Raw genomic sequence first — 57671 nt, forward strand, 5'->3', positions numbered from 1 at the left:
CTTGAAAAACAAGTTGATAAAAATATGTTTTTACTTGGTTGTACGCCAATTATTAATCTATTTGAGCAAGAGCTAGAGCCAATACGACCAGAAATAAGTGAATACGAGTATAAATTAACACCCCGCTATATGGACTCAGAAATATCTGAGGTGATTGGCCTTTGTGAAGTAATTGCTTTTGATCATAAAGGGAATAAGCAGATTGTATCCCCTTTTTACGGACAAACGCACCCTAAATACCAGGGGCATGAAGACTTGTTCTGGCACATACGAAGAGAAACTGCATCTTGGGCCGGTGGTTATGTTGAATCAGGAACTGAGACATTTTTATCACTTGTAGATGCGACGTTTGAAAACAGTGCAATGGAATACGGTGAGGGAAATACTGTATTAACTGTTCGTGCAAATTGCAGTAACCGAAATTTACCTGCAAGTATGCCTTTTGGCGATGATGAGCTTGGGCTACTTATGCCTGAACGTGGTGATGTAATTAAAAAAATCCGCTGTTTAATCCCTTTTACGCATGCAGTTAGGCCAATTTTAGCTGACGCAACAAGGTGGCAATTAGTTAATCATTTAACACTAGATGCTTTTAGTGGTGATGATGCATGTGTCAAATTAAAAGAAGTCCTTCGTCTTTATGATTTTAGAGCTTCACCGCAGACAAAAGGCATGATTGACAATATCTACAGAGTATTAGTTACCTCTTCAACTGCACGAGTAGTACAAAGTGGTAGGGTGAGTTTTGCAACGGGTAGTGATATTGAAATTACCTTTGCTAATGATGACTTTTCTGGCAGCGGCATGTTTTTCTTTGCCTCTATTTTAGACCATTTTTTTGCACAATTTGCTGCAATTAACAGCTTTACGCGTGTTAGCCTCAGATTAAAAGAGCAAGAACAAATATATTATCAGTGGCCAGCTAGAGTGGGTGATAGTCCTCTTTTATGATTAAGCATATTATTTCTCAAGCATCGCAAATAGACTTTTATAAAGCCGTTTTCATAATAGAAAACCAGCTTAAAAAGGATGGCTTAGAGCACCGTCACGTAGGCTACGATAGTAACCCAAAGCACGAGCTTATTAAATTTACGGCAACTCAAAAGTTTGGTTACCCAGGTAACGCGATTACAAAATTAGAGGAAACAAGTTTTGAAGATGGCCTCCATAAAGTAAATATGCAGGTATCTTTTATGGGCTTAACAGGTTGCTCAGGTGCGCTACCACAATTTTACAGTGAATTGGTTATGCAACGCCTGAGATATAAAGACACCACTATGCGTGATTTTTACGACATGTTTAATCATCGCCTAATTTCTTTGTATTACAGAGCTTGGAAAAAATATAAACCATCACTGAATCATATAAATAAAGATAAGAATAAAGACCCATACACACAAATTTTAGGTTTGTTAAGTGGAGGTTACAACGAACATCAACTTCATTTTTCTGGTTTATATAGCCGAAAGATAAGAAATGCATCGGATCTAAAAAGCATTCTTACTTCTTATTTAGGGTGTGATGTTGCGATTAAACAAATGATTGGCCAGTGGCATGATCTTAAGCCTCAAGAGCAAACACGCCTAGCTAGTCAGGCACTCTTTGAAGGGCAACATGCACGCTTAGGTGTTGACACTGTGATTGGTAAGCAAATATGGGATGTTTCATCAAGCATTGAAATTCATATTTCTTCAGATGACCCCTCGAAAGCTAAATCGTTATTACCTAAAGGGTCTTTGTTTGAGCTTAGCAATAAAATTATAAAAGATTATGTCGGAAATTCAGTTCAATTTCGGTTAATTATTGAATCTGATTTTCATGAGTTAGAGGCGGTATCGCTTTCTAAAAATAATTGTCAACTAGGCGCTAATAGTTTTTTAGGCGCCGGTAAAAACACATTTAAAAATAAACCTACTAAGTTATCGTTTAAAGGATAATTAAAATTAAAAGGAATAGTGTATGTCTTCGATGACACTGAATAAGCTCGTTGAAAAATTGAGTCCCGACTGTAGAAAGAGCCTAGAAGCTGCTGTTGCAATTTGTAATAGCCGTAGTCATTTTACTGTTGAATTAGAGCATTGGTTACTTGCTATGATTGAACAAAAATTAGATGACGTTAGGCTTATATTTGGCTCATTCGATATTGATATTGATAGAGTTCAACAAGACTTAAATCAGTCGCTTGAATCATTAAAAACAGGTAGTGAGTCTTCACCTAGTTTATCCGTTCATGTGACTAGCTTATTAAAGCAATCGTGGTTAAGCACAAGTATAGAATTTACAGATAACCAAATTCGCAGTGCTTATGTTCTTTATACACTCACTAAAGACGATACACTTTCGAGCTTAGTGACTCGTTGCAGTAAGTTATTTAATAAAATTGAACCTGGGCAACTCTTGCATGCCTGGCCAGAAATAGTTGCCCAATCAGAAGAGCGAAACCATTCGGTACAAAGTGCAACTGCACAAACAAACTTAAGTTCTAAAACCCCTAGCCTTGACCAGTTTACTGTTGATTTAACGGCGCAAGCACTGGAAGGAAAAATTGATCCTATTTTAGGAAGAGATTTTGAAATTCGTCAAATGGTCGATATTTTAACAAGGCGTAGACAGAATAACCCTATTCTTACCGGTGAGGCCGGTGTTGGTAAAACGGCTGTTGTAGAGGGACTTGCACTTAGAATCGCACAAAAAGATGTACCCGCAGTGTTACAGAATGTGAAAATTCATAGCTTAGACTTAGCTTTGCTTCAAGCTGGGGCTGGTATGAAAGGTGAATTTGAAAATCGCTTAAAATCTTTAATTAATGAAGTGAAAAATGCGATTAATCCAGTAATTCTTTTTATTGATGAAGCGCACACTATGATAGGGAGTGGTGGTACCGCTGGTCAAAATGATGCTGCAAATTTATTAAAACCAGCACTCGCTCGAGGTGAATTACGTACAATCGCTGCGACAACATGGGCTGAGTATAAAAAGTTTTTGAAAAAGATGCCGCATTAACTCGTCGTTTTCAGGTTGTTAAAGTTGAAGAGCCAACACCAGAAAAAGCAGTGGCTATGTTACGCGGATTAGTGCCTGTAATGGAACGCCATCACAAAGTATTTATTTCTGAGCAAGCATTAGAGAGCGCTGTTCACTTATCTCATCGCTATATAACAGCAAGACAATTGCCAGATAAAGCGGTTGCATTGCTCGACACTGCTTGTGCGCGTGTTGCCATGAGCCAAGCATCGACCCCCAGTAATATAGAGCAACTTGTCAATAGATTAAGTGAGATTGAAACGCAAGTACAGATGCTAAACCGCGAACAAAAAACGGGGTTAGATCACTCAGAACAATTAGATACGCTAAAAGCTGAGTTAGTTGATATTGAAAAGCAACTTGAGCCATTAAATGAGCAATTTAAATTAGAAAAAGAGATTGTTACAGATCTCAACAAAGCACTCGAATCAATAAACTCCGAAGAGGATGAATCTTCAGCACAGATGCTTGAAAGGTTAAAAGAAAGTAAACATAAACTTGCCTCATACGAGCATAACATGGTGCATTGGCAAGTGGATGAAGAGTTGATTGCACAGGTTATCTCTGATTGGACGGGAATACCTGTAGGGAAAATGCATGAAGATGAAATTCATGGCATTTTAAACCTAGCAAGTCAAATGAAAGAGCGTGTAGTAGGACAAGATCATGCACTTGATTTAATCGCTAAGGTTGTACAAACGTCTCGTGCTCAACTAGCCGATGAAAGTCGACCAAATGGTATTTTCATGCTCGCTGGCCCAAGTGGTGTTGGTAAAACAGAAACAGCCTTATCACTTGCCCAAGAAGTGTATGGCAGCGAAGAAAATGTCACCATTATTAATATGTCTGAATTTAAAGAAGAGCATAAGGTGTCTTTATTGCTCGGCTCACCTCCTGGTTATGTCGGATATGGCGAAGGCGGTATTTTAACCGAAGCAGTAAGAAGGAAGCCCTACAGTGTTGTGCTGTTAGATGAAATGGAAAAAGCGCACCCAGGTGTTCAAGATATTTTTTATCAAGTGTTTGATAAAGGTACAATTAAAGATGGTGAAGGGCGTGACATCGATTTTAAAAATACAATTATTATTATGACTTCAAATGTGGGCACAGATACCACAATGAGCTTATTTGAAGATGAAGAGAGTAAACCAAGTATAAAAGGTTTATTAAAAGCATTACAAGACGATTTATTAGGCTCATTTAAACCTGCATTTTTAGGACGGATTAACGTAATTCCTTATATTCCATTGAGTGATAATATACTGACTGAAATCGCAGGGATTCAAATAGATAAAATAATTAAAAGAGTTAAAAAGAATTATGACGCAAAACTCACTTATAAAAGTGATGTTGTTGAGTATATTATTTCTAATTGTCAAAATGCAGGGTCGGGTGCAAGGAATATACATACGATTTTGCAAAATAAAGTATTACCTTTATTATCTGAAGTTTTATTATCTAGCATGGTAGATGGCAACAAAGTTAGTAGTATATTGTTGTTAATTAAAGATAATGAATTTGAAATTGAATTAAATTAAATTTATTTTTAATATAACTGATTAATAAGGTTGTTTCTTTAGTTTTAGGGCATTATAATTTTGGTGTCTTAGGTAACTACATGGAATTTTTGAGACATTGTCTTCATCTAGGGAAAGGAATTCTGAAGACCTTTTCATTGCTGTTATAAAGATAATGATTTCAAAGGAATTTTGGGAAACCAAAGTAAATAATCCAGTATTAATGGATAACATTGTTTAATTAAAAGGAGCATTATCAAATGCAAGCAAATACATATTTAAAATACGGTTCAATCAAAGGCGAAACTACTGCTGAGTCTTTCAAAGATTTAATTACAGTTTTATCACTTGATTGGAACGTAAGCCGTGAAATTAGCTCAGCCACTGGTACAGCGATGGATCGTGAATCTAGCTCTACTCGTTTAGGCGATGTAACAATTACTAAACTTCAAGATAAAGCGTCTCCTGACCTTTTCAAAGAAGCAACTATTGGTAAAGGTTTACCAGCTATTTTCCATATCACTAAACAAGGTGATAAAGTTGAAGAAATCATGAAAATCGAACTAACAGATGCAATGATTTCTAGCTATTCAGTATCAGTACAGAACGATCGTCCAATTGAAACAATCACTATCAGCTACACTGAAATGATGATGACTGTTACACCTACAGACGACAAAAATAACATTACTGCGCCACTTGTATATGGTTACAGCGGTGTTAAAGGTCAACAAATGTAATATTTGTTGTCTAATAATGGCTCTGGGCTTTGCTCAGAGCTTTTTTTGATCTCTAGGATGGGAAAAGCAAGGAATGCAAAAAGCAACACAAGATAAAAACGTAATTCAAATTAGCACCCCTGCTGGTAAAGACGCCCTCTATTTAACTCGTTTTGTCGCCCAAGAGGCAATGTCTGACTTATTTGTTATGTCAGCTAATATGTATACGATTGGCAAGCAAATAGCACATGAAGACTTAGTTGGTAAGCCTGTTTCTATAAAAGTAAAAAATGCTGAGGGTGGCGGCGAACGTTATTACCATGGCATAGTCAGTCATCTTGTTTCAAATGGCAGTCGTACAGCGGATGTCGATGAACAAAAAAATTATATTGACTATCAAGCGACAATAGTTCCTTTTGCGGCGTCAATGCGCAACCGTAAAAATAGTCGTATTTTTCAAAAGAAAACAATTAAAGATATTTTTGCAGATTTGTTTGGCCAACACGGTGTTGCCTTTTCAGACAAAACAAGCAAAACCTACCCTAAATACGAATATTGTGTTCAATATCAAGAATCAGATTTTGATTTTATACAACGCTTACTTCAACACGAGGGCATTTTTTACTTCTTTGAACACTCTAACAGCAATCATACACTTGTATTAGCTGACGATGTTACAGCCTACGAAGTGTGTGGAGAGGCAAAGGTAGTTTATTCAACCGGACACCTTAGCGAGTCGCATGTATCACGCTGGCAAGGTGGTTTAAGCATTGCCCCTGGTAGCTTTAAACGTGTTGGGTACGATTTTAAGCAACCCTCAAGATACCCTGATGGAGAGCAAGCAAATCCTGAGTTGCCAACACAGTCGGTATCAGAAATATTCGAATATACAGGTGAGTCTGAATGTCACCCTCGTGCAGCAAGTATGGCATCGGTACAGTTAGAGTCATTGCAAAGAGACATGAAATTATCAAGCGGTAAAAGTGATTGTCGTTCTTTTACCGTGGGTAAATTATTTGGTTTTAAAAAACATGAAGATCCTAGATTAGAAGGTAAAACCTTTGTTATAACGTCAATGATGACGTCAATAACGGTGCCTAATCAATCAGGTGGTCAGCAAAGCGCGGCAGACGAGGTTTACTCAAATCACTTTGAATGTGTACCAAAAGAAATACCATACAGAGCACAAATTAATAAAAAGAAGCCTGTAATCAATGGTGTGCAAACGGCAATAGTGACTGGCGACAGTGCTGACGAAATAATGATTGATCAATTTGGTCGCGTTAAAGTGCAGTTTGACTGGGACCGAGAAGGCAAAAAAGATTCGAAAAGTTCATGTTGGATACGTGTTGCTCAAAATTGGGCTGGTAAAAAGTGGGGCGCCTTTTTCTTTCCTCGTGTAGGGCAAGAAGTACTTGTTGATTTTATAAATGGTGACCCAGATCAACCTATTATTAGCGGCGCAATTTATAACGCTGATTTAATGCCTCCGTATGCATTACCCGCTGAAAAAACACAAAGTGGGATTAAAACACGATCAACAAAAGAAGGTGGCGCTGATAACTTCAATGAGCTGCGTTTTGAAGATAAAAAAGGCAGTGAGCTTTTATACATACAAGCTGAAAAAGATAAACAACTATATGTTAAAAACGATCAAAATGATAAAACCGATAACGACCATAATGTTGAAATTGGTAACGATCGAAAAGTAGATATAGCTAACAATGACAGCTTAAAAGTAGCTAAAAACCATATTGCTGATATAGGTGAGAATGATACTTTAAAAGTAGGAAAAAAATTAAATATCGAAGCCGGTGATGAAATTATTATTAAAACAGGATCTGCTCAGATTAAAATGAGTAGCAGTGGTAATATAACTATTGAAGGCACTAATATAAATATTAAAGGTAGTAATATAAAAGTGGATGGCAGTGCCATTACTTTATCTGCCGGTTTAATTAAATTAAATTAATGCAATTATGGAAATAATAAATAGTTTTCAAACAGGTTTGAGAAATGGCATTAATAACAATGGGCATGTTGTATATTGTCGTTATGGGTTGCCTCATTTGATTTGTTTACCAGTTAATAGGCCTGATGATCCATTGCTAAATCCTGCATTAAGTCATTTAAAGGCAATGGATGGCTACTATGCACAACAGTTTTTTGTATACTTACATACCTCGTTAAATAGTGAGGATGTTGTATCAGGGTTATATCAGTATGTAATGCAAAGCCCTGTGGCGCTTTCGGATTATACTAAAAGTGAACTAATTGATGAATTATCTCGCTTAGTTGCACATAATAAATTATTAATTATTCCTTTATACGAATAATAGAATTACTTAAAAATCAGTAATAAGACAAGGAGTCTAAATGGGTAAGCCAGCAGCTACAATTGGTCATATGCATGTGTGTCCTAAAACTACCGGCACAGTTCCGCATGTTGGTGGTCCTGTTGTTCTAGGCTCTAGCAATGTATTAATTGGAAGTATGCCCGCAGCTCGCAAAGGCGACATGATGGTATGTATTGGTCCACCCGATAGCATTAAGTCAGGATCTGGCTCAGTTAAAATTAATGGAAAACCAGCCGCAAGAATGGGTGATGATAGCTCCCATGGTGGAAAAATTGTTGTTGGTAATCCGACTGTATTAATAGGTGGCTAACGTTGCTATCTAATTACTTAAGTAACTATGAAGCTCAATTGCTGGTAATTAGTAATGCGCAGCTTTGCCCGTTTACTTCTGTAGGGCATGTTAAAACACTCAAAAAAAGGCTACTAGAGTTATGTTGGTTAAATGCTAAACGTAATAACTTAAGCCAAGTATTTGTTAAGCCAAATTTAGAGCAGCTAATTGCATTTCAGGAAAGTGGACAGACCCATAATTCTATTTCTCAAGCTTGTATAGAAATAATGGCAAACCTTCCTCAAACCGTAAATATTAAGTTTATCAACTGTGTGCTTAACGAGCCTGAGTTACACGCGGTTGCAAAGTTAATTATACGTAAAGTTTTATTACAGCAACACAGCCTCAACCTTGTGCCTTTAATTGATATAAGCACTTTGTTTTTAGCTTATAGCACTGAGGATAAAATTTCAGACCAAGCTTTGAGCGCAATTGAAGAGATTTTATTCGTCACAAGTAAATCGAATACCAAAGAACTAATAAATATTTTTGATAATTTAACCAAAAATGGACTTGTTAACTCACCGTTAATGTCTCTTTTTTACTATCGCTAAGTCTTGAACAAGTTAATACTGTTAGTAACTATGCAAGCAACATTGTATCTGTTGATCATACTTTGCAAGTATTACTACAAAGTGGGTTTGTAAAGCTTATCCCGCTTGCTAATACGGTACTGCATCAAGTAAAAAAGCCAGAGCAAATAGTTGCCTTGATTAAACGTATCCTTGGTGAAAAATTAGATGTACTCGTAAACTTTGAAACACAAATGCAAGCGAGAAATGGTAATGAACAAGCCTGTTTAGATTTTCAGCGGCAGTTACAGGCTAACTGGCCAAGCTATGAAAGCCAGATGTCTTCGCTGAGGTTACTTGCAGGCAGAACATTAAATGAGCCATTAAATGCGATAGAGATGTCAGCAATGGATTGTCAAAGCCAAGCGGTATTTAATCTATATACTTATTATCAGTCTGTTGCCGCTAGAAAAGAAAACTCAGGAACATTGTTATGAGTGCTTTTAGTATATCAATAGATTATTTATCAATGCCTGCGACGACAAGTGTAGATGAATTACTATATGGTGATGTGACTGCCGCCCTAGAAGGGAAAAAATGGCAGTCGTGGGATGTATGTATTTACGATTGCATCGTAAAATCGAAAGAGCTAATTAATAAAGTAGAAGACTTTAATACGCCGCTTGTTTGGCTTTTGCCTGCATTATCTTATCAAAGTGAGCTTAAGCAATTACTTGAAAGCAGTTTAAAGCAGTTATACCCAGATCATGTTGAACACTTATTATTTTATGGTGTAACGAGTGCACATGTCGCAGTTGCTTTAACTAAAAAAATCATTGGAAAAAAGTAAATATAATTGCGCTTGATGCAACTTTTAAAGCTGATGCATCAGGGCAATACAGCTACCAAGGTGTTGGCGGAGTATTTGCAACACTTGAGGCAAAAAAACTGGGTGGTCGCAAGTAAACTACGAAATAACACCCTCAATTGATTTTGTTAAACATAATCAATTAAACGGTATGTTTACTCGAGTGGCTGAGCAAGCTCAGCAGTCTATTGATATTATTTTTGCGCCAGGAAATGGCATTAACCACGACAGTGAAGTGTGGTTAAACGATTTACAGCTGCTCAGTGCGTTAATTAATGAGCAGACACATTATGAGCTGCCTAATTATAAGTTAGGCCAAATTGGTGCGCTGGAAGGCGTTGTTAATTTATATCAATTAGCAACGAGTCCCGTTATTGAAAATCATTGCAAACACGCTCTTATGATTTCGCAAGAACAAGCAAAGCACCAAGCAGTAGCATCATACTTATGGATAAGTGAGGAAGCACACAACTAATGCAAAGTAATACAGTTGTTTTACAAGGAAAAAGTTACCCTATTTGCCTCGTTGCTGGTAAAGGTCAAACGCCATCTGGTTATGCTCCTGTAGTAGCTAACACGCCTGAAAGTGCTAAAAAGCAAATTGCTCAAGTTGGCAGTACATTAACAAGCGATGCAACTAAACGTCTCGACGTAATTAACTTGCTCAACACTGCCGGTGTGAAATGTCCTCGTAGTGCCACAGCACGTGAAACTGCCAGTGTACTTTCGCAAGCGTTAGTTGCAGGTACTGTGAGTTGCTATCACCAAAAAGCAAAGTCGGCTATTCAAGTCAGCGATAATACAAATGCTGGCTCAGCAGGTAAAAAATCAGCTAAAAAGGGCGAGTCACCCGCGTCAGGAAAAAGTGCCGCGCAAGCACCGGTAACAAATACGGGGGGCAAGCGATTCGACGCCAAGTGAAACACCCATTACTGAGCAAGAATGCCGTTCAGATCCGGTTTCAATGTTATCGGGTGAAGAAATACTGCCGCTAATTGATTTTACTTTAGCAGGCAGTCGCCAATTAATATGGCGACGTTTGTACCGCTCATCCCATGCCGATGTGTGCAGTGTTATGGGAAATGGTTGGCGCCACGATTTTATGGCAAGCCTTACTGAGCATTACCTGCCGCCACCAAAAGTAGGCCCTAAGCAAAAAGGGACTTACTGGTTAGAGTACCAAGATGAGCACGGCGCTAAACACCGCTTTGAAAAAGTAAAGCCTGGGCAATCGAGCTATCAGTTAAGCAGTAACCTTGCACTGCATTATCAAACTAATGGTAAGCAAGTCCTCGTTACGCCAGACGATCAACACTTGACCTTTAAAGCCGGTGAAAATTCATGGCTGCTTGAAAAAATAATCAATGAAAAAGGTCAAAGTATTGGTTTTTATTACGATGCTAAAGAGCGCATAAATCGTATAGAAGTAAATAAAGCACGTGGCTGTATTATTAGTTACAACCAACAGGGTTTACTAAGTAAAATTGCGGCTTACCACACAGATAAAAATAATAAACAGCAGCTTATATACCCTGTACTTGCAAGCTATGAATATGACGAAAACAACAACCTTATTCAAGCAACTAATCAGCAAAACGAAACTGAGCGCTACGCCTACAACGCCGCTAATTTATTAACAAAGCGCACCCGAGCCAGTGGCTTTAGCCACCATTTTGAGTGGGATAGCTACTCACCCAGCGCTAAATGTATAAAACAGTGGGGCGATAATAATACCTATACTTACCAGTTTGAATATAACTTAGAGGCTGGTGAAACAACCTGTATAGATTCTCGCGGCCACAAAGAGTACTTTGTACATAACGCACAAGGTAAACTGGTAAAACACACCGATCCTAACGGCAATGTTTGGCAATATACATACAATGCACAAGGCCAAAAGCTCAGTGAAATAAAGCCCGATAGCAGCACAACGCGCTATAGCTACACACCTTTCGGCCAATTAGAAACACTAACGCAGCCAGATGGTAGCCAAACGCACTTTGCCTACAACCAACTTGGGCAACGTGTATTAACTACCCTACCTGATGGGCAAACCATTACGCGTAAATACAGTGTGGCAGGCTTATTACAAAGCGAAACCTTTGGCGATGGCCGCACCACGTTATACAGCTACGATAAGCTCGGCCAGTTAACCCAGCATATAAATAAAAATGGCCAAATCACCAAGTTTATTTGGAACGAACAAGGCGAGCTATTAGCAAAACACCTTAACGATGAGCTAATACGTTACAGTTACGACAATTTAGGTCGCGTAAATGCCACACTTAATAACGCAGGTTTACTCACTCAATATAAGTACAATGAGCACGGCCAGCTTACACAAACCATTGCCTTTGATGAAAAAGAGCCTGAAAATAAACAGCATCAATATTTTAGTTACGACGAAGCAGGGCGGTTAATTAGCTCGCAAAACAGCAAAGGCGACACCACAGAGCAACACTTTGAAGGGCTAAGCCAACCGCATTGTGTTATTCAGCCCGATGGCAGCGCACTGCATTTAACGTACGACAAAGAGCGAAACTTAACAGCCATCGAGCGAAGCGACGGCCACGTATACCGCATAAGTTACGACGCGAACGAAAACCCAACACAAATAACCGGGTTTGATGGCACGCTACAGCAATATAAATACGATGCCTGTAACCGCTTAACCTCAGTAACGCAAAGCAACAAACGCCACGTAAAAATAGATCGCGATAAATTAGGCCGCGTGAGTGCGCAGCATGCAAGTTTGGCAACCGATACTCACATCGTTAATAACGCCAATTACTACAGCTATAACCTGCAAGGTAAAATTACCCGTGCGCATAATGCGCAATCAACACTTAAGCAACGCTTTGATAGAGGCGGGCGATTACTGCGCGCTGAGCAAGTTAATAACCAGCAACAAGCACATACCCTAAAGTACAGCTACGACGAATACGGCAGAAGGCAAACCCTGACACTGCCAGATTCAACCACGCTTAAATACAGCTACAACCAGTTTGGCCAGCTAAGTGGTATTAACTTACTGCAAACCAATAGCAAAGAGGTTGAGCTCGCACAGCCGCTTGTAACCTTAAGTTACGACAGCCAAGGTAATATTAAAACCCAGCAGTTTGGTAACAGCATAACCCTTACTCAACAGTTTGATGTATTTAACCGCTTAAAGCAGCAACAGCTTACACACCCAGCGCAAGCATTATTTGATACCTGTACGTACAATTACGACAGCGTAAACCAGCTGATTGCCCGTAAAAATGAAGGTGTAAGCAACCAAAACATTAATTTTGAATACAACAGCTTGGGGCAGTTAATACAACAAACACTGGCAAGCTCACGTGCTGATACAACCACACACTACCAGTGGGATAGCTTTGGTAACCCGCAAAGCCAAACTGTTCAATCAAACACAAACGATGCAGACACTAGCGGTACAGAAGCTAGTGATACAGCTAACGGCGAGCAAAGTACAAAACTTGATGCAGCCAGTAATGAGCATACAGCCAGCTCTTCTATTGATTTAACGCGCTCCACCCATAACGAATACAGCGATTTAGCGCCAAATAGTAATGAAAATAGTAGTAATGCTGACTCTGTAGTAAACAATGAAAGCACTAACAACACGATAATAAACAGTGCTACCGACGCCGACCGCCTAACACACTTTGGCGACAGCGACTTTTACTACGACGAATTTGGTAACCAAATACGCGAAACCGGCAAAGGCATAAAAACCCGCCGCGAATACAACGCGTTTAACCAGTTAAGCTGTTTTAACAACAACGGCACGCTTACGCAATACGACTACGACCCTCTCGGGCGCCGTATCGCCAAGCACACCGAACACGGTAAAATTGACTACATTTGGGATAACGATCAGTTAATCGGCGAATGCCAAAATGGTGAATATACCTGGTATATCAACCTGCCAAATCAATTTCACCCAGTAGCACTGATTAAAAAAGGCGAGGTTTACTATTACCACCTAGACCAACTGAATACCCCGCGTTTTGTAACAAACAACAAAACAGAAGTCGTGTGGGAAAACCAAGCCGATGTGTATGGTTATGAGGAGCCAGAAGCCGAGCCTGACTTTAATAAAGAAAGCAGCTTCACTCAGCCAATCCGTTTTCAGGGGCAGTATTTAGACGAGGAAAGTGGCCTACACTATAACCGCTACCGCTATTATAGTCCTAAACAGCAACGTTTTATAAACCAAGACCCGATAGGGTTGGTGGGTGGCATAAACCACTATCAATATGCGCCGAACCCGGTTAATTGGGTGGATCCGTTTGGGTTGTTGTGTAAAGAAGGGCAAGCAAAAGTAAAAGCAGCCCTTGATGCTAATTCAGCTATTCCATTAGAATTAAAAGAAAAAATAATAGCACTTACTAAATTAAAAAATTCAGGTTATACCGCAGATGAAATGATTGGACATATTAATAACAATACTGTTGATGAAATGCTTAAATCGGTCGTGATATCACCTTCAGTGCTAAATAAGGAGAATTTATTAGGTAAAGGAGCATTTAAAGAAGCTTATATTATTGATAATGATACCGTCTTCTTAACACCAATAAAACAAGTTCATCATAATAAACCTCACTCAATGGATGATTTAAGGCAGGAAGCTTTTTTATTAGATTATCTTGAGAAACAGCATAATATACCGGTGTTAAAAATATATGGTGAGAAATCCCTAAAGCATGCCGATGGAAGTGATGTAAAGGGGTTGGTTGCAGAAAGAAAACTATTTAATGGTAAAGATGTTCAAAGTATTAGGAAAGGGAATAACCCTCAAGGTTTAACAATGGATGATGTCAGAAATTCAATTACACCTGATACTTTAAAAGAATTAGAAAGGATTCAGGATATTATTAATAAAGATGATCTCGTGATTCAAGATTTACAAATAATGTATGGTCGAGATGGTCGACCAGTTATTGCGGATCCATTGGATGCCTATGCTGGTAAATATGCAACAGAGAAAGGACTTAAAAGTACAAAAACAGCTATCAGACAAAATATAGATATGGTTAAAAACCTACTAGGTAAAAGTTAAGGATTATACCGATGAGAGATGAAGAATATCGTGATGGACTTACAGAAAATAAAAGAGTGGTTGATGCTTTAAAAAAACATAATATAGTAAAAATCGTTCAAGCGTATAGTCCAGGGGTTCTAGATCTATGGTTGGAAGAACATAAGGTTCCAGTAGATGAGATATTTAATTACTTATCTGGAGCTTTACTATTCCATTTAGATAATGGTGATGTTGTTGGTTTTGCTGGTGATACACTCAAGTGCTCAGTTGTCTCTTGGTTTGATACTTATAATGGTCAAGAGGATGATACTAACTATTATGATAGGGATTGGTATTCTTATATGGATAGTGCTGATTCTGAGTATTCTTCTATCAATAATTGGTCTCATATGATAAATGAGAAAATTATTTCGGTAACAGTATTAGTTATCGACCAAGGTGAAAAGAAATACTTTAATGACTCACTACAAAGGCTTGTTATTTTAGAGACTAAAAAAGGAGATATGGTTTTATCCTATATGCTCTTTGATCTGTTAGGAGGGCCTTCATTCCCTTTCACTAGAAAAGCTGATATACCATGTGATATTTGGAATAAGGCTAAAATTGTACAACTATAAAATAACATAGGCACTCATTGTAAATCTATATTACATAAATAAACTAGACAGCCACTCTATTTTTTTTCAGTTTGGCGAACTAAGTACTAAGCTTTTATTAGTATAAAAAGTGAGCAGGTGCCTTATGGCAATCGCAAGAAAGCGTCAAGTAAGTTTGGTTGATACAAAGTACTACCACTGTATTTCACGCTGTGTACGCCGTGAGAAGTAAATAGGGTCAAAAGTAAATAGGGTCAAATCTTGACTTCATACATTTACTTTCATTATGTTGAATTTAGAAAAACAAAGAAAATAACAAATACACCCACTTTATATAGTGGGTGTTAATTTACTACTAACACGTTGTACTTAAAAAACATAACACAAAAGAAAAGGACACTTCGATGCCAGCAATGAAATTAATCCAATCTGTAGGGATGGGCGGCGCAAATAAGCCAGACGATATCAAGGCAGTGCAAAACGCTTTAAATTCACTTCTTTCCCTCATAGCGCCTACTAGAAAACTTACTGTAGACGGTCGTTTAGGCTCACGCCCTGAAAACTCTAAAACAGTAGCGGCTATAAAGCTCTTTCAAAGTAAAGTGGTAAATATGGTACGCCCTGATGGAAAAATAGATCCAAATGGCCGCACCCATAGAAAAATCAATGAAAAGCTGGCGAGTGCTGTAACAGCTGCGATTGTTCCAATATCTGGCAATTTAAAAGTAACATTAAAACAAAATATGAAGAAATATGAAGGTAATATTCCTCATATGTATTTAGACACAAAGGGCAAAGTAACAGTTGGCGTTGGTCATTTATTAAAAGATGTTGAAGCGGCAAAAAAAGTACCTTTTACCTTTCGTGATACGGGTGCCATTGCCTCGGTAAAACAAATTGAAGATGAATTTAAACTAATTAAATCAAAGCCTTTTGGGAGTCAAGCGGCTCCTTTTTATAAGCCTTTCACTAAATTGGTCATTACAGAGGCCGTAAGGGAAGCTCAAGTTGAACAGCATATAAAAACATTTGAAAGTGAGCTTAAAATTATTTACGGTGCGTCAGAATTTTCAAGTTACCCTAACGATGTAAAATTAGCGCTATTTGATATGATTTTTAATTTAGGTATGCCTGAGCTTAAAGACGAGTTTCCAAATTTTAATAAACATATGAAAGTATGTGATTTCAAACAAGCAGCCATTGAATCAAATAGAAAAGATGTATCAGCTGAGCGTAATACTTATGTCCGCAACCTATTCAAGAGTGCCAAATGATAAAAAAACGACTTTACTTATATGTATTAGTATCTCTAGTACAGCATGTGCAAATATAAAAGAAAATAAAATAGCTCCAACATATAGTTTAGAGAATAAAACTAATGGGTATTTTATGGAACCGGAAGTGTTGGAAACGCCGGAGCAGGTTAATGCTTTATTTAGTAAAAACTGGTTTTATTCCTATGAGGTTGTTTTAGGTAGTAAGCCAGCTATTAAAGTTGATAGTTGCAAAGTTTTATCTAAAGCATTGCAAGAGGGCTATAAATCAGCAGATTATAAAGAGCATGTCGCGTTAATTGCTACTAATAAAATTTGTTCCACATGGGTTGATATGGGGAAATTGAAGCCTTCAAAAGAAAGCTTTTTAAGTTCATTTAAGCACAGTTTAGCATTGCCTAAACAGATGCCGCCTGAGTTGTCTTTAATTATCTCGAACGATGACGAGCGCCGTTTAGCAAAAGCGAGTAGCTGGGACGAAATGAGCCACATTAAAAAAGTGGAACCTGTAAATGATGACCAAGCTATTTATTACGACAACAGTGGTGGTATTCAAAGGTTAACGATAATGGCCAAGGGTGACTATAACCATGATGGTATTGAGGACATAGTTCTGCATATGGCAAATGCAGTCGAACGTGGTAGTTATTCTTCTTCTTATAGTTATATTGTGACACGACTAGCCGCCGATGCACCATATACGTTAATCAAGCAGTTTTAATCACTTAAAAATATAACAATGACATATATGGACGCTCCCTTGAAGTCAAGACGAGCCGATGTATAAACATCTAAGTTGGTGCTTTTATTCATTATCATGTATTCCATTTCGCAGTAATGATGCGTCACAAGCTTGCTAAAAAGCAAAGGTACTGACATATATTCGAGCTATGGTGTCATGATTATCATGCGCCATGCTCCTAATGAGCTTCGTACCAAGGGACCTAAAAAATATTCACCCAAACGAGATTGAATCTCGTGTCTTTATCTGGTTAACCTTGGTTAGCGTGCGCTTTTTATTTCATTATAAGTGAAGTACATACAGGATAAGCGTATGTTACGACTTAAGTGCCCAAACACCCACTCAGGTTTTAAAACCTATGTCATAATCAGGCTGTCTTAAGTCGTAAACTCGGGTGTGATTGGCGTGTAAAATACGCATAATTAAGCATCCTTGCGTGTATTTTGCACATACTGAGGTGAATAGAGGGTTTGCTTGGTCAGCAATACCCACATCAGTCGCGCCAATCTGTGCGCGGTGGCAACCACCACACAATTAAAGTGTTTTTTCTCGCGTAATTGATTTACCCATTGGCTTAGCGCATCTGTCTTATGGTGACTTCTGGCGATAATGGCGCGAGCACCGTGAATAAGTTGTTTTCGTAAGTAACTGTTACCGCGCTTAGTAATGCCTGACATTTTACTTTTATCGCCTGACGCGTATTGTTTAGGTGTTAATCCTAGCCACACCCCGAGTTCTTTTGCATTCTTAAATGCCTGACCGTTCCCGATTGATGCCGCATAGGCTGAGGCATTGAGTACACCCACGCCAGGAATGGAGTGAAGTATTTTAGCGTTTGTATCCCGTTCAACGTGTGCAGTAAGCATCGCTTCAATGGCTTTAATGCGTTTAACAAGGGTTTTGTACTCAGTGTAAATATCACTCACCATTGTGCGCAGTATTGGGCGAAGCTCAGAATCACTTTCTAACGCAATGAGGCCTTGCTCAAATACCTTCATACCGACAGGAAATACATACCCAAAATCGACCAATAAACCGCGTAACTGGTTGGTTGCAGCAATCCTGTTTTGCAGAAGTAGCTCACGTATCTTATGGAACATGAGTATTTCTTGCTGAGCTTCGGTTTTAATAGGAACGAATTTAATATGAGGGCGTAAGCTTGCTTCATAGATAGCAAATGCATCGTTACTGTCGTTTTTATTACCGCGAACAAAGGGGGTAACGTGTTGTGCAGGAATAAGGTCAACGGTATGACCGTAAGACGTAAATACTCTCCCCAATAGTGGGAAGAATAGCAGGCTTCCATCACTACGCGGCACGGAGGGGTATTCGCCATGAAGGCGTTGAGTTTAGCTCTGTTTAAACGTTTATTGCATTCTCTTTTATGGTTAGAATTGAAGCCAGCGACTTGGAATACATTTTTTGCCAAATCAATTGATAATGTGCTAATTTTCATGACGGACGTTCCCTTTTAACTGAGTGAGTTCAATTACCAGTTTGGCGCATTGACGCCGTTTTGGGGAGCGTCCATCTCATCACCCATCTTAATTTTTGTTTGGTTAAGTTGGGTATGTGGTTTAGTTTTTACAAGGTATGTTACTTTATAAAGCGGTTATTGAGTTGACCTAAAAGAGATATACTACTTAATGTAATGCTTATTTCTAAGTACAAAATGACGAAGAAATTAATTTTACTTGCATGTATTAAAAATAAAATAATAAAGACATCCACCTTAAATGATGGGTGTTCACTTATCGCTGACAAATTGCATCTAAAAGAGATAACGTTAAAAAATGGACTTTTTGATGTCAACAATAAGAATAGTACAACCGGTTAGGTTGGACGGCTTTAATAGTTTAACTGATGTAGAAGCGGTACAAACCGTGCTAAATAAATCACTAAGGCTTACCTCGCTTACACAAGCTTTAATTTGTGTTTTATTACTTGCGATAAGTCATACCGCTTTAGTGTCAGAATGCTTTAATATAAAAGTAACTAAGCCTATAAAAATTGATGACAAAACAGGGCTATTGCAGTCATTGAAGTTTGAGCAAGTTAAATTACTCCACAAAGATAAGTCAGGTATTTGCTTGCCTACAAGGGATACCTACATTTTGTCTTTTAGTGAAGGGATCCCTTTTATTGCCACTCGATTAAAAGGTCACACGCCAGAAATAACATTGCTCGAAAAAGGCGAAAATTATTATGCATTAATAAAGTATTATGCAGGTAATAACTTGCAAGTATTAAAAGGATTTCAGCTTATTGACTCAGAGCTATACGCACTCCCTAATTTTACTTTAAGTAGTAATGTAAGCAATATTAGTATTGATGAAGGGGTTATTAGCGTAAAGAATACTAAGCTAGTTGAAGAGCACTCCATTGATTCAGTTACACTTTACAACTTTGATTTATCAGGTGTATCAGTTAAGCATTAAGTAATGTATTTACTAAATAACTAGAATATTGAACTACCAAGGGTATTTAAAAAGCATGATAAAAAGTAACCTTGGTAAGCTTGTTCTGACTACTCCTTTGTTTTTCATTGCGTCATGTAATGCAGCTCAAGGTACCTCGCAAGTTATATTTAAATGTAATGCGGATGTGCCAACACCTATTGAGCTGATTATTAGCAAAGTAGGTAATAAATTTCACTTAGCTAAATTCACTATAAATGCAGCCACAGTTATTGATTCAGCAGACTTTAAAGCTGTAGAAAAATCAAGCTATCATCGCTTTTTAGTTACTGAACACAGTTTGACTTTTAATGAGGGGAAAAGTGAAGTTATAGTAAGTGATTACCATAGCGAAGAGCTTGATACAGTAACAAAGGAAAAAACAGTCACACTACAAAAAAATGAAATAAAGAAATATTGGGTTTGTGACAGTACTGCTATTAGTAAATTAGCTTCTATTGAAGATTTTTAGCCAATTAAAAGCGCTCATCGCGCACACTATTTTATTAAGTCTTAATTTTTGTGCTAATGCTCAACATACTGATTTATTAGAGCTTGATGGCTTTAGAAAAGCGGTTAGTCGTGCTGACTATTTAGCTAAAGTAAAAATTATTAAAGTAGACTCTTTTCAAGAGGCCGATGGTTTCCAAAGGCATATTTTTATTGCAGGTGTAATTACAACCTATAAAGGGATAACTCATAAACAAATTTCTTATGAGATGTTTGTTGAGAAAGGTGAAGATGTAATGTTTAACTCGGCGCCTATTTACTTAGCACTTTGTAAGAGTTTAAGCGGGTCTTACTATTGGCCTGGTATGGGTTCAGAGTTTAAACCTACACCTGTTATTGATGCTTGGGTAAATGAAAATAGAGATTCGCTTAAGCTTACACGCACGCCTGCAGCTTGGTGTGACTAACTTGGTTTTTTGAATAACATTAAGAATATTAAACATAAGGAAATACAGTGAATAAAATAAACACGGATGTAAATTATAAAACAATGGCAGGTAATGCACGCTTAGTGATGCTTGGTGAATCGAGTCATAGCACTGCTGGTTATAAGTATGAAGCAATAAAGGCAATCAAACAGCTAAAAGCTGCTGGTTTCACGCATTTTGCAATCGAAATGCTACCAAGAGCTATGCAGGAAAAAATAGACTTTTATCAGCGCACAGGTAAAGGCTTTAATGTTATACAGCAGTATTTTAATAAGTATTGGACCCATGGCTATTTAACACCTCATGCTTATGGTGAACTTGTTAAGGCTGCGCGCGATATTGGAATGAAAATAGTCGCGCTGGACGTGTTAGTTGAAACAATGGATATAATGGATAGTGTATGCTCTTCAGAGAAGGGTATAGGAGGCGATTGCTTTGATACTCATACTTATAGAAACGCACTTTGGGCAGTTAATTTAGCTACTATATTAAACCGTTCAAGTCAGAATAGGGTTGTTGCTTTTATGCATCGCTTTCATGCTGTACTAAATGCAGCAGACCAGCCTGGTGTTGATGTATTTCTTAAAGATCACAATATTTACAATGTACGCTTTATCGACTTTATCGGAGGGTTAAGTTGCATAAGTGATAGACGCTGCTCAGGTGACTCTAATCAGGATGAATTCTTAAAAGAACGCTATTTTTATCGAGAAGGCTACCCGTACGAATCATCTGTTAAATCTTTTCAAGTGCATATACCTGAAAAGCGTGTGAATAGTGATGGTTCACTACAATGGTAAAAATAATATCAATAATTATCTTTACTTGGTGTTTTGTATTTCCTTCGGTTTTGAGAGCATCACTTTTTCCTAGTATAGATATTAACTCCCCTAACCTAACTGTAGAGAAAGCCGCTAAGCAATGCGAAAAGAGCTTAATGCATGCACCTGATCAATTAGAAGCATGGTGTGAAAAAGCATATAGTCTTGGTGATTGGGAGGCTTTGTATTACATAGGCGTGCACACTGGAGATGGGTCTCGTTATTTAGAGGAAATTAATTCTCGTATTGCAAATAACGAGTATAGTGCTTTAAAAAACTTGCTTGGATATACCGAAGTGGCCACTTCGTAAAAAAGAATTTAAAAGAATCTGCACGATTATATGAATTATATTTACTCCATGATAATGAAATGAATTTTCAAACTGTTTCGGCACATTTTGAACTATCAACTATTTACCAAAAGCTTGGTATGTGGAATAAAGTGATTTCTCATACAGATTATGTAATAAATTATGCAAATAGGACCGATTGGGAGCATCGCGCTCAATATATACAAAAGCAAGCCAAAGCATCATTAGCTGAAAATGAATCATTAAATAAAAACTGAAATATAAAGGAGCTATTAACGCTTTAATTTAAAGCGCTATAGAAATTACATGGAACAAAAAAACAGAACACACTAAGCAACCTCGTTTACGATATATACGAGACCCCCACTTTAATAGAAGAGCATCGACCGCTTATTCAGCCTTTACTTATTGATTTAGTGGCTACAGCGCCAGATGGGTTTGAGGGTATGGCGACGATGATTAATACCCATATTTCAAACGGCTTAAAGTTTAAAAACCCTAAAATACAAAAGTTTGAACTTGAATCTGGGTTATTAAAACTTAAAACTTACTTTCAAAAAATAAACCGTTAACGACTTATTTTTTAACGTTGAGCACTTAAATCAATGGTTGTTATAGGTCGGTATATTCATTCATTAAACAGTATAAAAACATACTTTTAAATCAGAGTTAAATCTACGATTTTGCTCTGATGTATAGCGCAGTACGGATAAAAAATAAACTGGTTGTTTTTTGTTCCAAATGCATGCAGTATAATTGTATTTTATTAGAGTTTTTAGTTTTAATAAGTTTGATTATCGCTTGTTATTTAAAATAAAAAGCACTTAAAGAGTGTAATTAAATAGAAATATATATTACGTAATGTATAGCTAAAACTTGGGAGATAGTTTGCTTTGTTATTATCACGTTTAAAGATTTCTTTACTGGTAGTAGTGTCTATTACCGTTATTTTTTTACTACAACACAGGCTTTTGCAGATATGTTTGGCTTTTCAAAAAAGCAGGATTTTACTTTATCAGTTCCGATTAGTGGTCAACTGCTAAATGATGGTAAACCACTTGCGAATATTACCATATTTAAGTCATTCACTTTTGGTGATGAGTATTTAGATGAAACGACGTCAGACGAAAATGGTAATTTTTCTTTTCCTGAGCGAGTTATTAAAACCTCGAAGCCAGCGAATATGTTCGATAATGGGTCTCTAATTCAGCACATCTACATAAAAAAAGATAACTCGAAAGATATTGTTTTATGGTTTGCCAGAATTGGTTTACATAAGCAGAGTAAAACTTTGAATGAGTATTTAAATAATCTAGTGTGCGACATTGCAAAAGAGCCTCAAACTTACGATATACCGGTTGTTGAAGATAAAGAACACGTTTTTACAGTTTATACAGCCTGTAAAATTTAGTTTATAAACAATTTAAAAGGATTTAGCATGAATACATTAACACCTGCACAAGCGGTACAACTCGCGTTACTTGCTTATGATGCCAAAGACATCAAAAGTACGGATCTAATTAATAACTCTTTATCTCCGGCTTTACGTGGAAAGTTCGACTTTTCTGTAAGTCCTAGTTCAGTACAAGGTGTGTCAGGCGGCTTTATTTCGCACCTATTTGGATTAAGTTCTGGTTTTGGCCTAGTTGGTCACGGAACGGGGGCTTTTAAAGGGAGTCTGTAATTGCTATTAGAGGGACCGATACAATACGTGATGGCATAACTGATGCTCATTTTGGTTTAAGCGGTGGTTCAAACGGTAGTATGGTGCATGCGGGGTTTAATAAAACATTTTATACTATGAAGCCTAAGCTACAAGAGTTTGTCACTGCTAATATTAAGAATAAAATGACGGGTGGTGTTCATGTTGTTGGCCATAGTTTAGGTGGTGCTTTAGCTACGTTATCCGCTGATTGGATCAAAGCGGAATATTCATTACCAGTAAAGCTGTATACATTTGGCTCACCGCGAGTAGGGCTTGAAGGTTTTTCAAGGGCAGCGACATCGAGAATTGATAAAATTTACCGTTGTACCCATGGCGCTGATCCAGTTGCTAAAGTCCCTTTATGGCCATTTTCACATGCACCGTATAATGGGCAAGAAATCCGTTTAGATAATGGGCAAGGTCTTAAAGGTGCTGCTCATAAGTTGGACGGAACGCCTGGTTATATTAATACGGCAAACAGCAGTGATTGGAATAACTTAACCGTAAAAGCTAATCATTTTCTAAGCACACCAGTGCGTTTAAAGTTTGAAGATAGAAACCAAGCTTCATTTAATGCGCATTGGTCTGATAAATTAAGTGCGGCATTAATCACCTTGTTAAAAGATGCGGGCTATTACAGCGCTGTCGCTGCACAAGCAGCTATTGGAACCGGATTAACGTTTTACGATATGCTTGCTCGTACTATCGATAAAATAGCAAAGGCGTCTGCATCATTTGCAGTACAAACGCTAGGCTTATTAGGGCATATGTTAGTGTTTGCCGGTAAAGTTATTAATAAAGCTGTAGAGCTTACTTACAGCTTTATTAAATGGGTGTTTGATTCTACGTTAGGTGCTTTATACCGAGCTGCTAGAGATGGCTTAAATGGTTTAGGTTAAAAGAGATAATTTAGTTAACGCTGAAAATAGCTGCTCGAGATTGATTTATTATCCAGAGTTCAGGTTAGTTACTACTCTCTAGGCTTGTTTATCTTTTGGAGTTCAATTTACACCAGTATGTTTTATTTTTAGACAAGGTAGAGCCTATGCAATGTGGTTATTTCCCACAAATAGGTGATAAAGTAATATAAATGCCAAGCATGTGTTTCCCTTTGGGTTCGTCCTAGGGGTATTTGCTTACATAAATGCAGGCAAGGGCGTGAACAGGATGCGGAAACTTTGCTCTATTTTTACTTATTCTTCCATCGATGTAAGAATAAGTAACGCATGAGCAGTTACCGAGCTCACTCGGTTACAAGCCTCGCGGTGCGATTAAATAGCCCTAGAGGTTTAAAGCACTGACAAATAATTTCAAACGTTCTTACTTTTGCTATACCAACCCGCAAAAATACTTAATCAATTTGAGGGATTAAATCTGACGCTAACGGCGTTAAAAATTTCTGTCTTGTTATCGACACGATTTTCTTACTTCAAAATAGATCACTTAATTAGGAGAATTGGTATAATCAACTTTATCTAACAATACAGCACCACTTTGTTGCTCTCCTAAATAGTCATCCTTATTGTAAATAGGGCAGTTTTTAAGTGATAAACAGCCACAACCAATACAGCCATCTACTTTGTCACGTAAACGCTGCATATAAGCAATGCGATCGTCGAGCTGTGCTTGCCAATGCTTAGAAAGCGCTGACCAGTCTTGCTTGGTCGGGGTTCTGTTGTCTGGCAGTGTGGCTAGCGTGTTTTTAATCTCCTCTAGCGTAATTCCCATTGTTTGCGCTGCTTTTATAACCGCTACACGGCGAAGTACATCGGGTTTATATCTACGCTGATTACCACTATTTCGCCAGCTTCTTATTAAATACTTAGTTTCGTAAAAATGTAGGGTTGATACTTTTACACCACTTCTTTTTGCCACATAGCCGACGGTTAGGTTAGCTTCTGTTAATTTTTTTGTTCTGTGCTCATTTTAAATCCATATATTGACCTCAATAATGGTTGAGGTTTTAAGCTGCTCCCAACATAAAAAAGGAGCGAGTTAAATGCAATATAAAATTAAAAAAATTCAGTAATAATTTATTCAAGTGCACGTAGAGAAGGAAATACATCAGCACATGCTAATAGTTATGCAGAGCAAAATGATATTCGCGTTATTTGTCTTGATGACTATAAAATACCGCCATACTGCTATAGTAAGAACTATAAAAATGATGATTTTTATACTGTTTTTGAGTCGTTACTCGATTATGAACATTGGATTTTTGTATCCCCCGTGTATTGGTATAACACCACGGTACAAATGAAATCGTTTATCGATCGGATCACAGATTACATGGACGACGAAAACTTAAAGCCTAAGTTACGCGCGTTACGTACAAAAGAGTTCTCGTTGCTATCAAATGCCTCTTCTTTTGAAGCCCCTGATGCCTTTGTACAGATGTTTAAGCAAACCTTTGGTTATTTAGGTATGCGCTTTGTAAGTCATAGCCATAAAAACACGCAATCGGCAGCATAATAAACAACCTATTCCTCGACGGGGTGTTTATTTTTAGATGTTAACACGCAGGCAATATAGCAGCTGCGTGTTATTACTCCTTTATAGAAATAACATCCCATAAACGCTGTTCGAGCAGAGCGAAGGTGTTGCACTTCTTTCATTTATTGATTACAAGTTTTGCATTGTAATTAAACAGTCTTTAATTTGAACGAACTTTATCCAAAAAGATCAACACGCCCTGCTTTTGGTAGTATATTAAATAGGCTTGATTACTTAAAAACACAGGATTTATGAAATACTTACTATTACTTTTACTTATTAGTCCGCTTTCACAAGCTAATGACCTCCCGATCAAAGGGTTTGGCAGCTTCTATAATATACCAAAACACGAGCCAATTAGTGCTTCTACCTCGTTTAGAATAGCTTTTGATGTTGCTGATGGCGCTAAAGAAGGCGCGCAAAATAATTCAATAAACTCGTTAGCGCGTTTTATTAACATGCATGTAGCGCATGGTGTAAAGCCTGAAAATATACAACTCGCTTTAGTTGTGCACGGTAGCGCAAGTGTTGACGTGTTAGCTAATAGCGAATATAAAAAACGGTTTAATATTGATAATAAAAACCGGTACTTAATTGAACAATTACTCGTAAATAATACACAGGTTTTTGTGTGTGGTCAGTCAGCTACACATTTTAAAGTTACTCCTGAACAGCTTATTCCTGGCGTTAAAATGTCACTTTCTGCGATGACTGCTCATGCCCAACTACAACAGCAAGGCTATACGTTGAATCCATTTTAATGATAAAAAACATTTTATGCTTTGGCGACTCTAATACTTGGGGTTTAAACCCCGTTACAGGAGGGCGTTTTGACGAAAGTATTCGTTGGACATCACAATTAGCCACAAAATTAGGGTCAGGCTTTAATATTATTGAAGCAGGGCAACCCAATCGTACCTTAGTAAACCATCCGCCGTATAACGGTTCACTTTCGGGTGTTAGTTATTTAAAACCTTATTTGGAAGAGTATGCGCTCGATGTAATTATTATTGCACTTGGGACAAACGATCTGAAAAAGCGTTTTAATTTAGCTCCAGAATGCATTGCTCTGGGGCTAAATAATTTAATTAATGATATTTGTGATTTTTATAGTTTAAATAATCAACATGATGAAAAGCCAAAAATAATTATTTTGAGCCCGGCCTATGTACGTTGTAGAGGCCCTTACAAGCACATTTATGAAGGTGCGGAGTGCAAAAACGTTGCGCTAAAAGAGCAATTCAAAAATATTGCACAAAATAAAAAAATTATATTTATTGATCTTCAATCTTTAGTGCACGTATCAATAGAAGATGGAATTCATATTTGTGAAAATCAGCATCAAGTAATAGCCAAAGCGCTTTACGATGTTGTGAAAAAGTAAACTTGGTTAAGCCATTTATTTATTTTTTAAGTCATTATGTATTTATAAAATGTGTATTTAAAGCACACACTATATTAGTAAGGATACGATGAAAAAAGGCCATAAGAAATCAATAATAGCACTGCTAACTGGCATCTCGGTTTTTGTGACAGGGAGCTTGATACTACTTTATTTTGCAGGCCAAAAGCTAGCAGCTACAATAAGTGAAGACGCTACACACCTAGTTAAGCATATCGATACCGCAGTACAAGAACGGCGCAGAATTCTTACTCCATTAAATAACCTCGGTTTTAAACAATGTGACCAAGCAACGTTGCTTGAGATGCGTCGTGCTTTATTTGATGCAAAATATGTAATAGATATAGGTTTTTTAAGAACGACCAGCTTGTATGTACTACAGGAGCTGGGTTGTTAGATAAAGTTATTAATGATAAAAGCCCAGATTATATTATTGTAGATGAAAATATTCGAGTACGCTTTGAACCTCAATTGTATTTATTGTTGTTTAGTGACCGCCCTATGGAAGTTATTATAGTGCGTCAAGGTGACTACAACCTAATAATAGATACTAAAGTATTCAATGATGACGTAATTAGCTCACCCATGTGGGAAGTTGTTTATAAACATAAGCGTTCTATTAATCATTTGGCAGGGCAAAGTGGTGTTTACGATACGTTAGTCAATAATGTTTATCTTCCTTATGAAAGGCAGCTGGTATGCAGTGAACAAAATAGCAATTACTGCGTTGCACTTCATATGCCTTGGAATAAATTTTTTGCTAAAAATCACTTTTTACTAATTATATCCCTCATTTTAACCTGCTTGGCTGGAGTATCGAGTGCATTACTTGTTGATAATCTGATTGCCGATCGTCGTTCTACATTTAATCGTATTCGTTTAGGTTTAAATAAAAACTCTTTTTATTGGACCTACCAACCTATTATTTGTTTGCAAACAGGCACAGTAATAGGTTGTGAAGTACTTGCTCGTTTTAAAGATAAATATGGAACACTCTACCCAGATCAGTTTATTCCGTTACTCAGAAAAAATAATTTAACTTGGAAATTCACTGAAGCAATGATTGCAAAGGTGCTTAAGGAACTTACAGCTATTGATATTTTACCTGAGGGTTTTAAAGTATCGCTTAATATATTTCCATATGATGTAGAGCAAGGAAATGTATCATCTTTAACGCAAGTTTCTGAACTTACTAATTCTCGATTTATTATTTGCCTTGAAATTACCGAAGATGAATACCTTGATACCAGTATTGCTCATGCGCATTTTAGAACATTGGTTAAATCGGGTTTTAACTTGTCGTTAGACGATTTTGGTACGGGTTATTCTAATTTAAAAAATTTACAAAATTTGAGCTTTCATCAGTTAAAAATAGACCGTACATTTGTGCAAGATATAGCAACTGAGGGTCTAAAGGCTTCTATGATCCCGAACATTATGGAGCTTGTGACAAAGTTTAATTATACCTGTGTTGCTGAGGGCATCGAAACTAATGAGCAAGAAGCTATTTTAAAAACTGCGGGAGTGCATTACGGGCAAGGTTGGAAGTACGGCCGACCAATGAAGGTTAATAAGTTTCATGAATATATGGCAAAACAGAGTGTTTGAATTTAGATATTTGTAATTTTTAAAACATATAAACAAACGTTATTATAAAACTAAAATGTTAGGAACTTAATCATAATGAAATCAATACTAAGTATTTTTGCTTTTGTATTACTGAGCGCATGTACATCGCAGTACCCAAATCAGCAAGTTACAGGTAAGCAGTTTCCCAATATTAGCGGTGAAAGCTTAGAGCAAAACATAGTGACTATACCCCGCGACTTTAACGCAGATAAAACACTGCTGCTTATTGGTTACAAGCAAGACAGCCAGTTTGATATAGACCGTTGGTTAATTGGTTTAGATATGGCGGGTGTAACGCTTCCAACTTACGAACTACCAACCATTGCAGGTATGGCACCACGTATGTTTAGCACATTTATAGACAGCGGTATGCGCAAAGGCATACCTAAAGAATTATGGGGTGGGGTAATTACTATCTATAAAGATGGTGAAGCGGTACAAAAGTTTACAGGTAATCAAAGCCCAAATAACTCACGTGTGGTACTTATAAATAGCAGCGGCGAAATTTTATATTTTTATGACCGAGGTTTTTCGGTTGATGCGTTAAATAAATTAAAAGCGAGTATTGAGTAATTCACTTTAGCCTTTAAATTTATTTGCTTAGGTTAATTAAAGTGAAAGGGAGCTAATGCTCCCTTTATATTGTATTTTATTTAAAACGCGTAACTTACACTAAAGCGCGTTGTACGAGGCATAATGTAACGACCATTTGGTGCATCAGCATTACGTGGATCACCTTCTGTAATGCCTTGCTCATCCGTTAAGTTATCTATTGCTACTTGAAGCTTAATGCCTTCCATTGGTTCTAGTATTAAACCTAAATCAACTTTTTCGTAGCCATCGAGTGTTACAGTGTTTTCGTTATTGCCAAAGCGATCATCAACCGCTGAAAGCGTACCGTATAAAGTTGCATACATACCTTGTAGCTCAAAGTCGTAACTTGGCGTTACACGTACTTGCCATTTTGGTTGGCGCTGGGATTGGTTGCCATCGTTTGTTGGACTTTGAGTAATTTCAGCATCTTGTAATGTGGTGTTTAAATTAACAGAAAAACCAGACTCATGGTTAAAGTTATAATCGAGCTCTATACCGTACGCTTCATTTGTTAAAATTTCTGCTGGTACACCTGGGCGACGTACAAAGGTGTCGCCTTTTACTTCGTTTACAAATACGGTTGCATAAAAGTCGGTTGATTCAGTAATTAATTTATAACCTAGTTCACCTTGAGTAATTTCTTTAATAAGCTTTTCGCCACCTTGGTAAGCATCAAAATTATCTCTAAAATCATCAAAATACGGCATTTTATAACCACGGTTAACACGGGCAAACACACCCATATCATTGTTAATTGAGTAGTTTAAACCTGTAGTCCAAGAGGTTTTACTTTCATCGTAGCTAACGGCTTTAGTAATAATGCCGTCAAGGCCTTCATCTACACTGTAATGTACTTCGTGGTTTTCTTGACGTACGCCAACATCCAGTGTGAATGCATCAGCAAATTTGTATTCACCAGTAACATAAAGCGCGTGAGTTCGGGCATCACCTGTTGAGCTAATATCGTAGTTAAAATCACAGCCATCGGTGCTTTGGTTACATTCAATACCGGTTAATGCTTCGCCACCTGATTCAAGTACATGGTATGCAGTGTTACCTAAGCTCCACCAATCTTTTGCCGAAGTGCTTGCGGTGTAGTAACCAAATGTTGTTGATAAATCACCAAACTTTTTAGAAAAAGCTAAATCATTAGTAAATGAGCTAATTTCTTTAAGCACCACCCATCGTCCAAGCTGTTGAACAGGTGTATCGCTTGCATATTCAGTATTTGTTACTGACCCAAACGCCGTTTGACCGTTATCAGCGACTGCGCCAATGGTTGTTGCTGAGCCACTTGGTACTAAACCGTAGGTGTTTGCATCGCCTTTAGTAATGTTAAAACGGTCTGAAAAGTGCCAACCATTTTTAAGTTTGAGCTTAATACTACCGCCTGAAACATGACCGTCCCAGCCTCGGCCATCACCTAAGTCAATATCGTGTGCTTGTGAATCAGGCCCTGTAAATATTGTTGCTTGGCGATTTAGCGTGCCTAGTTGTGTGTATTGTGCGTCAATACCATCAACATTGAGTGGCGTTGGTAAGTACCACGCGCCGTGGTCGTCAGTTTGGCGGGTATAAAAGTTAAGCTCGCCGTTATCTAAGTTTTTAGTGATGTTAATTGTAAATTGGCTGCCTTTTTCTGACGTAAAGCCCGCATCACGAATACCTGGTGAACTTTTTACATACCCGCCAACCATAAAGTATAAATCGTCAGTAATTTCACCACTCATTACAGCATCAATGCGCTGTAAGTCGTAATCAGAAGTTGTGTATTTAAATAAGCCTTCTGTTTCTTCGCCACCACGTTTTAACCTAAAGTTGGTTGTTAGCCCAGGTTGTCCGTTAGATAAAACAGGGTTTGGCCCACCACGTAGTGCTTCTACAGTTTCAATGGTTTCATCAACACGAAACATTGATGAATTTTCTAAAAACGATAAGGTTGACGCTGGGTAAATTGGTGAACCTTCAATACTTAGCGTTAAAAATGGGGCATCTCCACCGCCAGGAAAACCACGAACAAATACATTCGCACCTGACTCACCACCTGAGCTTTCTACCCAAACTCCAGGTATTGCTTTAAATAAGTCAGCGGTGCTTTTTGGAGACAATTTAATAATTTGTTCACTATCGATATTAGTTACCGCATAGCTGGCATCTATTTTTCTTATTCCAACACCTGTGGGTGTTCCTGATACTACAATACGCTCAACTTTTTGTTTTTCTTGTGTTTGCTCTGCAGCAAATGCGCATTGAGTGCTAAGCGCTAAAGTAATGGCACACGCTAGTGTACTTTTTGCTTTACTGATTTTCATGTGTGTGATCCCGTTTTTAGTGTATTAAACAGTGTATTTCAGCAGTCTTTTTACTAAAAATCATTGTAAATAGGCTGTGTATATTGAAACCTTAGAGATAAATGCAAACGTTTGCAATATTTATTTGTAAATTATTTATGAATTTATATAGTTTATTTATTGAGCTTATTTATATGTTAAACACTTTTTAGGTCGTTGTTCGCGCCAGCAAAAAATAATAATGCTATATTGTCAGCGAGTTAGATAATTGTATTGATCAGTGGTAAGCGACTATTTAGGAAGATCATGAATAACAAAAAAATTAAATTAACTGATTTAGCGAAACTAGCAGGCGTGTCTACCTCTACAGTTTCGCGTGCGCTTAATGATAACCCGCTAATTAAACAAGAAACGCGCGATAAACTTCAGCGCTTAGCTAAAGAGCATAATTTTAGTCTTAATACGGCTGCAAGTCGGTTGCGGACACAAAAAACCAATGTAGTTGCGGTTATAATTAACCTTGACGAACAAACAGAGCAGTCGATTAGCGATCCGTTTTTACTTAAAGTAGTGAGCGAAATTAATCTTGCACTTAATCAGCAAGGGTTAGAGCTTTTACTATCTAATTCAATCATGGCGCAAGACGATTGGGCTAATTATTTTATTAATAGCCGCCGTGCAGACGATATTATTGTTGTAGGTCAAGGTAAAAACCAAACCAATATAGAAAATGCAGCTAACGCAGGTATTCCGCTGGTGGTATGGGGAGATCCTAAAACACCTAGCAACTACCCCATTGTAGGAAGTGACAATTACTTGGGAGGCTTGCAAGCAACAACGCATTTAATAGAGCACGGAGCTAAAAACATCGTATTTTTAGGCGATCCAGAACATGGTGAAATTAGTGAGCGTCATAGAGGGTACTCTGCCGCATTAGCATCTCATAAATTAGAGCAACATGTTGTATCTATTGATATAACAAGTAGCTCAGCGTATCAATCAATCAACCAATTACTGCGTGAAAAAGGCCTTTATTTTGATGCTATAGTTGCATGTAGTGATATGGTTGCCTTAGGTGCCATGAAAGCCTTAAAAGAGCGTTATGTAAGCATTCCTAATGATGTCGCTCTAGTAGGTTTTGATGATATTGCTATGGCCGACATTAGCCACCCTTCATTATCAACTATCCGACAAAACACACAGTACGCAGCCACGCTATTAGTTCAAAAGTTGATGCAGCAACTAGCTGGTGAAAAAGTTGAATCACAAGTAATTGATATTGAACTGATTACCCGCCAATCAAGTAAACGATAGTTTATAAATCATGTTGAGTTAATGTTAAATTTAAAATGCAAACGATTGCATTGATAGCTATTCTAAACTAAACTCAAACCTCACTGATATAAACACACACTGTGTATGCACTTGTTATGGGCATACAATAAAGGTCGTTATAGCGTTTAAATAACGCTTTAAAGCGAGGGTAATTATGAGTAAAACAAAAGTCACACTGGCAATTGCAGCAAGTTACTTTATTTTCGCTATTTTGTTAAATAGCGTGGGCACCGTTATTTTGCAGGCAATAAATACCCTTGGGGTAAGTAAAACAGAAGCTTCAGTGCTTGAGGGGTTTAAAGATTTATCCATTGCGATAATGTCATTTGTAGTGGCTTCGTTTATTCCTCGCCTAGGCTATAAACTGGCCATGCTTGGGGCACTTACTGTTGTTGCCCTTGCTTGTGTAAGTACGGCTTTAATTAGTGACTTTTATGCGTTTAAAATTTTATTTGCCGCCATTGGTTGTGGCTTTGCTGTGGTTAAAGTGTCGGTTTACTCTATTATAGGCCAAGTGACAGATGATGCAAATAGCCACTCTTCATTGTTAAACACCATTGAAGGCATTTTCATGGTTGGTGTGTTAAGTGGCTATTGGATTTTTACTGCTTTTATAGATCCAAACGATTCAACCGCGTGGCTCAACGTTTATTACTTACTGGCAGCGCTAACCCTAATTGTTATAGCGAGCGTAATTGCTGCGCCTATAAAGCCCGCCATTATAAGTAAAACTAAACGCTCCGGTTGGTTCGATTTTATCGCCATGCTTAAGCTAACATATCAACCGTTGGTACTCATATTTATAATTAGCGCTTTTTTATACGTATTAATTGAGCAGGGCGTAGGTACTTGGCTACCCACATTCAATAATGAAGTTTTAAAACTCCCTGTGGCTATTAGTATCCAGCTGGCCAGTATTTTTGCTGCGGCACTTGCATTTGGGCGCTTAGTGGCAGGGCAAGTACTTAAACACATTCACTGGTTTGTTGTATTGAGCAGTTGTTTAATTGCGATGGCTGGCCTCATACTTATTACCCTACCGCTTACTGAGAATGTTACTGAAAATACAGTAATTAGTTTATTTGATGCACCACTTGCTGCATTTATTTTACCGTTAATTGGTTTTTTCATGGCGCCTATTTATCCGGTACTTAACTCAGTTATGCTCAGCGCTCTTGAAAAACATCGCCATGCAGCTATGACTGGTTTAATTGTAGTTTTTTCAGCACTTGGTGGCACAACAGGCTCAATAATAACTGGTTATGTGTTTGAGCACTTTAGTGGCCAGCATGCGTTTTACCTTTCTTTGGTTCCCATTAGTTTGATTTTTATTAGCGTGATTTTTTCAAAAAGCGAACCGACGCTATCTCACAACACGCAACGACAGCTTAACAGTAAGGAAAGTTATGAGTTTTTTTGACAGCCAATTATTTAAAGATGTTCAAATGCAGCATGTATTTAGCGACTGTAAAACATTCGCAGATGCAATTGCGCGTGTTAATTGGCAAAGTGCATGTAAAAGTTATGAGCAATTAGCGCCTTTAACTAATACGCAGCTTAGTGAGTTTGTAAACGCACACTTTATTACTTCCCCAGTGCTAGCAATGGGCACTGAGGCTGATACGACATCGGTTAAACATTATATAAACTCGTTGTGGAGTGGCCTTAGAAGAGAGGCGGATACCCCAAAGCAAGATTCATTACTAGCACTAAAGCACAGCTATATTGTGCCTGGCGGGCGCTTTCAAGAGATTTACTATTGGGATAGTTATTTTACAGCATTGGGTTTAATCGATGCAGATAAAGGTGATGTAGTTGAAGATATGCTACTTAACTTTGTCGATTTAATTAACGATTATGGTTGTATTCCAAATGGTAACCGTCGCTATTATTTATCACGCTCGCAGCCACCGGTTTTAGCACTCATGGTCGAATTATTATGGGAACATACGCATAGTAAATCACTCAATACGCAATGGCTTGCCATGTGTGTTGCAGCACTTGAAAAAGAATATATATTTTGGATGCAAGGCGCTCAGTTGCTTTCGACTAATGTATTGAGCTCAAAGCGGGTAGTAAGAATGCCTTGTGGTGGTATTTTAAATCGTTATTGGGACGATGTAAGTGAGCCAAGGGCAGAGTCACTGCGTGAAGATTTAGCGCTAGCGGAAGGGTTGGCGAAGGAGAAAAAATCTGATTTTTATCGTAATATTCGCGCCGCATGTGAGTCGGGTTGGGACTTTAGTTCTCGTTGGCTTGGTGAATCTAATTTACTAAGCTCTATTCAAACAACTGATATTGTTCCTATAGATTTAAACTGCCTTATGTATAACTTAGAGAATCAGTTAAGCAAATTCTTTCAATTGCTCGGCAATAGTGAACAAGCAGAGCATTACCAATTACTTGCTAGCAATCGCAAGGCGCTTATTAATGCTTACCTTTGGAATGAAGCAACCGGTTTTTTTGTTGATTATAACTGCCGTACAACGACTCAATCTCCAATACTTAGTGCAGCGGCAACTACTGCTTTATTTGTTAATTTAGCCAGTAATGAGCAAGCAACTAAGGTAGCTACAAGATTAGCCAATGAATTTTTAAAAGAGGGTGGCATTGTTACAACTATTACTCAAACGGCTCAGCAGTGGGATAGTCCAAATGGTTGGGCTCCACTACAATGGTTTGCGGTAAAAGGGCTTAATAACTACGGTATAACACAATTGAGTACACATATAATGCAAAATTGGGTAAATATGGTTGAGCAAAACTTTGCAGCAAATAAGTGTTTACTCGAAAAATACAATGTGTGCACACCAGCGGTTTTAGCCGGTGGTGGTGAATATCAAGTACAGCAGGGTTTTGGTTGGACTAATGGTGTAACGGCAAGATTTTATACGTTATTAAATAATCCAGAGTTTTAAATAATTGGGTTACTTATAATTTTTTAATACCATTATCGGATTGTATGTTACCTATAACTTGGGTAATGTTGCATAAACGTTTCATGGATGAAATTTATGTCACATAAAAATCACGTATTTGTAAGAACAACTTTTCAGTCATCTTTCCACTCTCATAGTTACACCGCTATATTAAGAACACTACAAGCGCTGTTTACCGATATAAAAATGGATGACACAGTACCTCAGCTAGAAGAACGATCGCACTATGATTTGTTTTTGATTGATGGCACTAAAAATAATTGGCAAGACCTTATTCCCACCGATTTAATTTGCTTAGCGAAGCACTGTAACGTTGTTGTCTTTAATGTTGAGCGAGAAACGGTATGTGAAAAGAACTTACTTCTCAATCATTTCAATGGCGTATTTTATAAATCGGATCCTCCAGAAGTTATTTTTAAAGGATTAGTTAAAATAAATGCTGGTGAACTCTGGTTTGCACGAAAAATTATTTCAATCGCATTCAATGATATTTTGGCTGTAGCATCATCATTTAACAGTTTGTACGATGGTATAGAAATAAAAAAAGATGATTATGATCATTTAACTAAACGAGAAAAATCGGTTATTTATCTCATAGCGCAAGGTGCCAGTAATAATGCTATTGCCGATAAACTTAATATAAGTGACCACACAGTAAAAACCCATTTATACAGTGCGTTTAAAAAAACTAGTTCGCGTAATCGAGTAGAGCTAGCTAATTGGGCACAACGTTATATTTCTGTTTTACTGCCAATGGCTAAATAATACCAACTTGCATAAATACTTGAACAATTTAATGAATTAAATTGCACTATAACGTCGTTAAAAATTTTTTATTTAGAACAACTAGATACAAAAATTTTTGCCTAGTTCTAGCGTAATTTTCTTAACGTTAAATAGACTTCATATATAAGCAGATTGGTATAACCTTTTCAGGATCAAATTTTTGTATAAATAAGGCGACTTAAAAGTAGCCTTATTTATCTTAATTATTAACTTACTTTTTTGGCCCATAACCCTTTATCAATGCCCTTTGTTATTAGGTCTGTAAGTGCTTTTTCTATTGCTTGGGTAACACAAATACTCATAGGTTCGTTATCACTAAAGCCAGCTTCTGCTTCAGCTAATCGTTTGTAACTTACGTACCTAAAAATCCGGCACGCATTTCTTGGCTCAGTACTTTTTTGCTGGTTGCTACCGATAGTAATACTTGCCCTGTTCGTACATCAACAGCACGTAAGTATATTGAAATAGCATCTTCACGGTAAAGCTCTGATGCGCCTATTCCAAAGTATTCCATACCTAAACCACCTGTTTTTACATTGGTGTCGTAGCTAATAATACCGCCTTCTAAAATTATTTTGGCGGTTGTTAATGGGGGTAAATCTGGTTGATTTGGATTATCTGATTGAGCCGCCCGAATGATTTTTCGCTCTGTTAGTATATTTTGCAGACCCTCACGTTCAACCGGTGTAAACCAATCCGACTCATGTAAGGCTTGTATTAGTATTGAATTAGCCCCCTGAGTTACAGCGGTAGAAAATGAACTCACATTTGTTTGCGGTTTATATTGGCCTGTTTGATCTCTAAATGAATAAACTGAAACAGGAATACTACCCATGGGTTTGGGTAGGTTTTTTAAATCAGAAAAAATTTCTGTTGGTTCTAAGCTCATTGCTTGCTGCTGCTGTGGTGGTATTAAATTTCCCAAACTTGCGCAGCCCGTTACGCTAAGAACTACAATTGTTATAAGTAGTTTATACATTATCCAAACCTCGGTACTTCAATGATCACCACGGTGTCATCAATTATATTTGTTATTCTTACGGTAATGCTATCTGTGGTACTGGTTATAACTTCTATTTGGTAATCGCCACTCATAAATATGGAATCTTGATTGAAAATACTGTCGTCTATGTTTTCACCAAACGCCATATCTGTTATTTCTCTTACCATTCGATTTAAGTAAGTGCGTTCTAAAGAATCTTGAAATTGCTCGGTGTAACTTTTTTCTATTACTGGCGCTTTATGTTTATTTTGAGCTTGTGCTTTGCTAAGTAGCATATTCGCATTGAGAGGATTACCGCCAAAGCTTGGGTTAATTGGGGTATAAATTATTTCAGTCGCGGCGGCTGAAAAGCTTAATGTTGTTATTATAAATATTATTATTCTCATTTTACCATCCATTTATGGCCATATCGGGAGACGACACTGCCATATTTTCACGAGCCATTGCATCAATTACGGTATACACGGCTTGTTCAACACGTTCATCTAATGGCTCCAACCTTCGGCCTAAGTATGTTGCATACACCAGTCTATTGTTCATTATTAAAGAAAGTTTAGTGCCTGCTTTTGGGATTACTGTTTCTTTAATTTCAATATTAAACCCTGCAGTTGAGGGTAAGTCTCGCCAGTAATTTGAGAACTCGTAATAAAATTGATGACCAAAGCGACTAATGCTTCTATCGAGTAATAAACCGTCTATTTCCAACTCATCAGCTGCATAACCTGCAGTGCTAAAAGATAATGAAATTACGAATAAGAAACCAGCGAAGCTATTTTTTTTATTGTTCATAATTAAAAGGGAGAGTTACTCTCCCCAACCTTTGCAATTACATTTGTGTAATTGTTGCCGTATTACCATCACCCATTTGAGTAACAGATACTGTACTGTTAAAGCCAATGACAGCGCCTTCAACAATATTATCGTTACCCAGCTGAGTTACGCTAAATGATACGTTTTCACCGCCAACTAAAAAGGCTGATTGCTCTGTTCCGCCAACCCAGTTATTTTCACCTTGTTGTGAAATATCAATGCTGTGGTCATTGCCTTCAACCATTAAATCAATAACATTCATTTCGCCAGTTTGAGCAATATCAATTTGACTACCGTTACTGTCTAAAATGCCAGCAAGTGTTAGCATTGTTTCATTTAGAGAACCATCTTGAACAATATCAATATCGTTATCGTTTGAAGTAAGTGAAGTGTCTGGGTAAGACGACTCCACAACAGCGGTATTATCTTGGCCTGTTTGTGTTAGATTTATGTCGTTATCAGAGCCATTGAAGTTAACTAAATGTGCTGAGTTAAATTCACCTACCTGATCAATCGTAAATTCATTATCAGAACCTAACACGCCCATGTAAGCGTCATTGAACAAACCATTTTGATTACTTGTTAGCTCATTATTATCACCAATAAGTTCAGCGGTAGCAGTGTTGTATGTATCTACTTGAGTAATGGTTACTTCATTGTTTTGACCTTCAAATAACGCTGAGTCTGCGGTGTTGTTACTGCCTTCTTGGTCAATGTCTATTTCGTTATCATTACCCACAACCGCTGCAAATGTTACAGCATTTGTATTGCCATCTTGTTCAATGGAAAACTCGTTAGCGTCGCCAGAAATAGCACTGAGTGTTACCGCATTACGATCGCCATCTTGCTCAATATCAAGCTCGTTGTCGTTACCTTGTAAAGAACTGACTTTAAAGGTGTTCCAGTAACCTGCTTGCTCTAAATCGAGTGTATTTTGATCGCCAGTGAGCATTGTTATTTCAGCTTCATGCCATTCACCCGTTTGCAGCGAAGTTATTTCGTTGCCATTACCTTGCATATCCATGTTGTAGAACCAATGACCGCCAGTGCCTTGTTCTACTTCAATCAAGTTGTCATCACCAGTTACTGTATTTATAGCTTCGTTATTGACCAAAACACCTTGGCCAACCTGTGTTACAAGTAAGAGGTTATTATTACCAGTAACTTCGGTTATTAATCCATTCGCAGTACCATCTTGAGCGTATGCTTGTGAGTTGCTATCACCAATTGTAGTTACTTCAGCATAGTTACCAAACTGTGCTTGGGTTACTTCTGTATCGTTATTATTGCCTGTTGTTGTGACAAGCATGGTATTGCTATCGCCATTTTGTATTAACAATGCCGTATTATTATTCAATGTTTGAGCAAGTGTCATTGAATTAGCTGTACTTGCAATAGATACCTTGGTGTTAAGTTCAGAGCTAGATACTGATTTATTACCTGTTTCAGCATATGAGGCAAAGCTAGTACTCATTGCAATTGCAACCGCGCAGCTTAGAATTGATTTGTTCAACTTCATTATTTTTCTCCTTGAAATGATAAAATCAAACACCTTAAATGTTATAGGTTTTAATAAGGTATTTGCTGTCTCAGCATGCCGTGCCGATATAATGTTTTGTGATCCGCTTTAGTTACTTATGTAAGTGAGTGAAGCGAAATATATGATTATTGAGTAAGAACGAGTCTTGTCATAAAGCTAACACTGACAAAGTTTAAGCTTAAATTCATAATCAAGTACTAACTGTATTCCTCAATATGAATTTCTTAAATCATCATTTTTTACCAATTTTTTTATTTTATATTTCAAATGGTTAAGCTTATAACCTTGCTTTTTTAGATTTTATTCGAAAAAAGCAGTAAAAAAACATGACCCTATATTGGGTAGAGATAAGTGTAATAAATTCATTATAATGACTGTATTAGGTGTTTTTTTGCCAATTCTAGTTAAAAATAATGGTTTTTTGTTATTTTTAATCTTTATTACTTGTTTAATTTGGTGTTTGGTTGTTTGCTTATATCTTGCCATGTGATCCCTTGTACTTGAAGTAGTGAAAAACTTGCTTAGTGTTTCTAAGCCTTCCCTACTATGGATAGAACAATGAAAACAAAATTATCTATTATTACGCTCGCGCTACTACCTTGTTTAGCTTCTGCAAAGTTACCTGATGCAGGTGCACTGCAACAAGTTACTGCAAGTAGTGACTCTATAATTGTTAAATATAAAAAAATACAACGCCACAAATGCGTAAACAAGTACGCGCTATGGTTAAAGCTAAAATATCGGATTTAAATAATGATGAGGTTGATGATAACTTTACGTCATTATTTTCGGGCCGTTTAGCTAAGTTTAAAGTCTCTGGTATGAGTACCAAAGAAGCTATTGAGCGTTTGAAGTCAAATCAAGCTATTGAATATGTAGAGCCAGATTACCGAGTGAGTATTGCTACAAGCTCTCCTAATGATCCTCGTTTTGATGAACTATGGGGTTTAAATAATGAGGGCCAAACAGGTGGTGTTACAGATGCCGATATTGATGCACCTGAAGCGTGGGACATTTCTATCGGTAGCCGCGATGTTGTAGTGGGTGTTATTGATACAGGTGTTGATTATAGTCATCCAGATTTAGTTGATAACGCATGGGTTAATACGGGCGAAATTGCTGGTGATGGTATTGATAATGACGGCAATGGTTATATTGATGACATTCATGGTATTAACGCGATTACAGATGCTGGCGACCCAATGGATGACCAAGGACATGGTTCTCATGTGTCAGGCACAATCGGTGCAAGCGGTAACAATTCAACGGGTATTGTAGGTGTAAACCAAGAAGTATCTATTGTTGGTTGTAAGTTTTTAGATGCGGCTGGTAATGGCTCAACATCAGATGCAATTAAGTGTATTGACTATATGGTTAACCTTAAAAATTCAGGTGTTAATTTACGTGTTCTAAACAATAGTTGGGGTGGTGGTGGTTTTAGCCAAGCTTTAGCTGATGCAATTACAGTAAGTGAGCAAGCTGACATTTTATTTGTTGCCGCTGCCGGTAATGATGCAGTTGATAATGATGCAAACCCGCATTACCCATCAAGCTATGAACACGAGAGTGTTTTTTCTATTGCGAGTACTGATAGCAGCGATAATTTATCTGACTTCTCACAATGGGGTTTAACCAGTGTTGATATGGGGGCACCTGGTAGTGCTATTTTATCAACAGTCCCGGGTAACGGTTATGCTACTTACTCAGGGACTTCAATGGCAACACCTCATGTTGCAGGTGTTGCTGCACTTGTGTTGTCAATCAACCCAGATTTAACAACCACAGAACTTAAACAGTTATTGATGAGCAGTGGTGATGTAAATACTGCATTACAAGGTAAAACGGTTGCTGGCACTCGACTCAATGCAAACCAAGCATTACTTGATGCAGACCCAACCCCGAGTTTTATAATGTCTGTGACACCTGTATCACAGCAAAAAACAGTAGGCGAAACTGCATCGTATACATTTGAAATAGGTTCTATTGCACAGTGGGATGGTGAAGTAACACTTGATCTAACATCTAGTCTTGGTGGTGCATATTTATCTGCATTAACAGCACGTCCAGGCGAAACAGTACAGCTTAGTGTTGAGACCGATGAAAATACGCCATGGGGTGATTATGAGTTTACTGTTACAGCAACATCAGATGATATTGTTAAAGAAAAAACAGTAAGTTTAATGTTACAACCTGCTGGTTTAAATGACTTTACGTATAGTAATGAAGAAAATCTACCGATCCCTGATAACGATCCATTAGGCGTTAATTCGGTTATCACAGTTGCTGATGATTTAACTATTTTTGGTACTTCAGCAGATGTAAATATCACACATACGTGGTCTGGCGATTTAGTACTTACACTTATTTCACCGCAAGGCTCTGAAGTCACTCTACAAAGTAATCAAGGTGGTAGCGAAGACGATATTGTTAAAACGTTTACATCAAGTGTATTTAATGGCGAAGTAGGAACCGGTGATTGGACATTAAATGTTGTCGATACGGCAGGTATAGATACAGGTAATATTAATAGTTGGTCACTTACGTTCAGTGCTATTGGTGAAGTAGGTGCACAACCACCTCTTGCTAGTTTCACTGTTGATACACAAGGGTTAACCGCTGCATTTGTAGACACAAGCAGTGATGCTAATAATGATATAACACAGTGGAGCTGGAACTTTGGTGATGGTGCAACATCAACTGACTCAAGACCAGTACATGCCTATGCCCAATCAGGTAGTTACGATGTAGAGTTAACGGTTACAGATAGTGAAGGTAATACTGATTCATTTACTCAAACGGTTGTTGTAAGTGACGTGACCCTTGAGCTGAACTTAAAACGCGCTAACAAAACACGTTTAGGTACAATGCGTGTAGAACTTAGCTGGGAAGAAGTGGGTGCAGAGTCATTAAGCGTTTACCGTAATGGCGAGTTAGTTGATACCGTTTCAGATAACGGTCGTTACCGTGATTACGTGCGTGGAGCTACGTTACCATCGTACGATTACCAATTATGTGTAACAGAAAATGTGTGTTCAAATATCATCACCGTTTCTTTTGAATAAACTTTATTACATCTAAAGTAATTTAAGCCCAGCAAAGCTGGGCTTTTTTATGTTTACGATGAGGGTAATAAGTAATTAGAATTTATTTTTAATGGATTACAGCTATGCTTTTTTATACGGGTGGGTTTTAAGCCAGTGCTCGGCTATTTGTTCACGCGTGGCAAACCAAACTTGCTCATGCGATCGGGCATATTCTAAAAACCGTGCTAATGCTTTTATTCTTCCTGGTCTGCCAATTAAGCGACAATGCAAACCTATCGACATCATTTTTGGGGCGTTTTCACCTTGTGGGTCGCCTTCTTCATAAAGCGTATCAAAGGCATCTTTTAAATAATTATAAAATTGATCCCCGGCATTAAAGCCCTGCACGGCAGCAAAGCGCATGTCGTTTACATCAAGCGTGTAGGGCACTATTAACTGTGGTTTACCTTCTTTAATACTGTAAAAAGGTAGGTCGTCGCTGTAATCGTCGGCATCATATAAAAAATTACCATTTTCAACTACAAGTGCTGCGGTATTTGGGCTAGTTCGGCCGGTATACCAGCCTTTGGGCTTTTTACCGGTAAGCGTTTGAATGATCTCAATGGCTTGTTGCATGTGCTCGCGCTCGGTTTGCTTATCTATATTTTGATAATTAATCCAGCGCAGGCCATGGCTTGCAATTTCGTGACCCGCTTCAACAAATGCTTTAGCTATATCGGGGTGGCGCTCAAGGGCCATCGCCACTGCAAAAATGGTGACCGGTATATCGTATTTTTTAAATAAACGCAGTAGCCTCCACGCGCCAGCGCGTGAGCCATATTCGTAAATAGACTCCATGCTTATATGGCGGTCTTCAACATGCGGGGCAGTGACTATTTCTGATAAAAACGTTTCAGCCGCAGCATCACCATGCAGCACGCAGTTTTCGCCGCCTTCTTCGTAATTTAATACCACTTGGACGGCAATACGTGCTTTATTGGGCCAATTTGCATGGGGTACATCAGGGCCATAACCAATTAAATCGCGCGGGTAGTTTTTAAATTGCTCACTCATTTTATTGCTCCTTTTTAAGTGCTGTGAGCCAAGACCCGAGCGTTTCGCGCTCTGTGTCAGTCATTTGGGTCATATTAGCCAGTGGCATGTCTTTGGTTATAACCGCGCGGGTATGAATAAGCGTGCTGGCTTTTTTACATCACTAATAGAGTTGAGCTTAAAGCCTAGCGGCGCTGTTTGAAAAAGCGCAGAGGTGGGTGTTTCGCTGTGGCACTGTGTACAGTGCTTACTAATTATATCCCACGTTTGTGCGTCGGTAATACTTGCTTGTAAAGGGGCGCTTTTGCCTGCATTAGTTGGTGTACTGGGCCAAGGGGCTATGGCGAGCATAAGAGCAAAAAATGCTGCAATACCGCTTACAAGTACTGAGGGTTTATTAACGCCTTGATGTTTTAAGTTAAAGTAATGGCGTATCCACATACCAATACCAAACAGCGCAATTAAAATAAGCCAGCCAAAGTTGTGGCTATACGTGTAAGGAAAGTGATTGCTAAGCATAATAAATACCACAGGTAACGTGGCGTAGTTATTATGTATAGAACACAGCTTTGCCTTTAAACCTGGCGCTGAATCAGGGATTCTACCCTCTTCTACTTCACTCACCATATAGCGCTGGCCTGGCATAATAATGTGATACACATTACCCACCATACACGTGCCAATAAGTGCACCTACATGAATATAAACAGCGCGGTCGCTAAATAATTGATCAACCCCAAAAGTCCATAGAGCTAATAAACCAATAACTACAGCAATAAACACTTTGCCGTTTTCGACCAGAGGGGTTTTACACAATAAACGATAAACACCATAGCCTAAGCCAATAAAACCAAGTGATGCGCCAATAGCTGCAAATTTACTTAGCTCACTTTTACTGTTATCAATTAAGTAAACATCGGCGCCAACATAATAAAGTAAGCTAAATAACAATATACCGGTGATCCACGTTGTGTAGGCTTCCCACTTAAACCAATGCAGGGTGTGAGGCATTTGTTCAGGGCCATTTTGATACTTAGCCACTTCGTAAAAGCCACCACCATGCACGGCCCATAAATCGCCTTTTATGCCTTTATCTATTTTCCACTGCGGTGGTGTTTGTAGGTTGTTATCAAGCCATGCAAAATAAAATGAAGCGCCAATCCATGCTATACCAGCAATAACATGAAAATAACGCAGTACTAAATGAGCAAGCTCAAATAAATAGTTTTCCATAACGGTTAAGCCTCTTCTAATACCGGTGAGCGGGTGTCTGAAAATTGATTGTTATCATCGCGCTTATACACACTTTTACCCATAATGTAGGTTTGCTCAACGCAGCGGTCGTCGCCTAACATCATCATTGCAAATAGTTTTTCATGCAGGGTTTTGGCATGTTGTATTCTAAATTTTAAAAATGAAGTTGCTGAACAATCCATCACAATAAAATCGGCCTCACAACCGGCTTCAAAATTACCAATTGTCCCTTCTAAATCAAGTGCTCTGGCACCGCCGAGAGTTGCTAAATACAGGCCTTTAAATGCTGAAAAACGTTGGCCTTGTAATTGCTGAATTTTGTACGCTTCGTTACCTGTTTGTAACATAGAAAAGCTTGTTCCTGCGCCTACATCGGTACCCATGCCTACGTTTATGCCATGCTCTTCACAGGCTTTTAAATTTAAAAGTCCTGATCCTAAAAATAGGTTTGAGGTAGGGCAGTGCGATATTGCCGCATTGTTATCTGCAAGGCAGCAAAGCTCGCGCTCAGATAAATGAATACTATGGGCAAATACTGAGCGTTTACGTACCATTTTTGCTTGCTCGTACACGCCTAAGTAATCATCAAACTCTGGGAATAACTCTTTTACCCATTCGCACTCGTCTTTGTTTTCAGATAGATGAGTGTGCAGGTAGGTGTCTGGGTATTCTTCAAGTAACTGAGTGCATTTTTGTAATTGTTCTGGGGTTGATGTGGGGGCAAAACGCGGCGTAACTGCGTAGCTTAACCTATCAATATTGTGCCATTTTTCGATGAGGGCTTTAGATTCGTCATAACTTGTTTGCGCGCAATCAGATAAGTCGTCAGGGCAGTTACGATCCATCATTACTTTACCGGCAATCATGCGTAAATTGCGTTTTTGTGATTCTTTAAAAAACGCATCAACCGATTGCGGATGCACTGTGCCAAATACAAGGGCAGTGGTTGTGCCATTACGCAGCAGCTCGTCTAAAAAGCGGTTAGATATCTCTTTTGAATAATGCTTACACGTGAACTTTTTCTCTGTCGGAAACGCATACTCGGTTAACCAACTTAGCAGTTGCTCGCCGTACGCACCCACCATTTCGGTTTGTGGTAAGTGTATGTGGGTGTCAATCATACCAGGCATAACGAGTTTGCCATCGTGGCGGATAACACGCGCTGATTTATCAATTGTTGGCAGTATGTCGTGCTCGTAGCCAAGCTTAACTACTTTGCCGTGCTTGATAACTAATGCGCCTTTTTCAAAAAAACGATGGGCGTTTTCGCCAGCAATGGCAGGGTCGTCAACAAAGTCGAGTATATCGGCACAAACTACTGTTAAGTTATTATTGTTTTGCGTGCTCATTATTAGCTACCTCTGTATGTAGAGTAGCCAAACGGGCTAAGCAACAACGGAATATGGTGATGTTTAGTATCTTGTAATCTAAACGTTATTTGCGCCTCTGGGTAAAACGCAGGGGTAGGTTGGTTTTGGTAATAACTATCTAAATCAAATACTAGCTTATAGGTTGCAAATTCTACTTCTGTATTTAGCCAGTCGGTAATACGCCCATCGGAATCGGTTTTGCTTTGGGTTAGTTGTACCCATTCGTTATTTGTAAGTTTAAATAGCTTAACAGCAACGTTTGCTGCTGGTTTTCCGGTGCTGGTATTGAGTATATGGGTGGTTATAGGGCTTTTGCTCATAGCAGTGACTCCAATCTTATTTTTGTTATTTTGGCTTGTTCGCCCGCGGCTATATTTAGCTCTGTACTGCGGGTGTTGTGTATGCGCTGCTCTATGAGTTCGAGCATTTGTTCGGCCGTTTTACCGGTGGCGCACACAATAAAAATAAAGCCAAACTTGTTCAGGTACTCTTTATTGAGGGCAATCATTTTGGTAAGTACGGCTTCGTTTGCTTTGCTCATACCCGATTGCTCATGCCCCGCTTTTTGTGCGGTAGCAGCGTATTTTTTGCTAAGGGTTGATAAGTCGCCTATTTGCGGGTGGCCTTCAAAGGCAGCTAAATAGTCGCTTTCGCCAAGGCTATCCCATATGCTTTGTGCGCATTCAAACAGCTGCTGAGCACTTTTAAATGGCATTGCTTTTACCATGCCCGCCACCCAGTTAGGGGCCGCGCAGCAATGCTCAAGTGCTTGTTTTACTTGTGCATCATTTAGCGTATTTATTTGTAAACTACTCATGCGTTTACTTCCTCTTGCGTGGTGCTAATTAAGGCATTTTTTAGTGTGCGCCATTGCAAGCCTTGGCGTTTTGGCTCTTGGGTTTGCATAGCCTGATAAAGGCCAATTAGCTGTCCACTAATCGAAATAGCCACTTCCATTGGTAATTTGCCCGTAATGTTATTAAGCCCAACAGGGCAGGTCATTTGCTGTATTTGGTCGGCTGTAAAATCGCGATGGGCTAGGCGTTGCTTAAAACGTTTGGCTTTAGTGTCAGAGCCAATGACGCCCAGCCAATTGGCATCAGCGCGTTTAATAATGGCTTGGGTGAGTGCAAAGTCGAGCTGGTGGTTATGGGTTAATATTAAGTAATTGTTAGCTTTTGGTGCGCGTTTTACTTGCTCTGTTGGTTCTTCATCAACCACTTTTACTACGTTATTTGGAATAGCTTGTGGGAATACATCGGCGCGGCTATCTATCCAGCGTATGCGCATAGGTAGTTGTGCCAATATACCAATAAGCGCCTGTGCTACGTGGCCTGCGCCATAAATGTCTAAGGTAAAGCGCTCGCATTGCATGCATTCAAGCATAACGGTGGCAGCCCCGCCGCAGCACTGGCCTAAATTTGCACCTAGGTTAAATTGCTCAATTACTTGGGCGGCTTCGCCTTTGGCAAGTAGTTCGCGGGCTTTTTCTATTACTACGTACTCAAGATGGCCGCCGCCAAGGGTGTCGTAAATATGCTCGCCGCTTATTACCATTTTTGAGCCTGTGCCACGTGGGGTTGAGCCATTAGTGCCAAGTACCGTGGCAATTACATAATTAGTGCCGCTTTGTTCGTGCTCGTTTATAGCCTGCGCCCAGTTTTGCGTATGAAAACCCTGAAACGACTCATTTAAATTAGTCATGTTGATTCTCCTTAAACCAGCTAGCGGTTTGCTCAATTGCATTTAATACTCGCTCTGGGGTTGCGGGTGTATCCAGTGGGGCTGTGTATTTGTAATCAGCCACACTGCTTATGGCATTACGAATAGCGCTCCATACACTAAAGGCCAGCATAAATGGCGGCTCGCCTACGGCTTTTGATCTAAACACGGTGGTTTCTGGATTTGCTGAGTTATAAAGATTGACGTTAAATTCGGCAGGGGTATCGCCAATGGCTGGTATTTTGTAGTTGGCAGGGCCAAAGCTTGCAAGTTGGCCTTTGTCATTCCATTGTAAGTCTTCGGTTGTTAGCCAGCCCATACCTTGTACAAAGGCGCCTTCAATTTGCCCTATATCAAGTGCTGGATTAATTGAACTGCCTACATCGTGCAGTATGTCAACGCGGGTTACCGTGTTTTCGCCGGTTAGGGTATCTACTTCTACTTCACTGAGTGCTACGCCGTGAGCGTAGTAAAAAAATGGGCGGCCTTCGCCTTTGGCTCTATCGTAATGAATTTTTGGTGTGGCGTAATAACCGGTAGATGAAAGCGATATACGATTCATGTAAGCAAGGTTTGCAAGTTCGCTAAAGCTAATTTCACCTTTACTAAAAGTAATGAGGTTATCTTTAAATGTAATACTTTGGCTGTCTACTTCAAAGTGCTCGGTAATAAAATCAATTAAGCGCCCTTTTATTGTGTTTACTGCATTTAGCGCCGCCATACCGTTTAAGTCGGTACCACTTGAGGCCGCTGTTGGTGAAGTGTTTGGCACCTTGTCGGTACGCGTAGCGCTAATACTTACCGCGTTAAAATCGACCCCAAAACCATGGGCTACAATTTGCGCAATTTTGGTGTTTAGCCCTTGGCCCATTTCGGTGCCGCCGTGGTTTAAATGTATAGAGCCATCGCTATATACATGTACTAATGCACCAGCTTGGTTTAAATGTTGTACGGTAAACGAAATACCGTATTTAACCGGCGTCATCGCAAAGCCTTTTTTGATAATAGGTGACGATACGTTAAATGCTTTAATAGCCTCTTTACGTGCCCAGTAGTCACCCGACTCCTCAAGCTGGTTTATCATATCTATTAAAATATGTTGCTCTACGGTTTGATGGTACGGCGTGGTATCGCGGCCTTTTTTATATAAATTGAGTTTTCGGATCTCAAGCGGATCTTTACCTAATTTGGCGGCTATATCGTCCATTATTAGCTCGCCCATAATCATTCCTTGCGGGCCACCAAATCCTCTAAATGCGGTATGGCTTACGGTATTTACTTTACAGCGATTACCCTTGATTGTGGCGGCTGGGTAGTAGTAGGCGTTATCGGCATGAAACATGGCACGGTCTATAATTGCATCAGATAAATCTGGCGAGTAGCCACAAAACCCATTTACGGTAATGTCGGCACCTTCTATTAAACCATTTTCGTCAAAACCAACATGGTATTGATTATAAAAAGGGTGGCGCTTACCGGTTAATTTAAAATCGTCGCTACGGGCTAGGCGCATTTTTACTGCGCAACCAAGGTGGTAAACCGCAAGGGCTGCAAGGCATGCCCATGGTGCGCCTTGGGTTTCTTTGCCGCCAAAAGCACCGCCCATCCGGCGGGTTTCTACGTTTACAAAGCTAAATGGCTTTTTTAAAATTTTAGCAACTAAGTGTTGAACCTCAGTAGGGTGTTGCGTAGAACACTGAACATGGATGCCCCCGTCGTTATCAGGTTGCGCCAGCGCTATTTGCCCCTCAAGGTAAAAGTGTTCTTGCCCGCCTATGTTTATTTCGCCTTTAAGCTGGTGGGCTGCGTTATTAATGGCGTTTTCGCTGTTACCACGGTTAAGTGAATGGGGCGGCCTTACCCAATGCTCTTTGCTAATAGCTTCTTTAATATCGAGTATGGGTGTGGTTTGCTCGCACTCTATAACCACTAAACGTGCCGCGCGACGTGCTATGGTGTAGCTGTCGGCAACGACAATTAATACAGGTTGTCCGTGGTATTGAATTTCATGGTTAGTGAGTAATACGTCACCAGGAAATACCGGGCCAATATCTAATTTACCCGGTACATCTTCGGCCGATAAAATGCGTTTAACGCCTTCAACTGCCAGTGCGTGACTAGTATCTATTGATTTAATAAAGCCGCTTGTAACAGGCGCAAGTACAGGGTAGGCATGTAGGCAACCGTAAGGCTCAGGGTTATCGTCGGCAAAATTTGCACTGCCACAAACTTGTTTAATAGCGCTTTCGTGATATTTAGATTGTCCAACGCTACCACCTTGGGCTTTTAGTTTATCCATTTCAAAGTGACGCATGTGAGATCCTCGTAATGGCAATGTTGTTATTGTTTTTACTGCTACTTGGCTGTGCATCGCAAAACTCAATTCCAATACGCTGTAGCAAATTTTTGCTTACCGTACTGCGGTAATGTGCGCTGCTGCGTACATCGCTCATGGGTGCAAAGTCATCGTTTACAGCGGTAGCTGCATCTATGAAAGTGCTCACTTGTAATGATTGAGATATCAGCTTTTTCTCAATATGCTGCGCGCGTTTAGGAATAGCCGCCATCCCACCCATAGCGCAGCGAGCTTGAGTGATCATGTTTTGTGAATGCTCTATAGCAAGCACCAAGCAAACGGTAGATATATCGTCTTCAAATCGTTTTGATATTTTATGACATGCCAGTTTTAGTGACTCTGCTCGCTTTGGGATGGTGAACTTACTAATTACTTCATCGCTTTTAAGAACCGTTTTTTTGTAATCAATAAAGTAGTCGGCAACTTTAATAGTGCGCGTGCCTGCGCTGCTCAATAAATCCATTGATGCATTAAGAGCAATTAAAAGGGAGCTGGATCGCCAATTGGTGAGGCATTCCCTATGCTGCCACCCAGTGTGCCGCTGTTACGTACTTGGCTTGATCCTAAGCGTTCAAATAGCTCTTTTGACTCAGGGTAATGGTTATAAAATGCCTCAACAAATTGGCTATAAGGTAGTGCTGCACCAATGTGTAACTCACCGTTATTATCTGCCAAGGTACAAAGTTCCTTTACTTGGCTAAGGGAGATAATTACATCCGGTAAAAGCATGTTTTGGCTAAGCTCAATGGCAAAGTCGGTGCCACCAGCAACTAAATGTGCATAAGGATAAAGCGCTTTTAGCTCAACAAGTTGTTGGGCAGTTTGTGGTAAATAGAATTTGCGAGGGCCATTTTTTAAAAATGGAACATCGTAATCATATTGCGTATTAAGTGACGCTTTAAATTTTGCGGCCATTGTTGAGTACGGTTCAGCTTTACGCTCATAGCTATAGGCTTTTTCGGCTGCAAGTAATATTGGGCTATAGCCTGTACAACGGCATAAGTTACCGCCAAGTGCATGAATAACCGCTTTTTTACCGGGGTACGTAGGCTCATTAATATAAAGAGCCAACAAACTCATTATTATACCAGGCGTACAAAAACCACATTGCGAACCATGGCACTCTACCAGCGCGCGCTGCACAGGGTGTAAATCGGTTAAATTTGGGTATAAACCAGTAGTCACAGCTTCTACTGTTACTATATGTTTTGCATGCGCATTACCTAATAACAGTAAGCAACTGTTCATTGTTTTGTATTGCCAGCTAGCTTGCCCGTTTGCATTTATACGCTCTTCACCCACTAAAATAGTGCACGCGCCACAGTCGCCAGTTGCACAGCCTTCTTTGGTGCCCATTTTCCCTTTTTTGGTGCGAAGCCAGTCCAAAATGGTGAGACTTGGCGAACATTCTTGTATTTCAATTGGCGTGTTATTTAATAAAAATTGAATCACACAGACCCCCTTAATTTTTATAAAGCCCTGATACATAAAGGCTTGGCGTATGTTTTTTCTTGTTGTTTGCGCACGGGTAACAAAAATACTTTTTCATCTTTAGTTAGCTTATTGCAGTTACTATGCCATTGTTGACCGCTTGGTCAGTTGGTGATTCGAAGCGGCAAAATTGTCGAGGTGTAGGTAATAACGGCGTAGCCTTAAAAATAAAGCTAGGTAAAGTGGATGCTTTTAATATGTGGGTCCAAAGGTGAAAATGGTGCTGGTAAAAACACATTAATGAAAATGCTTTATGGTGTGATTAAACCTGACCAAGGGGACATGTTTTTTATAATGAATATAAAAGAACTTGCTGATACGCGCGATTTAGCAGCACGCTTGCGGTTCGAGTTATAACAACGTCAACACGTTATGGTATGTTATTAAAATCACATAAACATTTGAATAACCTAAATTAATTGTGTTAAATTACGATTAAATGAAAATGCGGACTTGATTTAAATGGACTCTCAAATTGATTTTTCTACCTACACTTTAGATGAGCTTTACTCATCAGCGAAAGCTATAGATCGCGAAGCCTACCCAGATCGAGCAAAAGAAATAGACAACTTAATTAAAACGCGAGAAGCGCAGAGCCCATCTGTAAATGTTGTATCAAAAGTAGCAGGAGAAAAAGCAACGCGCTCAGATAGGTTAGTGGCTGCTATTGTTGATGGCGTTTTAGGTGTTGTTTGTTTTGTACCTGTATTCATGCTCGTAGGGTTTGATAATTTAAGCCAACCAACACTTACTTTATCTGCAGGTTTGCTAGGTTATGGCATATTAAGCACGTTAGTGCTTCATGGTTACCTTATGTACCAACGCGGACAAACAATTGGTAAATCTTTACTGTCTATCCGTATTGAAAATTTAGATGGTACACAAGCAAGCTTTACTACAATTTACTTTAAACGCATGCTTTGTATGCAACTATTATCACTTGTCCCTTCGGTAGGTCAGTTTATAGCTGGTTTTGTTAATCCATTATTTATATTTGGAAAAGATAAACGATGTTTACATGATCATTTAGCGGGAACAAAAGTGAGTTATGTAGATTAATCAAGATATTAATTAGGACAACTTTGCCCGGATTTAAGTTTGATTAGCAAAAGTTACAAAATGGCGTATTTCACTAAATTGGTAATATAATTAATAAACCTTACCGATTGTTTTTTGACTAGTAACCAAGGATGATTATGAAAAACAACACACAGCTAATTTTAGCACTAGCGGCTTCTTTAATTTGTTACTCAACATATATATTATTCATTGGGTTTCTTACTGCGGCGAAAAGCAATGAGGTGATAAATGAGAATATTTAGGAAAACAAACGAGTTTGATAAACTGTCGAGGTGTTACGCATGTATTAAATGTGGTACTTGGGTGAGCATAAAAGCCCAAAACTGTATGCAGTGCCAGCATAGTTTTACCAATAATGATAAAAGCTCAATGCAAACACTCTATAATCAAAATAAAGAACAAAACTGGCAACATGCAATATTGCCTATTATTTTTGTAATATTGGTAATAGCTTTATTGTTCATTTAATTTTTGCTTAAAATTTAAAAGTGCTCGACTGCAACTCTGTAACAAAATCCCTCTGTACTTTAACGTGTAAAAACTACCCATAATTAAAATAATTACTCTTGTTAATCCTTCACTAAATATCACATAGCTAACGTTTTTTAATAAATGAACTAAGCTTATAAATTTCAGTCACTTAAATTGTGAGTTTATTTATATTTACTCAGTTTTTTGGCACGTAAGTTGATACAACTCCTAATAAACTTTAAAAAGGAATTACCATGACTGCTGAATACTTTATGGTACTAGGGTTACTCGGTGTTGCATTTTTTGCTGTTGCAGGGGCATTGCTTGGGTATGAAAAAAACATTAGTGGCTTTGGCGTCGTAGTGGTTGCAACTGTTACAGCATTAGGGGGCGGTACCCTCAGAGATATACTTTTAAACAAACCGGTATTTTGGATTGCTACCCCACAGTATTTATATTCAACCTATGGGGCCGTTATAGCAACAATTGCATTTATTCGATATTTACCGCGCGTTAATAATTACTACTTTTTGTTGGTAGACGCTGTGGGTATGGCGCTATTTAATATTATGGGGATAGAAAAAGCACTCATTAATGGCTCTGGCATGGTGGTCGCAATTACCATGGGTATCACTACAGGTATATTTGGTGGTTTAATACGTGACGTAATTTGCCGTGAAGTACCAACTGTTATGCGCAGCGAACCTTACGCCTCTGCGTGTTTAGCGGGTGGCGCAGTTTATGCTGCTTTATTTAGCCTTAATGTAGATTACATTTGGTGTATTTTAGGCTCATTTTTCACGACTATCTTTTTAAGATTAGGCTCTTTGCATTGGGGTTGGCATTTAACTATTTTCAGAAAAAAGACTTCAGAGATCAAAGCGACTAATTTTAGCTACGAATAGCCCGCGTTTGCATGTGGTACTCGTAATTATCCTCATCCGTTATAGTAAAACCCAGCCGCTTATAAAGTCCTAATGCTGGGTTGTTTTTAAGCACTGTGAGTTTAATGGGTTTTGACTGCGCATTTGTAATAACTTGTTCAATAACCGCTTTCCCATACCCTTTGTTTTGGTGCAATGGATGTATTTGTAATTGCATTATTTCAACGTGTTGAGCGTGCGTTTGGTATTTTAAAGTACCAATTGGTACCTCATTTATAACTATAAGATGGGAGCAGTCATATTGATCATCAAGCCTTAAAACATGCTGTTGATCTGTTAAAAATAACCCGGCATTTTCTAAGTGTTCAATCATAGTTAGTTTTCTGAGGCTTAATAAGTAGTCTCGGTCTGAATATGCTGCCTTTATAAATTTAAAAACCATAGTGCTCCCTTGCAACAGCCTCAATGTTTATATTTGTAGAACGAACTAAAATAAGTGCGCAGTATTAAATGTGCAAGCCAAACTAACAAGGCAATATTACCAATACCCAAGTGCTTTCCACCAAAGCCCGCCAATAATTCCCCATACACTTAAATTAATAACGCTCATTATAAGGCCCATTACCCACCAGTCTTTTAACGATACATAGCCTGAGCCAAACACTATGGGTGATGTGCCTGTTGCGTAATGCGTTAACGACATCATGAGTGATGAAGCGCCAGCTAACAGTAAACCTAAAAATAAAGGCGGAGCGCCAAGCGCTAAACCTGCGGCGTAAAATGCGGCAAACATAGCAGTAATATGTGCTGTGGTACTGGCAAAAAAGTAATGAGCGTAAAAATACACAGCTACCAATATAATAGCCGATACAATCCAGTCAAAGCCCAGTTGCGCAATATTGCTCTCAACAAGTGTTGAAAACCACGTTACCAAACCTAGTTTATTTAAAAAAGTGGCCATCATTACTAATGCTGAAAACCAAACAACGGTATCCCACGCAGACTTTTCTTTAAGTACATCGTCCCAGCTTAATACACCAGTCACTAATAATACCGACAAACCCAAAAAAGCCACTGCGGTTGTGTTAACTGCGTAGTCAGCCCCTAAAATCATTGCAGGCACGCCGGCCCATAAAATAAGCAGCATGGCAAAAACACCCACCATTATTTTTTCGCCGTAACTCATTGGGCCCATTTCAGTTAATTTAGATTCTGCGTAGGTTTTAGCGTCGGGCGTACTTTTAACTTCAGGTGGGTAAATGGCATAAACAACCAAAGGCACAAGGGCAATACATAGCAAACCAGGAACAAGCGCTGCGAGCGCCCACGTACTCCAAGTAATACTGATATTTGCACCAGTAGCATCTGCAATAAGTTTTACAATTAGCGGGTTTGGCGCAGTCGCTGTAATAAACATAGCTGATGTAATAGGGTTTATATGGTAGCTCACTAAAGCAAGGTAGTGCCCAATTTTACGAGATGTGCCTTCCTCAGGGGATGAGCCAAAGCTTGTTGCTATAGACTTCATTATTGGGTGAATAATAGCGCCGCCTCGCGCGGTATTGCTTGGCGTTACAGGCGCTATAACAAGTTCAGAAAGTGCGAGTGCATAGCCAATACCAACTGTTTTTTTACCAAAAAGAGAAATAAAATTATAGCCAATACGATTTCCCAAACCTGTTTTAGCTAAACCCCGAGAAATAATAATAGCAATACCAATCAACCAAATTAATGAATTAGAAAAGCCACTTAATGCATCTTTAATAGCGCCAGATGGGCTGTCATTAGTTACGCCGGTTAATGCAACAGAGGTAATAGCTAAAATAGCAATGGCGCCGATTGGCATTGCTTTACCAATAATGGCAACTACAGTACCAATAAATAAAGCGAGCAAATGCCATGCGTTTTCAGTTACACCTTGCGGAGGCGGTACAGCAAACCAAAGTAGTAAAACAATGGCTATAGAAATCAGTCCAGAGGTAACTCGAATATCAGTACCCTTCATTAAAAATGTCCCTAAGTTTTAGAAATGCATGCATTCTGTGTATTGAAAAGGCAACGTTATTCTACTTCATTTAATAATAAAAAAATGACGCACATCATATGAAAATTAAACTTATTTAATTTTCATATTAAAGAGGTAATAAACCATAAACTAAAATGAATAATTAAGTTACCCGATGAGAGCTTACGTTGTGCTTAATCAACTCTTATATTTTTAAGAGTTAGCTTGAATTGTTTTATCGGCTCGTAAGGTCTTTATAAGCCTCAACGAATACTTGGAAATACAATGAACTTAAAACTAACCAACAACGTGATTACTTTTTTATTAGCGAGTAGCTTTTTGCTACTTGGCTTGTCGTTTGCGTTAGGAGCAAATTCTAATACGTTAACGGCTACGTTTAGTTTTTATAACGTTGATTCGCTAATGTCTGTATCTGCATTAGGTTTGATTAGTGGCTCATTTATGATTGCCTTAGCGTTTGCCACTGTGCTCGCTCGCCTTAAATTAATGAAACCTACGCCAGCACTTTTACTTGCAGCAGTTATAAGTTTGGTTGCTTTATTTACCTTGTTTGCCAGTAACCGTTGGATGGCTCAACTTGGTGGCTTTCCAATCATTGGTAGCGGGCAGGGCATAATTAAATACTTTGCTGTAGTGCCTTTGTATTTATTTTTGTTTTATAAAGACAAACTTACCGACAAACAACACGTACTTTTAAACTTTATACCGGTTGCTATGGTTTTATTGTGGATCGGCGGCATGAAGTTTTACGAGTTTGAAGCAAAAGGCATTGTAAGTTTAGTAGAAACCTCACCGTTTATGTCGTGGTTATACACGGTATTTAGCGTACAAGGCGCGTCTAACGTGATTGGCGGGTTTGATGTATTATTTGCTGTGTTATTGGGCTTAGGGCTATTTTTAA

Annotated in this window: 46 protein-coding genes and 10 pseudogenes (2 of these 56 only partly in view); 39 read left to right on the top strand and 17 right to left on the bottom strand. The window is 38.6% G+C overall.

The window, feature by feature from the left end; genetic code table 11:
* The 16 genes and pseudogenes from tssF to P4S65_RS21590 all read left to right on the top strand — a co-directional run.
* Positions 1 to 951 carry the 3' portion of a type VI secretion system baseplate subunit TssF gene (gene tssF, locus P4S65_RS21515; protein ID WP_096794295.1) on the top strand. It extends 876 nt beyond the left edge of the window, so 951 of the gene's 1827 nt are visible here — the last part of the coding sequence; its start codon lies beyond the left edge, outside the window; it ends in the stop codon at positions 949 to 951.
* On the top strand, positions 948 to 1937 hold the full coding sequence (tssG, locus tag P4S65_RS21520) for a type VI secretion system baseplate subunit TssG (RefSeq protein ID WP_033028453.1): 990 nt from the start codon (positions 948 to 950) through the stop codon (positions 1935 to 1937). The genes tssF and tssG overlap by 4 nt, the downstream gene beginning before the upstream one ends.
* 22 nt (positions 1938 to 1959) lie before the next feature.
* Positions 1960 to 4562 (top strand): annotated as a pseudogene (gene tssH, locus P4S65_RS21525) (type VI secretion system ATPase TssH).
* Between the two features lie 239 nt (positions 4563 to 4801).
* Positions 4802 to 5281: an Hcp family type VI secretion system effector gene (locus P4S65_RS21530; protein ID WP_007377086.1), complete on the top strand. Its 480-nt coding sequence runs from the start codon at positions 4802 to 4804 to the stop codon at positions 5279 to 5281.
* A gap of 73 nt (positions 5282 to 5354) precedes the next feature.
* Positions 5355 to 7232 (top strand): type VI secretion system Vgr family protein, encoded by a 1878-nt coding sequence (locus P4S65_RS21535; protein WP_096794296.1) that lies wholly within the window; start codon positions 5355 to 5357, stop codon positions 7230 to 7232.
* 7 nt (positions 7233 to 7239) lie between these two features.
* Positions 7240 to 7596, top strand: coding sequence for a hypothetical protein (locus tag P4S65_RS21540; RefSeq protein WP_007377084.1), 357 nt, complete (start codon positions 7240 to 7242; stop codon positions 7594 to 7596).
* Positions 7597 to 7636: 40 nt separating this feature from the next.
* Entirely contained in the window at positions 7637 to 7927 is a 291-nt protein-coding gene (locus P4S65_RS21545; protein WP_007377083.1) for a PAAR domain-containing protein, read from the top strand.
* A gap of 2 nt (positions 7928 to 7929) precedes the next feature.
* The gene (locus P4S65_RS21550) at positions 7930 to 8502 is read left to right on the top strand and encodes a hypothetical protein (protein ID WP_337121162.1); all 573 of its coding nucleotides are present in this window, start codon (positions 7930 to 7932) and stop codon (positions 8500 to 8502) included.
* Positions 8503 to 8564: 62 nt separating this feature from the next.
* Complete coding sequence (locus P4S65_RS21555) at positions 8565 to 8957, top strand: hypothetical protein (RefSeq protein ID WP_337121163.1); 393 nt, start codon at positions 8565 to 8567, stop codon at positions 8955 to 8957.
* Positions 8954 to 9310, top strand: coding sequence for a hypothetical protein (locus P4S65_RS21560; protein WP_337121164.1), 357 nt, complete (start codon positions 8954 to 8956; stop codon positions 9308 to 9310). The genes P4S65_RS21555 and P4S65_RS21560 overlap by 4 nt, the downstream gene beginning before the upstream one ends.
* A gap of 181 nt (positions 9311 to 9491) precedes the next feature.
* Positions 9492 to 9803 (top strand): hypothetical protein, encoded by a 312-nt coding sequence (locus P4S65_RS21565; RefSeq protein ID WP_337121165.1) that lies wholly within the window; start codon positions 9492 to 9494, stop codon positions 9801 to 9803.
* A pseudogene (locus P4S65_RS21575) lies at positions 9803 to 14393 on the top strand (RHS repeat-associated core domain-containing protein). The gene P4S65_RS21565 and the pseudogene P4S65_RS21575 overlap by 1 nt, the downstream one beginning before the upstream one ends.
* 11 nt (positions 14394 to 14404) lie before the next feature.
* Positions 14405 to 14992, top strand: coding sequence for a hypothetical protein (locus P4S65_RS21580; RefSeq protein WP_008137743.1), 588 nt, complete (start codon positions 14405 to 14407; stop codon positions 14990 to 14992).
* A 124-nt stretch (positions 14993 to 15116) separates the two neighbouring features.
* Positions 15117 to 15194: pseudogene (locus P4S65_RS21995) on the top strand (Mobile element protein); the annotation flags it as partial.
* Between the two features lie 181 nt (positions 15195 to 15375).
* Positions 15376 to 16245, top strand: a complete 870-nt coding sequence (locus P4S65_RS21585) for a hypothetical protein (protein ID WP_008137741.1) — start codon at positions 15376 to 15378, stop codon at positions 16243 to 16245.
* The gene (locus tag P4S65_RS21590) at positions 16214 to 16966 is read left to right on the top strand and encodes a hypothetical protein (protein ID WP_337121168.1); all 753 of its coding nucleotides are present in this window, start codon (positions 16214 to 16216) and stop codon (positions 16964 to 16966) included. The genes P4S65_RS21585 and P4S65_RS21590 overlap by 32 nt, the downstream gene beginning before the upstream one ends.
* A gap of 443 nt (positions 16967 to 17409) precedes the next feature.
* Here P4S65_RS21590 and P4S65_RS21595 read toward each other — a convergent pair.
* Positions 17410 to 18443: pseudogene (locus P4S65_RS21595) on the bottom strand (IS110 family transposase).
* Between the two features lie 349 nt (positions 18444 to 18792).
* Between P4S65_RS21595 and P4S65_RS21600 the strand changes: the two are divergent.
* The 9 genes from P4S65_RS21600 (at position 18793) to P4S65_RS21640 (ending at position 24117) form a co-directional block, all read left to right on the top strand.
* Positions 18793 to 19425 carry a hypothetical protein gene (locus tag P4S65_RS21600; RefSeq protein ID WP_337121169.1) on the top strand — a complete coding sequence of 211 codons (633 nt, stop codon included), beginning with the start codon at positions 18793 to 18795 and terminating at the stop codon, positions 19423 to 19425.
* 55 nt (positions 19426 to 19480) lie between these two features.
* On the top strand, positions 19481 to 19915 hold the full coding sequence (locus P4S65_RS21605) for a hypothetical protein (RefSeq protein WP_337121170.1): 435 nt from the start codon (positions 19481 to 19483) through the stop codon (positions 19913 to 19915).
* The gene (locus P4S65_RS21610; RefSeq protein ID WP_337121171.1) at positions 19902 to 20360 is read left to right on the top strand and encodes a hypothetical protein; all 459 of its coding nucleotides are present in this window, start codon (positions 19902 to 19904) and stop codon (positions 20358 to 20360) included. The genes P4S65_RS21605 and P4S65_RS21610 overlap by 14 nt, the downstream gene beginning before the upstream one ends.
* A gap of 47 nt (positions 20361 to 20407) precedes the next feature.
* On the top strand, positions 20408 to 21181 hold the full coding sequence (locus P4S65_RS21615) for a ChaN family lipoprotein (RefSeq protein ID WP_337121172.1): 774 nt from the start codon (positions 20408 to 20410) through the stop codon (positions 21179 to 21181).
* Complete coding sequence (locus tag P4S65_RS21620; RefSeq protein ID WP_337121173.1) at positions 21175 to 21513, top strand: hypothetical protein; 339 nt, start codon at positions 21175 to 21177, stop codon at positions 21511 to 21513. The genes P4S65_RS21615 and P4S65_RS21620 overlap by 7 nt, the downstream gene beginning before the upstream one ends.
* Positions 21514 to 21572: 59 nt before the next feature.
* Entirely contained in the window at positions 21573 to 21770 is a 198-nt protein-coding gene (locus P4S65_RS21625) for a hypothetical protein (RefSeq protein WP_337121174.1), read from the top strand.
* Positions 21771 to 22492: 722 nt separating this feature from the next.
* The gene (locus P4S65_RS21630; RefSeq protein ID WP_337121175.1) at positions 22493 to 22924 is read left to right on the top strand and encodes a DUF6795 domain-containing protein; all 432 of its coding nucleotides are present in this window, start codon (positions 22493 to 22495) and stop codon (positions 22922 to 22924) included.
* A gap of 27 nt (positions 22925 to 22951) precedes the next feature.
* Entirely contained in the window at positions 22952 to 23197 is a 246-nt protein-coding gene (locus P4S65_RS21635) for a hypothetical protein (RefSeq protein ID WP_337121176.1), read from the top strand.
* Between the two features lie 35 nt (positions 23198 to 23232).
* Positions 23233 to 24117 (top strand): lipase family protein, encoded by an 885-nt coding sequence (locus tag P4S65_RS21640; RefSeq protein WP_337121205.1) that lies wholly within the window; start codon positions 23233 to 23235, stop codon positions 24115 to 24117.
* A 544-nt stretch (positions 24118 to 24661) separates the two neighbouring features.
* Here the strand turns inward: P4S65_RS21640 and soxR are convergent.
* Positions 24662 to 25093 carry a redox-sensitive transcriptional activator SoxR gene (gene soxR, locus P4S65_RS21645; protein WP_337121177.1) on the bottom strand — a complete coding sequence of 144 codons (432 nt, stop codon included), beginning with the start codon at positions 25091 to 25093 and terminating at the stop codon, positions 24662 to 24664.
* A 124-nt stretch (positions 25094 to 25217) separates the two neighbouring features.
* Here soxR and P4S65_RS21650 point away from each other — a divergent pair.
* The 5 genes and pseudogenes from P4S65_RS21650 to P4S65_RS21670 all read left to right on the top strand — a co-directional run bounded on the left by P4S65_RS21650 (position 25218) and on the right by P4S65_RS21670 (position 29315).
* Positions 25218 to 25690 (top strand): annotated as a pseudogene (locus tag P4S65_RS21650) (flavodoxin family protein).
* 272 nt (positions 25691 to 25962) lie between these two features.
* Positions 25963 to 26472 (top strand): DsrE family protein, encoded by a 510-nt coding sequence (locus P4S65_RS21655; protein ID WP_337121178.1) that lies wholly within the window; start codon positions 25963 to 25965, stop codon positions 26470 to 26472.
* Complete coding sequence (locus P4S65_RS21660; RefSeq protein ID WP_149613834.1) at positions 26472 to 27095, top strand: SGNH/GDSL hydrolase family protein; 624 nt, start codon at positions 26472 to 26474, stop codon at positions 27093 to 27095. Before P4S65_RS21655 ends, P4S65_RS21660 begins: the two co-directional genes overlap by 1 nt.
* Before the next feature lie 88 nt (positions 27096 to 27183).
* Positions 27184 to 28721 (top strand): annotated as a pseudogene (locus P4S65_RS21665) (EAL domain-containing protein).
* 75 nt (positions 28722 to 28796) lie between these two features.
* Positions 28797 to 29315: a hypothetical protein gene (locus P4S65_RS21670; RefSeq protein ID WP_425469404.1), complete on the top strand. Its 519-nt coding sequence runs from the start codon at positions 28797 to 28799 to the stop codon at positions 29313 to 29315.
* An 80-nt stretch (positions 29316 to 29395) separates the two neighbouring features.
* On the opposite strand, the gene P4S65_RS21675 is transcribed toward P4S65_RS21670, so the two are convergent.
* The gene (locus tag P4S65_RS21675) at positions 29396 to 31648 is read right to left on the bottom strand and encodes a TonB-dependent receptor (RefSeq protein ID WP_337121179.1); all 2253 of its coding nucleotides are present in this window, start codon (positions 31646 to 31648) and stop codon (positions 29396 to 29398) included.
* Between the two features lie 285 nt (positions 31649 to 31933).
* Between P4S65_RS21675 and P4S65_RS21680 the strand changes: the two genes are divergently transcribed.
* The 4 genes from P4S65_RS21680 to P4S65_RS21695 all read left to right on the top strand — a co-directional run bounded on the left by P4S65_RS21680 (position 31934) and on the right by P4S65_RS21695 (position 36666).
* Positions 31934 to 32941 carry a LacI family DNA-binding transcriptional regulator gene (locus P4S65_RS21680; RefSeq protein WP_337121180.1) on the top strand — a complete coding sequence of 336 codons (1008 nt, stop codon included), beginning with the start codon at positions 31934 to 31936 and terminating at the stop codon, positions 32939 to 32941.
* A 175-nt stretch (positions 32942 to 33116) separates the two neighbouring features.
* Positions 33117 to 34382, top strand: a complete 1266-nt coding sequence (locus P4S65_RS21685; RefSeq protein WP_337121181.1) for an MFS transporter — start codon at positions 33117 to 33119, stop codon at positions 34380 to 34382.
* Positions 34369 to 35880 (top strand): trehalase family glycosidase, encoded by a 1512-nt coding sequence (locus P4S65_RS21690; protein ID WP_337121182.1) that lies wholly within the window; start codon positions 34369 to 34371, stop codon positions 35878 to 35880. The genes P4S65_RS21685 and P4S65_RS21690 overlap by 14 nt, the downstream gene beginning before the upstream one ends.
* Positions 35881 to 35976: 96 nt before the next feature.
* A complete protein-coding gene (locus tag P4S65_RS21695) occupies positions 35977 to 36666 on the top strand; it encodes a helix-turn-helix transcriptional regulator (protein ID WP_008134135.1) in 690 nt (229 codons plus the stop codon).
* A 227-nt stretch (positions 36667 to 36893) separates the two neighbouring features.
* Here the strand turns inward: P4S65_RS21695 and P4S65_RS21700 are convergent.
* The 4 genes and pseudogenes from P4S65_RS21700 to P4S65_RS21715 all read right to left on the bottom strand — a co-directional run bounded on the left by P4S65_RS21700 (position 36894) and on the right by P4S65_RS21715 (position 40019).
* Positions 36894 to 37666, bottom strand: a pseudogene (locus P4S65_RS21700) (CsgG/HfaB family protein).
* Positions 37666 to 38088, bottom strand: coding sequence for a curli assembly protein CsgF (locus P4S65_RS21705; protein ID WP_033015061.1), 423 nt, complete (start codon positions 38086 to 38088; stop codon positions 37666 to 37668). The pseudogene P4S65_RS21700 and the gene P4S65_RS21705 overlap by 1 nt, the downstream one beginning before the upstream one ends.
* The gene (locus P4S65_RS21710) at positions 38078 to 38479 is read right to left on the bottom strand and encodes a curli production assembly/transport protein CsgE (protein WP_149605981.1); all 402 of its coding nucleotides are present in this window, start codon (positions 38477 to 38479) and stop codon (positions 38078 to 38080) included. Before P4S65_RS21710 ends, P4S65_RS21705 begins: the two co-directional genes overlap by 11 nt.
* 37 nt (positions 38480 to 38516) lie before the next feature.
* Positions 38517 to 40019 carry a curlin gene (locus tag P4S65_RS21715; RefSeq protein WP_007378425.1) on the bottom strand — a complete coding sequence of 501 codons (1503 nt, stop codon included), beginning with the start codon at positions 40017 to 40019 and terminating at the stop codon, positions 38517 to 38519.
* 579 nt (positions 40020 to 40598) lie between these two features.
* Here P4S65_RS21715 and P4S65_RS21720 point away from each other — a divergent pair.
* A pseudogene (locus P4S65_RS21720) lies at positions 40599 to 43102 on the top strand (S8 family serine peptidase).
* Between the two features lie 102 nt (positions 43103 to 43204).
* On the opposite strand, the gene puuE reads toward P4S65_RS21720, so the two are convergent.
* From puuE to xdhA, 8 genes and pseudogenes are all read right to left on the bottom strand, one after another.
* Entirely contained in the window at positions 43205 to 44137 is a 933-nt protein-coding gene (gene puuE, locus P4S65_RS21725; protein WP_096794324.1) for an allantoinase PuuE, read from the bottom strand.
* Between the two features lies 1 nt (position 44138).
* A pseudogene (locus P4S65_RS21730) lies at positions 44139 to 45349 on the bottom strand (urate hydroxylase PuuD).
* A gap of 5 nt (positions 45350 to 45354) precedes the next feature.
* Positions 45355 to 46719: a guanine deaminase gene (gene guaD, locus P4S65_RS21735; RefSeq protein WP_337121183.1), complete on the bottom strand. Its 1365-nt coding sequence runs from the start codon at positions 46717 to 46719 to the stop codon at positions 45355 to 45357.
* 2 nt (positions 46720 to 46721) lie between these two features.
* The gene (gene uraH / locus P4S65_RS21740; RefSeq protein WP_096794327.1) at positions 46722 to 47060 is read right to left on the bottom strand and encodes a hydroxyisourate hydrolase; all 339 of its coding nucleotides are present in this window, start codon (positions 47058 to 47060) and stop codon (positions 46722 to 46724) included.
* Positions 47057 to 47557, bottom strand: coding sequence for a 2-oxo-4-hydroxy-4-carboxy-5-ureidoimidazoline decarboxylase (gene uraD, locus P4S65_RS21745; protein ID WP_096794328.1), 501 nt, complete (start codon positions 47555 to 47557; stop codon positions 47057 to 47059). Before uraD ends, uraH begins: the two co-directional genes overlap by 4 nt.
* The gene (gene xdhC, locus P4S65_RS21750) at positions 47554 to 48444 is read right to left on the bottom strand and encodes a xanthine dehydrogenase accessory protein XdhC (protein WP_096794329.1); all 891 of its coding nucleotides are present in this window, start codon (positions 48442 to 48444) and stop codon (positions 47554 to 47556) included. Before xdhC ends, uraD begins: the two co-directional genes overlap by 4 nt.
* The gene (gene xdhB, locus P4S65_RS21755; protein WP_337121184.1) at positions 48437 to 50776 is read right to left on the bottom strand and encodes a xanthine dehydrogenase molybdopterin binding subunit; all 2340 of its coding nucleotides are present in this window, start codon (positions 50774 to 50776) and stop codon (positions 48437 to 48439) included. Before xdhB ends, xdhC begins: the two co-directional genes overlap by 8 nt.
* Positions 50763 to 52270: pseudogene (gene xdhA / locus P4S65_RS21760) on the bottom strand (xanthine dehydrogenase small subunit). The gene xdhB and the pseudogene xdhA overlap by 14 nt, the downstream one beginning before the upstream one ends.
* 225 nt (positions 52271 to 52495) lie before the next feature.
* On the opposite strand from xdhA, the gene P4S65_RS21765 reads away from it, so the two are divergent.
* The 3 genes from P4S65_RS21765 to P4S65_RS21775 all read left to right on the top strand — a co-directional run bounded on the left by P4S65_RS21765 (position 52496) and on the right by P4S65_RS21775 (position 54765).
* Positions 52496 to 52666 carry an ATP-binding cassette domain-containing protein gene (locus P4S65_RS21765; protein WP_081824533.1) on the top strand — a complete coding sequence of 57 codons (171 nt, stop codon included), beginning with the start codon at positions 52496 to 52498 and terminating at the stop codon, positions 52664 to 52666.
* A gap of 105 nt (positions 52667 to 52771) precedes the next feature.
* Positions 52772 to 53368, top strand: a complete 597-nt coding sequence (locus P4S65_RS21770; protein ID WP_096794332.1) for an RDD family protein — start codon at positions 52772 to 52774, stop codon at positions 53366 to 53368.
* A 746-nt stretch (positions 53369 to 54114) separates the two neighbouring features.
* Positions 54115 to 54765: a trimeric intracellular cation channel family protein gene (locus P4S65_RS21775; protein WP_337121185.1), complete on the top strand. Its 651-nt coding sequence runs from the start codon at positions 54115 to 54117 to the stop codon at positions 54763 to 54765.
* Here the strand turns inward: P4S65_RS21775 and P4S65_RS21780 are convergent.
* Together P4S65_RS21780 and P4S65_RS21785 are read right to left on the bottom strand one after the other, a co-directional pair.
* A complete protein-coding gene (locus P4S65_RS21780; RefSeq protein ID WP_306724968.1) occupies positions 54752 to 55186 on the bottom strand; it encodes a GNAT family N-acetyltransferase in 435 nt (144 codons plus the stop codon). The genes P4S65_RS21775 and P4S65_RS21780 overlap by 14 nt on opposite strands.
* A gap of 96 nt (positions 55187 to 55282) precedes the next feature.
* Complete coding sequence (locus tag P4S65_RS21785; RefSeq protein WP_149603513.1) at positions 55283 to 56749, bottom strand: DASS family sodium-coupled anion symporter; 1467 nt, start codon at positions 56747 to 56749, stop codon at positions 55283 to 55285.
* 285 nt (positions 56750 to 57034) lie between these two features.
* Between P4S65_RS21785 and P4S65_RS21790 the strand changes: the two genes are divergently transcribed.
* Positions 57035 to 57671, top strand: the 5' portion of a protein-coding gene (locus P4S65_RS21790; RefSeq protein ID WP_337121186.1) for a DUF417 family protein. The gene runs 203 nt beyond the window's last position; only the first 637 of its 840 coding nucleotides appear in the window; its start codon is at positions 57035 to 57037; its stop codon lies off the right edge, out of view.

Source organism: Pseudoalteromonas sp. B131b (assembly GCF_037162545.1).
In the GTDB taxonomy this organism is placed as follows: Bacteria; Pseudomonadota; Gammaproteobacteria; order Enterobacterales; family Alteromonadaceae; genus Pseudoalteromonas; species Pseudoalteromonas fuliginea.

What these genes read in the sequence shown, in the direction of transcription:
- tssG (WP_033028453.1), top strand. Translation starts at nt 948, where the DNA reads ATGATTAAGCATATTATTTCTCAAGCATCGCAAATAGACTTTTATAAA.
- P4S65_RS21530 (WP_007377086.1), top strand. Translation starts at nt 4,802, where the DNA reads ATGCAAGCAAATACATATTTAAAATACGGTTCAATCAAAGGCGAAACT.
- P4S65_RS21535 (WP_096794296.1), top strand. Translation starts at nt 5,355, where the DNA reads ATGCAAAAAGCAACACAAGATAAAAACGTAATTCAAATTAGCACCCCT.
- P4S65_RS21540 (WP_007377084.1), top strand. Translation starts at nt 7,240, where the DNA reads ATGGAAATAATAAATAGTTTTCAAACAGGTTTGAGAAATGGCATTAAT.
- P4S65_RS21545 (WP_007377083.1), top strand. Translation starts at nt 7,637, where the DNA reads ATGGGTAAGCCAGCAGCTACAATTGGTCATATGCATGTGTGTCCTAAA.
- P4S65_RS21560 (WP_337121164.1), top strand. Translation starts at nt 8,954, where the DNA reads ATGAGTGCTTTTAGTATATCAATAGATTATTTATCAATGCCTGCGACG.
- P4S65_RS21580 (WP_008137743.1), top strand. Translation starts at nt 14,405, where the DNA reads ATGAGAGATGAAGAATATCGTGATGGACTTACAGAAAATAAAAGAGTG.
- P4S65_RS21585 (WP_008137741.1), top strand. Translation starts at nt 15,376, where the DNA reads ATGCCAGCAATGAAATTAATCCAATCTGTAGGGATGGGCGGCGCAAAT.
- P4S65_RS21590 (WP_337121168.1), top strand. Translation starts at nt 16,214, where the DNA reads ATGTCCGCAACCTATTCAAGAGTGCCAAATGATAAAAAAACGACTTTA.
- P4S65_RS21600 (WP_337121169.1), top strand. Translation starts at nt 18,793, where the DNA reads ATGTCAACAATAAGAATAGTACAACCGGTTAGGTTGGACGGCTTTAAT.
- P4S65_RS21605 (WP_337121170.1), top strand. Translation starts at nt 19,481, where the DNA reads ATGATAAAAAGTAACCTTGGTAAGCTTGTTCTGACTACTCCTTTGTTT.
- P4S65_RS21620 (WP_337121173.1), top strand. Translation starts at nt 21,175, where the DNA reads ATGGTAAAAATAATATCAATAATTATCTTTACTTGGTGTTTTGTATTT.
- P4S65_RS21625 (WP_337121174.1), top strand. Translation starts at nt 21,573, where the DNA reads ATGAATTTTCAAACTGTTTCGGCACATTTTGAACTATCAACTATTTAC.
- P4S65_RS21630 (WP_337121175.1), top strand. Translation starts at nt 22,493, where the DNA reads ATGTTTGGCTTTTCAAAAAAGCAGGATTTTACTTTATCAGTTCCGATT.
- P4S65_RS21635 (WP_337121176.1), top strand. Translation starts at nt 22,952, where the DNA reads ATGAATACATTAACACCTGCACAAGCGGTACAACTCGCGTTACTTGCT.
- P4S65_RS21655 (WP_337121178.1), top strand. Translation starts at nt 25,963, where the DNA reads ATGAAATACTTACTATTACTTTTACTTATTAGTCCGCTTTCACAAGCT.
- P4S65_RS21660 (WP_149613834.1), top strand. Translation starts at nt 26,472, where the DNA reads ATGATAAAAAACATTTTATGCTTTGGCGACTCTAATACTTGGGGTTTA.
- P4S65_RS21670 (WP_425469404.1), top strand. Translation starts at nt 28,797, where the DNA reads ATGAAATCAATACTAAGTATTTTTGCTTTTGTATTACTGAGCGCATGT.
- P4S65_RS21675 (WP_337121179.1), bottom strand. Translation starts at nt 31,648, where the DNA reads ATGAAAATCAGTAAAGCAAAAAGTACACTAGCGTGTGCCATTACTTTA.
- P4S65_RS21680 (WP_337121180.1), top strand. Translation starts at nt 31,934, where the DNA reads ATGAATAACAAAAAAATTAAATTAACTGATTTAGCGAAACTAGCAGGC.
- P4S65_RS21685 (WP_337121181.1), top strand. Translation starts at nt 33,117, where the DNA reads ATGAGTAAAACAAAAGTCACACTGGCAATTGCAGCAAGTTACTTTATT.
- P4S65_RS21690 (WP_337121182.1), top strand. Translation starts at nt 34,369, where the DNA reads ATGAGTTTTTTTGACAGCCAATTATTTAAAGATGTTCAAATGCAGCAT.
- P4S65_RS21695 (WP_008134135.1), top strand. Translation starts at nt 35,977, where the DNA reads ATGTCACATAAAAATCACGTATTTGTAAGAACAACTTTTCAGTCATCT.
- P4S65_RS21705 (WP_033015061.1), bottom strand. Translation starts at nt 38,088, where the DNA reads ATGGATGGTAAAATGAGAATAATAATATTTATAATAACAACATTAAGC.
- P4S65_RS21710 (WP_149605981.1), bottom strand. Translation starts at nt 38,479, where the DNA reads ATGAACAATAAAAAAAATAGCTTCGCTGGTTTCTTATTCGTAATTTCA.
- P4S65_RS21715 (WP_007378425.1), bottom strand. Translation starts at nt 40,019, where the DNA reads ATGAAGTTGAACAAATCAATTCTAAGCTGCGCGGTTGCAATTGCAATG.
- puuE (WP_096794324.1), bottom strand. Translation starts at nt 44,137, where the DNA reads ATGAGTGAGCAATTTAAAAACTACCCGCGCGATTTAATTGGTTATGGC.
- guaD (WP_337121183.1), bottom strand. Translation starts at nt 46,719, where the DNA reads ATGAGCACGCAAAACAATAATAACTTAACAGTAGTTTGTGCCGATATA.
- uraH (WP_096794327.1), bottom strand. Translation starts at nt 47,060, where the DNA reads ATGAGCAAAAGCCCTATAACCACCCATATACTCAATACCAGCACCGGA.
- uraD (WP_096794328.1), bottom strand. Translation starts at nt 47,557, where the DNA reads ATGAGTAGTTTACAAATAAATACGCTAAATGATGCACAAGTAAAACAA.
- xdhC (WP_096794329.1), bottom strand. Translation starts at nt 48,444, where the DNA reads ATGACTAATTTAAATGAGTCGTTTCAGGGTTTTCATACGCAAAACTGG.
- xdhB (WP_337121184.1), bottom strand. Translation starts at nt 50,776, where the DNA reads ATGCGTCACTTTGAAATGGATAAACTAAAAGCCCAAGGTGGTAGCGTT.
- P4S65_RS21765 (WP_081824533.1), top strand. Translation starts at nt 52,496, where the DNA reads ATGCTTTTAATATGTGGGTCCAAAGGTGAAAATGGTGCTGGTAAAAAC.
- P4S65_RS21770 (WP_096794332.1), top strand. Translation starts at nt 52,772, where the DNA reads ATGGACTCTCAAATTGATTTTTCTACCTACACTTTAGATGAGCTTTAC.
- P4S65_RS21775 (WP_337121185.1), top strand. Translation starts at nt 54,115, where the DNA reads ATGACTGCTGAATACTTTATGGTACTAGGGTTACTCGGTGTTGCATTT.
- P4S65_RS21780 (WP_306724968.1), bottom strand. Translation starts at nt 55,186, where the DNA reads ATGGTTTTTAAATTTATAAAGGCAGCATATTCAGACCGAGACTACTTA.
- P4S65_RS21785 (WP_149603513.1), bottom strand. Translation starts at nt 56,749, where the DNA reads ATGAAGGGTACTGATATTCGAGTTACCTCTGGACTGATTTCTATAGCC.